We start from the raw sequence: 57671 nt of genomic DNA, 5'->3' as shown, positions 1-57671 counted from the left end.
CATGGCTTGAAACTTTTCTTCCAAGTAAATCATCTAGTGCATCTACAGTAACTTTAAATGGTAATTCTACAGTATTTGTCACAATCTTTTCTGAGGTAACTCGAGCTAGTGTAGCTAGCTGCTTTTTAAGTCCGCGAACCCCAGCTTCTAGAGTATACTCACTAATTATTTTCTGTAGTGCTTCATCTTCAATAACTAACTGGTCATTACTTAATCCATGTTCTTCAAGTATTTCCGGTATTAAGTGATTTTTACCTATATGGAATTTTTCATTCATAGTATAACTAGATATTTGAATTATCTCCATTCTATCTAGTAATGGCCTAGGAATATTGTCTAGGGAGTTAGCTGTTGCTACAAAGAATACCTCAGACAAATCATAAGGTAAATCCAAATAATGATCAGTAAAACTATTGTTTTGCTCTGGATCTAGTACCTCAAGCAATGCACTGGCTGGATCTCCGTTGTAACCAGACATTAGTTTGTCCACCTCATCTAAAACCATAACTGGGTTTATCTCTCCCGCCTTTTTAATACTTTGAAGAATTCTTCCAGGCATTGCGCCTATATAGGTTCTTCTATGGCCGCGAATTTCAGCTTCATCACGTATTCCACCTAAACTAAGGCGTATATACTTTCGATCAAGGGCCTGCGCAATACTTTTTCCTAAACTTGTCTTACCAGTACCAGGAGGTCCAACTAGTAATAAAATGGAACCTTTTTTATCATTTCTAAGCTTCATAACTGCTAAATGTTGTATTATTCTATCTTTAACTTTTTCAAGTCCATAATGCTGCGTATCTAATATACGTCTAGCTTCTCCTAGATTAATAGCTTTAGGCTGCGCCTTTTTCCAAGGAAGCTTTACTAATAGATCTAAATAGTTACGTATGATATTATATTCAGAACTATTTTCACTTTGGCTTTCTAGCTTTTCAAGTTCCTCTAAGGCAGCAGTTTTTATTTCATCTGGCATTTGAGCTTCTTGAATTCTATTAAAATAATCTTTGTCTTTTTTAGAACCTTCACTCTTTCCTTCATTTAATTCACTTTGTATAGCTTTCAATTGTTCGCGAAGCACTGATTCTCTATAATTTTTGTTAGCTTTTTCAGTAAATTTTTCTGCCATCTCAAATTGTAATTTTAGAGATTCTTTCTGTTTTAAGAGGTAATCCATAAACTTAAGGCTTCTCTCTTTTAAAGATTGAGTTTCAATTAACTCATACTTTTCTTCATTTGTAAGAGGCATAAATTGAGTAAGGTGACCTATGAGTTTATTTAAATCCTTTTGATCCTCTACTATTTTCATAAACTGATCTGAGCCCTTAAAATGCTCGCTAACCTCACGAGTGACTTTTTTTACATACTCAAGCATTTCTTCTTGGCTCTTTTCTGTAAGGTCAATAACATCTGGTGCGATCTCAAATTCTACACGAGTAAAACCATTCCCTATATTAAGCTCTTTAATTTCTACCCTATCTAACACTTTAATTTTTAATTGATAGCCTTTCTCTGTTTTTTCAATTCCATTTACATGAAAGGAAACTCCAACTTTATGAAAATCCTCTTGCTTTAACTGACTTTGATTAAAGTTTTGCTTTAAAGGTAATGCAATACTAAATTGTTCCTTCTTCGCTAAATTTTCCAGTTCCTCTTCGCTAATGTTATTCAATTTCAAAGTATAAGCCATTCCTGGTAATAAAACTATGTCTGCTACAGGTATTACCATCCCATCTTTATTTTTTTTATCTATATTCATCATTAAAATCATCCTTTCTTTAATAATATTCATAAGTGAATGTTCGTTTAACTATTTATTGTTTAATAGCGAGATATTTTGTAGCTATTACTTTAACAAAATTTTCTCGCTTTAATAATATAATTTATAGTTACAAAAGTAGAGCATCTTGAATTATTGTAATCATTTCCTCAAGGAGCTGCACCTGTTCAATTTCTCCAACACACTGTTTAGTAGCAATAGATTTAATTGGATAAAAAATTATAGCTATCAAATTATCATTTCTAAAATCTTTAATTATTTTATTATTTTTCATTTCTTCTAACAGTATGTTTAAGTCATTTATGTTCTTTTGTTCTGAACATTGACTAGAAAGGGCTGGGCAACTCGAAAATTGATCTACAAAATGAAATATTTCGCCATGTTCACGGATATAGGTGTAATAACCTCTAGTGAGCATTTCAAGGAGCTCATGGCCATCCATCTCCTTATAAAGCTTGCTAAGTAAATAATCTAAGATATCTTCAGAATACTCAAGATAGATATCTCGTAGCATTACTTCTTTATTTTCATAATAAATATAAACAGTAGCTGGGGAGACCCCTGCCTCTTTAGCAATCTTAGAAATAGAAGTACCATGAAAACCTTGTTCTAGTATTAGCTTAATCACTGCTTCTTTTATGCTCTTCTCTTTTCCGTCATCTTTTCTTCTCATTGGATCACCTCTAATAATTATATAATAAACGACCATTCGTTTATTGTCAATAGGATATTTTATTTTTTAATTGCTATTGGTATTTGTAATGAATAAAGGATAATCTATTGTGATTATCTATTGGACTTGCTATAAGGCTTCATATATAGTATATGTGATTATTTTTATTAAAGGGAGGCAATTAAATGAAAAATTTAATTAAAAAAATTCCAGTACCAATAGCGGGACTGATGCTAGCACTGGCTGCAACTGGCAATTTAGTATTGTCTTATGGTGGTATATACAGGAATATCTTTGGAGTTGTATCCGCATTAATATTATTGCTACTTATATTTAAGATATCTTTTGATACAAAAGCAGTAGTAGAATCTTTTAAAAACCCAGTTGTTGCCAGTGTAATACCTACTTTTACTATGGGCTTAATGATTTTGGCAACTTATATAAAACCCTATGATCCCTCAATATCCTTTGGAATTTGGTGTTTTGGCTTAGTACTGCACTGTTTTTTAATAATTTATTTTACAGCAAAGTTTATTTTTAATTTTGATATAAAAAAAGTTTTTCCAAGCTATTTTGTAGTTTATGTTGGTATTGTGGTAGCAAGTATGACAGCACCTACTTATAATTTAATTAGTCTTGGAAAAGGGGCTTTCTGGTTTGGGCTTACATCATATTTATGTCTGCTACCTATTGTGATTTATAGGACATTCGTTATTAAGGGAATTCCAGAGCCTGCACTACCAACTATTGCAATATTTACAGCTCCAGCTAGTTTATGTTTAGCTGGATATTTAGCCTGCTTTCCAGTAAAAAATAATCTTATACTAGGATTTTTAGGTGGTCTATCCCTTATAATGTTCCTAGGGGTGATTTCGTATTTACCAAAGCTATTGAAAATTAAATTTTACCCAAGTTATTCTGCACTCACTTTTCCAATGGTGATAAGCGCAGTTGCTATGAAGCAACTTAATGGATATCTAGTTAAAATTAAACAACCTATATATACATTAAAGTATTTAGTTGAATTTCAAGAGATGCTAGCCGTTTTAATTGTTATTTATGTTTTAGCAAGATACTTTAAATTTCTGTTTCTTGAGGATAAAATCGCAAAGATATCTCAAATAGATAAGAGTATATAAATATATAAAAAATGACTGTAGTTTGATTATAAATCTAACTACAGTCATTTTTTTTTACTTTAAATAGAAGCAATTCTACAGCGAACTCAAAAGGGGAGATTTATTGGGTTCTAAAATATTTTTCTAGAACGCTTATAATAGAAGGAAAAGTGTTATATAATAGCATTACAAGAACATATGTTCTTGTAATGAAATAGAATTAGTAAAGAGGGTGATATTATATGAGTGCATTAATTTTTCATATTGATGTTAACAGTGCTTATTTATCTTGGGAAGCTACTTATAGACTTCAACAAGGAGAGAAAATAGATTTAAGAGAAATAGCATCTGTAGTAGGCGGAGATGAGGAAAGTAGGCATGGCATTGTTTTAGCTAAATCAATACCCGCTAAAAAATTCAATATTCAAACAGGGGAAACACTATATAATGCTAGGGCAAAATGTCCCAATATAGTAATAGTGCCACCTAGGTATTGGCTATATATGAACTGTAGCGCGGCTATGAACCTTATATTTCAGGAATATACTCCGCAAATCCAAAGATTTAGTATCGATGAAAGCTTTCTAGACTTTTCTAACATGGAGCATTTATATCCAGACTATAGGTCGCTTGCTGAAACTATACAAGAGCGGATAAAACAGGAGCTCGGGTTTACCGTAAACATAGGAATATCAAATAATAAGCTTTTAGCAAAAGTAGCTTCGGATTTTAAGAAGCCAGACAGGATACACACTTTATTTCCTTGGGAAATAAAGAGAAAGATGTGGCCACTACCTGTTGAAGATTTGTTCATGGTAGGTAGAGCTACGGCACCCAAATTACACAATTTAAATATTAATACTATTGGAGACTTAGCAAATTATGATTTGAAAATTTTAAAGAATAAATTTAAAAGTCACGGACAGGTAATTTATAATTATGCTAATGGTATAGATAGGTCTGAGGTTAGAAAAAGTAATTACATTCAAATGAAAGGCATAGGTAATTCTACAACTATAGCTTTTGACGTGGAAGATAGTGATACAGCGCATAAAGTACTGTTATCCTTGTGTGAAACAGTAGCTATGAGGCTTAGAAATTCTCAGAACTGCTGCACTGTGGTTTCTGTGAGCGTAAGAGGGAGTGACTTAATCTCATATTCCCGTCAAAAGAAATTACAAATAGCGACGGACTCTACGCATAAAATATATGAGATATCCTGTTATCTATTTGATAATGTTTGGAAGGGAACCCCAATAAGGCACTTAGGAGTCCATATTACTGACTTTTGTGGTAATGATTTTTATCAGTGCTACATGCTTGATACCTTTGATTATGATAAAGATAGTAAGCTTAATAAAGCAGTGGATGAAATTAGGCTAAAGTATGGTGATAAAGCCATTGGCCGCTCTTGTTTTCTTCATTCTGGTCTAAGTGCTATGTGTGGAGGGATAGGGGAGGAGGATTATCCACTTATGAGTGCAATGTTATAAGGGTAGCAGTAAACTTATAACATTGCACTCATAATCTTTGGTTTCCACTAGAACAATAAAGTACTTTGAAATTACAAATAATGGTTATTGACAATCAACTGTTATTTATATACTATTGGGTTATAAGATTAAACCAATAAACATGTAGTGAAGATTATTAAAATAATTTATCAGTGTGCAAGTTAACACACTAAATATAGAAAGGAAGTGGCATAAAGTGGGAAATAAAAGTGCGTTAGTACTTGGAGCTAGTGGCCTGGTGGGACAGGATTTAACTAAGATGCTTATAGATTCATCAGAATATAATGAAGTTACACTATTAGTACGAAAAAAATTAAATATAGAAAGTGAAAAAATTCATCAAGAAATAGTAGATTTTAATAGCTTGGAAAAATATCGTTTACTCTTTGATGTGGATAGTGTGTTTTGCTGTCTTGGCACAACGATTAAAATAGCAAAAACAAAAGAGAATTTTAAAAAGGTGGATTTAGAATATCCAATTACAAGTGCTCAAATTACAAAAGGATCAGGAAAAGGTAGGTTCTTTGTTATTTCTGCATTTGGCTCTAATGAAAAGTCTAAAATTTTTTATAACAGCGTAAAAGGGACATTAGAAAGAAGGTTAAAAGATATGAACTTGGATTCCCTTCACATATTTAGGCCATCAATTCTTATGGGAGATAGAAAAGACTTTAGGTTAGGTGAAAGAGTTACACTAGCGTTATGCAAAGTGCTACCCTTTGTTTTTATTGGTAAGCTTAAAAAATACAAACCTACAAAAACAACAGCTTTGGCTGAAGCAATGTATAAAGCTTCATTAAATAATAATAAGGGCAATTGTGTACATGAACCAGAAGATATATATAAATTAGCAGCTGAAGGTTAGAAAGGAGGTCCTATTAATAAAATGTCTAATAAAGAAAGAAAATTAAAAATAATGACCATATTTAAAGAATGCATTCCATTGTTTTCAGTCTTATCTGATGAAAAGAGACAAGAAATAGTTATCATTTTGTCTGAAACACCTGAAGGTTTAAATGTAAATGCTATAACAGAAAAAATTGAATTATCAAGACCGGCAGTTTCCCACCATCTTAAAATCTTGAAACAAGCTGGCATAGTGGAAGTAATGAGAAAGGGAATAGAAAATTACTATTTTTTAATTCTAAAGGAATCTGTAGAAAATCTAAAGAAACTAATAATGACTGTTGAAGAAAATTGCGAATTAAAATAATAAAAATTTGGGGGTTACCTTCCTCTACCAATATGGACAGGAAATAACTAAACAAATACTCTAAGAAAAGAAACATAGGCATTAAAACATGGGAAGTCCGTAACTGAAATTATGCTATAAGAGAGGGCAATATAATTACGGGTGGCAGGGCCGAAAGCTGGGAAAAATATTGTGAGAAAAATTATTGGGTAATAATGGAATGCATATGAAGCATTGAAAATAAGTAAGTTGTAGGGTAAGATATAAACAACAATTCTCAATGGAAAACATGCTTTAGAAATTGTGAATTTAATTAAAAAATGAGTGAAATTAAAGAAAATAAATGGAATTAGGGGTGGAGGAAAAAATATAAAAAAATGTAAAATTTACTATAAAAAGTGAAAAAATATTGTAATAACTTGTTTATCGTATTACAATTATATTAATTAATTATAGAAAAAGAGGTAGAATAGTATAAATTTGTTATTATAGAAATATGTCAAATGAATTCTTAATAAAGGGGCATAGCCAATGAAGAATATGGCAAAAAAGAGATTAGGAGATTTATTAGTCGAATCTAGAAAGATAGATCTAGAACAACTTAGGAAAGTGCTCATGAAACAGAAAGGCACTGGGAAAAGAATAGGACAACTTCTTATTGAAGATGGTATTTTAAGCGAAGAAGATATTTTAGAAGTTCTAGAGCAACAATTATCTATAAAAAGAGTACATTTAGATAGGGAAGATATTGAGCAAAAAGTTGTTCAAATAATACCAGAAATCATTTCGAAAAAATATAACTTAGTTGCTTTTGGTATGGAAGACAATAAACTAAAGGTTGCCATGTCTGATCCACTAAATATATTTGCAATAGACGACGTTACAATATCTACAGCTTTTGATGCTATAATATATATTTCATCAACAAAAGATATTAAAAATACAATTGATAAGTATTATGCTAGTCAAAATGCGAAGAAAGCTGCTGAGGATTTATCAAAGGCCCAAGGAACAAATGAAGAGAAGGAAGAAAACAAAGCACAATTAGATGATATAAAAAGCGCTCCAGCGGTGAGACTCGTTGATTCTATTATAAGTGATGCAATAAAGCTGAAGGCTAGTGATATACATATAGAACCTTTTGAAAGTCACATAAAAATAAGATATAGAATAGATGGTACCCTAAAAGAAATAGCTAAATACAATAAAGATATATTTAATGCTTTTATAACCCGTATAAAAATACTTGCAGAATTAAATATTGCAGAAAAGAGAGTTCCACAGGATGGCAGAATTTTAACAGATGTAGATAATAAGAGGGTAGATTTGCGTGTATCCACTTTGCCAACAATTCACGGTGAAAAGATTGTTATCCGTGTACTAGATAGAGAAAATTTCTTAGTAGGTAAAGAAAAACTAGGTATGAACGAAGATGATTTAGAAAAAGTAGAAAAAATACTTAAAAATCCATATGGAATAATTTTGGTTACAGGCCCTACAGGTAGTGGAAAATCCACTACACTATATACCTTATTAAGCGAACTTAATGATAACAGTAAGAATATTATAACAGTAGAAGACCCTGTGGAGTATGTAGTAGATGGAATAAACCAAGTAAGCGTAAATGTGAAAGCAGGACTAACTTTTGCATCGGGCCTCCGGTCGATTTTAAGACAAGACCCTGATGTGGTTATGATAGGCGAGATAAGGGACAATGAAACAGCAGAAATAGCTACCAGAGCATCTATAACAGGGCATATAGTACTAAGTACAATTCACACCAACGATGCACCTTCAGCAATTGTAAGGCTTATAGACATGGATATACAACCCTACCTAGTGGCTAGTGCTATAGCAGGAATTATATCTCAAAGACTAGTAAAAAAAATATGTCCAATGTGCAATGAAACTTATATAGCAACTGATTTTGAAAAAGAAATCCTAGGCATTCACTCAAATGAAGAGCTATTGCTTCATAAGGGTAAAGGTTGTGGCCACTGTAGCAACAGTGGATATGCAGGAAGAATAGGTGTATACGAAATAATGGAAGTAACTCGTAAACACAGGGAATACATCATGCGTAATGCTAGTGTAGATGAAATAAGAGATATATGCATAGAAAATGGAATGAAAACGCTAAAAACATCCTGTACTGATTTAGTATTAAAAGGAATGACAACGGTTCAAGAACTGATTAAGATAGCGTTTTTAAAAGAATAACGGGGGTGAGTAAGTGCCTACATTTAAATATAAAGTTATGAATCATCAAGGTGAAAAATCAGAAGGAATATTTAAGGCTAGTAGTAAAAATGAAGTATTGGCCATGATAGAGGATAATAATTATTATCCTATAGAAATTAAAGAAACATTAGAACGTGGGCAGAAGGATGTATTTGAATCTTTTGTAAAGGTTAAAACAAAGGACCTTTACATTTTCTGTAGGCAGTTTCACACCATGATAAATGCAGGTGCTAACATCTCCAATGTATTAGATGTTTTAAAAAAACAAACTGCAAATAAAAAATTGAAGAAGTGCTTAAATGAAGCACATGATGATGTACAAAAGGGTATTTCTCTGTCGGAAGCACTTGGAAAGCATAATGATGTGTTTCCCAATTTACTGATAAATATGGTTAACACTGGTGAAGTCAGTGGTAATCTAGATATAATAATGAGTAGAATGGCATCTCATTATGAAAAAGAAAATAAAATAAACAACCAACTTAAGAGTGCTATGGTGTATCCTATGGTACTAGCAGGCTTATCAGTGGTAGTGGTGATTTTCCTTTTAACCTTTATAATGCCTACTTTCACAGGAATGTTTGAAGGCTCAGGGGTAGCACTACCAGCACCCACCAGGATAGTTATGGGGTTAAGCAAATTTATACGAACTAAATGGTACATACTAGTTGTAGTTATAGGTGGAGCAGTTTATGGTATGAAAACTTATGCTAAGACTCCAGAAGGTAGACTATCACTAGATGGATTAAAATTAAAATTACCAATAATTAAAGATACTACAGAAAAAGTAATAGTATCTAGATTTACTAGAACACTATCTACAGTACTTGCTAGTGGTGTACCTTTGGTACAAGCCCTAGAAGTAGTACGCAAAGTAGTTGGAAATAAAGTAGCAGAAAACAGCTTAGAACAAATTAAGGAAAAAGTATTAAAAGGCATCTCTTTAGGAGAAGCGATAGGAGATGAATCTCTATTTCCAGTAATGCTAAACTCCATGATAAAAATAGGGGAAGAGTCAGGTTCGCTAGATGATATATTGGATAAAACTGCGAATTTTTATGATGAAGAATTAGAAGCATCTCTGAAAAGAATGACTACAATGATAGAGCCACTTATGATTATAGTAATGGGAGTTTTAATTGGATTTATAGTTATTGCTATGATGATGCCGATGTTTGAGATGATGAATACAGTTCAGTAATAGTTTGGTTAATATGATATAACTATAAAATGTGTGCATGGTAATTATAAAAATTAGCAATATTAATATTTTGTAGTTAACTCATTATTATATATTTAAAATATTAGATTATAAGGGGGAATTATTAATGAAAATGGATTTAGTTAAACTGGATTTAATGAAGAAAAATAAGAGGAAAGGGTTTACTCTAATCGAACTTATTGTGGTTATTGCAATTATTGGTATTTTAGCTGCAATAGCAGTTCCTAGGTTATCAGGTTTCACAGACAAAGCAAAAATTTCTTCAGACAAAGCTACATTTACAACCTTAAACCGCGCTGTTGCAATAGGTGTTGCAAATGGTGATATTACCACAACAGCAACAGCAACAATAGCTACAACTGGAGCAATTGTGACGGTACCAGCTACTCTTATTGAATCTGGATCAGCTTTCAAACTTTCTGCAAATATACCTGCTACAGGTACAAAAGTACTAACTTGGACTATTTCAGGTGGAGCGATTAGTGCTGCACCATCAATTGTTGATACGACAGGTGTTATAACACCATAAGAAGCTAACTCCCACAGGTAATTTGCAAGACCACGGAGGTAACAAACAAAATCTCCGCTTTTTGAACAAAAAATAAAAGCAAGGCGGTCCGTTGGTACGCCAAGGCCCCCTAGGGGTAGCTCGAATTGTGTCGAAATTGATACTAGCAAATAAAAACTTCTAGTTCTTGTTACCACCTCAGGGGAGGTAATTGTGGAAGTTTATACTTAGCAAGTTCAACCCTTCGGCCTCACAAAGCCCTCCGGAAGTGGTGAACAAACTGTGAAGCAACATGCAAATGCATGGTGCTTCCTCTTTGAAATGGAAGAAATTCTATTTTCACTAGTATCAAATAAAAATTTTCAGTTCTTGTTACTACCTTATAGAAAGTAACAAGAACTGAAAATTCATACTGAAAATTCCAATAAAAATCATTGAAAAAATGTAATTACTCATTTTCAACTCAAAATTTGTAGCCTAGACAAAGGCTCGGAACAAACAAAAATAGTTCTAGGAAGCAAACAAAAATATTATAACGACAAAAGGTTTAGTAATTTGTATCCCGAATATGGAATAAGGAAAATCTAAATTAGTAAAGGCATTAAAGTGAAGGGCTGTAGCTTTAAATATTAGTTCAAGTAGTATTAATAAGTTATTTATTGAAGATATATAAGTTAACGATGAAAATTACAGTTTAGAAGATACTGTTGAGGTTATAGATTTAAAATATTCTAGTTTTTGTTTGAAAAGTTTTTATTTTTAAAACTTAAATTTCAGTGTGAAAGTAGTGAACTGCTTAGGATGAAACTTAAATTCAAAATCTTAATAATGAAAAAAACTTTATGTTAGGATTTTTTATAGTAGTATTTTGGGAGAAAGTTTAATTAATTGGTATATGACTATATTTTTTCAAGATATTAAGTATGCATTACTTAGAATTATAGTTGTGAAATAAGAACCTATTAAACTGTATAGAAATAAGTCATTTAAGAAATGAGGAATGGCAATGAAAAAATGGTGTGTTTTAAAAAAAAGGAAAGGTGCAGCACTTGTATGGGTACTATTGGTTTTTACAGTCTTAATGATATTGATGAGTTCTGTTATGTATATTGTGAGGCAAAACATTTTTGAGACAACCAAACAAAAAGAGCGGATTCAAACCTATTATATTGCCTTAGCCGGTGTTGACTTAACATATGCTGCATTAATGAATCCAGATTACAATCCTAAGAAAATTGAGGCAGCTGTCATTAAGCTAAAGAGGGATAATAAACCTATAATAGATACTATTATAATTGATATTAAGGGCGTAGAAAAAGGAACAGCTACCGTAACCATAGATAGAATAAAAGAGAATGAAATTAACTGGATAAAAGTTACATCTGTGGGTCAGTTAAAGGGTAATAGTACAAAAGTTCCATCTACAATGAGAATAAATGAGGATAATAACAACCAAATAGTAAGAGAAAAAATAGCTAAGTAAGATATGTGAGGTGAGATATATGATTAGAAAGGATCTTAGGTATAATAAGGGGTTTACATTAGTAGAACTAATATTGACTATAGCTATAACCAGTCTAGTGATTATGATCAGTGCAAATTTACTTATTTTAGGTACGAAGTCACACAAGTTAACAGTAAAAGAGTATGATCTTCAATCCTCTATAAGGATTGTTACAGAAGAGACAACTAAAATTGTAAGATATTCTAAGGCAGTTTTTGCTGTGCCACAAACTTTTATTTCAAGTACTAATAGCATGGATCCCGGTTGGAACTATTTCATGGTATCTCCTGATAGAAAACGAATAGTTGTAATGGAGTACAATGGGAGCAAGCATAAAGAAAGGGTTTTAGTAGGGGTACAGGATAATATTGAATATGAAGTGTTTTTTGAAAAAGACGCCTCAGCTAAGAGCAACAATGCAATGAAATATAAGATTTATGCTTATGCAATAGATGCTGAAGGAAATAGAACAAGAGAAAAGATAGTTTTTGAATCCACTGTAGAATCTACCAATGCAGTACAAGTAGTTGATAAAGGCACAAAAGCATCTCCATCAGTGGCCTTAGCTTATCGTAATGATGGACAAACATCTGGTAAAGGGAAAAATCAAATAGCTTATATAACCATAGTAACGGATGTATCTGGTAGTATGAATGAAACTCCAGCTGGAGCTGGTAATTCAAGCACAGAAGCAACTAATGCAAGAATAAGATACGTAAGAGAAGCATTAACAGGAACTTTAGCTAATCCTGAGGCGGGAATAATACAACGATTTTCAAAAGAAGAAAATGTATTTATATCGTTGGTGCCATTTTCTACAACTGGAAATTATCCTAATCCTACTGCTAATAAGAACCCTAGCGATAGACAGCCTATATACGATGTCTATCTTGAAAATAAGAAAAATGATTTGGTAGAGGTCATAAAAAAAACAAAAGCAGCAGGTGGTACAAATACTGGGGATGGCCTAAGACAAGCCTATAATCTTCATAATGATTTTAGAACAAGAATGTCAATAAATGTAGAAGATCAGGTGCATCATTATATGATTCTGTTGGTAGATGGAGAAACAACATACGAAACTAAAAAGGGTAATTGGAATAGGTATGAGAATGGGTCGTATTGGAATCCCTACAGGTGGGAGTTCAATGCTTCTACATTAGATCCAAAGTATTATTTAGATAAAGGAAATATTGATTTCCTTTATGAAGATGACCAGAAGGGGAGTAATCCAAATACTAACTATGCCATTACCGGTAATGGAAGTGACGTAATTACAAAAAGTCCATCATATGTTACTTCTGTAGGCAGCTTAATTAAAAATTTCGATGCTGGTAATGGAGTGAAAAGCTATCTTATAGGTTATGCAAGTAACCTAGGGACTCATATTAGGTCTATTGGAACAAGCATTGGAACAGAGCCAGGCAGTATCTATAGATATGATGACCCAGGATTTAATTTAGATGAGGTATTTAAAAATATTGCAAATGATATTATGTCTGATTTTTGGTTAGTTTCAGGTCCTCAAATAATAAAATAGATGAGAGTAAGGTGAGTTTTATGCGAAAAAGAAATGGTTTTACTTTAGTGGAGGTTATTTTAGCTATTGCTATTTTAGGTATTATCAGCGTAAGCTTCCTAACGATTTTGAGCAGTCATTTCATATTTCTTAATAAAACCAAGGTTATTTCCCAAGAAGTATTTTTAACTCAACGGGATATGGAAATGGAAATTGATAATGTGAAAGAAAAGATTAGAAATAAAGAATTAATTTTAAAAGAAAAAGTCATTTTTAACAGTTTAGGTGGAATTAAAGTAAATTATTATGAAGTTGAAAAGACTCATAATAATAAAGCATATTATACTCTTGTTTCCAACGTTAAGCCTGAAGTATTAACGCCTATCGCGCTTAAAAATATTGGGATAAAGGTAAAACAAGGGAGTAACAATGTCTCTTATGGATATGTTACAGGAGGCTTTAGTATAGTTGGGAATTTTGAGAATGATGCTGCATATAAATGGGATCATTTGTTGAATGTAGTTGAGTGGTATGTTTCAACTAAGGAGTATACCACGCCGTTACCTAAAGATCCAAGGTTTAGTTTAAACGATGACATTATAAATGATTCATATTATTATCCTCTTTTCCCAAGGGATTATGAGTTGGTGTCCAATGAGACTATAAATAATTTTGGTTCTTACGAAAGGACTTTTCCATTATCATTAGAGGAGTATAAGGGCAGACATATTATATTTACTGCAACTCCGGGTGCTAAGTCAGGTAAAATTGGCAAACAAAGTGTAAGTTCACCGGTTTTTATATCAGGCTTACCCATAACACAAAATGCGGTATCTCATTTTGATGCAGGATTTATAGATCCATCTGCTCCTACTGAAGTAGATGTAAATAAGGTCAGAAAATGGCTTGATATTTCAAGTATATACGGTCAAAGTATACCAAATGAATCTGCAAGTAAGATCGATAAAACACCAGAGTTAATGAAAATGGGAATGGGAACAGGGTTTAAATGGCAATATGTGAGCTTTAGTGCAAATGATCAATATTTAGAAATACCAAGTCAAAATACAAATAATAATGATATTTATATCTTTGCCGTAGTTCGAAATAAAATAGGAAATGAAGAATCTGTTTTTTTGAAAAATGGGGAACATGAATTTAGTATACCAAAAGAAGAGACCACTGGAGGTCAAAAATGGTTTCTTGTAAAAGAAGCAATTAGTTCGAAAAATGATAAGTTTAGAATAGGTGGTCCTAATGTTGATATTGCAGAGGTTGTAATATATAAGGGTAGACTAACTTCTGAGAAAATCGATACTATTGAAAAATATTTTAATGAAAAATATAAATCACCTATTCTAATAGGGGATATAAGTGAACTTAAATCTATGCAAAGTAATATAAAATTAGGAGCAAGTTTTAATTTACCCTCATTTGTTTTAGCAGAGATGTCTAGAGGTTATGAAAAGCCTGTAGCTGTATCATGGACTGGCACAGTTAATTTGAATACCCTTGGTCAATATAAGTTAGAAGGAACCTCATTAACAAATCCAAATAAAAAAATGACTTATACACTAAACGTTGTTGACAATAAGTAGTATAAACTCCGACTACTGAACAATACAAGTTGTTACTTGGACAATTGAAAGTTATTTAATAATTACAGTTGTTGCACCCAGTAATAAAATGATAGCTGAATCGTAGGGACAAGCTTATATCTACTGGGTGCATGTTTTTTACATATTAGATTTGAATGAAGTGAAGAAAAATTAGAAATTTATAGAAACATTTCAAACCAATACACTGAAGAGAGGTGACCACCCATGTTCAACCAAAAGGTATTATCCCTAGACATAGGTTCAAAAAACACAAAGATAGTTCTAGGAAGTCAAAGTAGAAAAAACGTTATTATAGAAAAAGCTATTACTATCCCTACTCCAGTGGGATGTTATAATGATGGGAATATTTTAGATGTAACTAAATTTAAAAGTGAAATTATGGATGTTTTGCAAGGACAAAGTATAAAATGTAGAAACATTATTATCACTACCAAAAGTACATCAGTTATAACTAGAGATATTGAAATTCCAGTAGCAAAACAAGAAGATATGGTCTCTATAATTAATTTTCAAATGGAAAAATATTTACCAATTAAGTTTGAAAATTATATAATTCAATATAGAATATTAGAAGAATTCCAAGACGAAAATGTAAAGATGGCAAAAATTACAGTAGTAGTTTATCCTAAAACAATGGCAGAGGGATATTATAAGTTAGTAAAAGAATTAAATGGGAATGCAGTAGCATTAGATATCAGTTCAAATAGTATTAATAAATTATTTATTGAAGATATAAGAGTTAATGATGAAAATTATAGCATAGAAGATACTGTCGCAATTATAGATTTAGGATATGATTTCATAAATGTAAATATTATTACAGATAGAAATGTTCAGTTTACCAGAATTATTACTTATGGTGGTTCTAATATAGAAATAGATATTTCTAAGCAATTATCTATTTCAGAAGAAGAAGCTGAAAAGCAAAAGATCAAATTTTGTGATTTACAAGGAGGATCTTTAAGTGAAATGAAGAGTCCAACAATAAATGATATCGCAAAAGCACAGATAATAATGTGGACTCAAGAAATAGAAAAATTATTTAATTATTACAAAAATAAAGAACAAGGAAATAAAATAGATAAGATATATATCTATGGAGGAAGTTCTAATCTTAAGGGTATAGAAACGTTTATAAAAGATGCATTGTATTTACCTGTTACCAAAATACAGAGATTAAGTAATGTAAACTGTTCTAAAACAAAAGAGCTTAATGTAAAGCAAGCGAAAGTAGATTTATCTAAAGTAGATTCAGCTAAAATAGAGCTAGATTTAAGCAAATATCTAAACGCTATAGGAGCAATAATAAGATTGAGGTAGGTGAAATTTATGAAGGATTTTAATTTTTTTGATACATATGCAGGAAGTAGAAAAGATTTTAAAAAAGGATATTTGTATGGTGCTATTTTATCTACATGTTTAGTAATTTTGGTAATTTTTATGTGTGTATTTAACTATTTTAACATAAGTAAGTTAAATTCAGAGATAGTGGATATACAGCAAAATCTAAATTCAAAAGATAATATTGATAAGTTGAAAGAAATTGAAAATGAAGAAAAGAAATTAGCTATTATGAATAAGTACAGTGGTATGGTAGTAAATATTAATACTGGCATAAATAATAATGATTTTGTAGGTAGCAAAGTAATAGATAAAATAAATGCTTGTGTTCCTGAAGGTGTTTATTTTAAATCCATGGCTTTAGATGCCACTGGAATGCAACTTGAAGCTGAAGGAAAAGATAGAGAAACAATAGCGGTATTTGAGCGATCTTTACGAAGCTTAGATATTGTAAAAGAAGTTCATATTGCTACCATAAATTCATCATCTACGGAAACTGAAAACCTTACTTTTAGTTTAAATTGTACTTTAAAGGACGTTGATAATTATGAAGATAACTAAAAGAGAACAAGTATTAATAGGAGCTTTATTAATAGTATTATTAGGCTACAGCTTTTATAATTTTATTTACACAAAACAAATTCAAAGGATAAGTGAATTAAAAGCAAGTAGATATACGTACTCTCAAAAATGGGAGCAGGCTAAAGTGAAAATTGCCTCAAAAAATAAAATGAGTGAACAGTATAAAACTTTGAATGCTAAAATATTTAATGAAACAGATAAGCTATTTACATCTATTGAACAGGAACAGATCATAGTGGTTTTAGACAAAATGATTAAGGACAGTGATCTTCAGGCAGATGTGTTAGAGTTTTCAGAAATAAATGGTGAAAGCACCACAGCAGATACTAGCAAAAATGTTAATAATGAAGATAAAAGCAAAATTGCTAGCAATGAATTAGACAAGCTTGTAAGTGACTTTAATGCTAATTCTAAAAAAGATGCTAATAGTGAAAAAACAAATAATAATAATGCTACTACAAAAACTGATAATGCAAATATTATTGGTGCATATAAAATGCAAGTTACACTTAAATTTAAGGGTATGTATGATGAAATTATAGGTTTTATAGGTCAAGTAGAAGCTTACGATAAAAAGATAGTTATAAATAATATAAAGCTAGATGGAGCTGAGGGTAGTGACGTATCAGGAACTCTTATGTTAGAGTTTTATGGTATTCCTAAACTTAATGATAATGATAACTTTAAGTGGGATTATAAAAAGCCTAATGGTAATGTGAAGCCTTTTGTTGGGTCATCTACTTCATTACAAGTTAATAATCAGATAATAACAAATAATGGAGAAAATAATGCAGTAAAAGATGACAATGAAATAATAATAAAGAAAGAAGAAAATAAGGTAGCAGAGGATGAAACAAAAAATGACTTTGTTATGAGTACAAAGCCTATAGCATCTGATTTGCACACTGTAACAATTGAAAAGGCAAAAGACCAGTCAAAGCAATCATATATTTATTCAGATAATGAAGGAACAGAGTTAGTAGAGTTTTCTTTTGAAAAAGTTGGAAATAAATATTTTTATAAATATAAAACAGGCATAAAAACATATCCTAAAGAGTTTAGCGATCATATTGAATTTGTACCTACTGGAGAGAATATAATTCTAAATATAGTTTCACAAAAAAGAGGCTTAGTGTCAGATTTATCAGGAGCCAATATTAAAATTATAAATGCTACTGATAAAAGTGTTATTGTGAATATTTTAGATGATGATAAAATTAAACCGAGAGTTAAAATAATAAAAGAAAAAGGGGATATTTCAGTTAATAGAAATTACATTTACTACACTGATAAGTAATAGAAGTATTTAGAACTTTGAGCTGTATATTTAATGTAGCAACCTTCAATTAACCTAAGTTTAAAACTTACACACATGGTCTGATATATTATTTACACTTTTCCTAGTCAACACGGGTATGTTCTTAGAAGCAAATGCTATTATGGCACCAGTGGTAAACAATATGCAAGTACTAAGTCTAATCATTAAAATAGTGGTCCCATTGGCATTGCTGCTTTGGGTTTACCAAAGAATGAAAAAAGCCACCTCAAAGCAGTTACACCAGTCCAACATAATAATTATTGCATGGCTAATATTATATGGATTAATAAATATATCACATATCGTATGGAGTATCCTATACATTGTAATGAGTTGAACCTATGTATCGTGATGCTAAAATTTGTACAATATATGAAGGTACAAATTGGTAAGAGGATCCTAAAGGAAATTGAAGCAAATAAAAAACAAGTCTCACCATGTTAGACTTGTTTTTTATTTGCTTATTTTTTCGATGGATTCAGCAAGGCATTCATCAATGACATCTTCACTGATTATAAATATTTGTTCATTACTCAAAATAGTCCACTCTCCCTTCTTCATATACATATAATCTCATGTTTATGTTAAAAGAAGATTAAGCTAACGTTAAAATTATGAGAACTTTTATATTTTGGTGCAATTACTAAAGCATCTGCTAATTTAAGACTTTCAGTTACATAAATATTTGTTTGCTCTTTATTAAAGAACTTACCTACAACTATGGCATGTTTCATATCTGTCCATGCCACCAAGCCTATTGTTAGTTATGTTTTCTGATGTAAGTTTATTTAATGCTTCCATAACTGAATCACTAACAACTCCAACTCCACCTATGACATAAGCTGATTTAAGATTTTGAGCAGATAACCAGTCTGGAACTTCTTTTGAAATTGATTTTTGCTCTACTAAGATTATTGGAGATTTATCTATTGCTGCCTTAGATGCAACTGTTAAAGCATCAGCAGGAGTATATCCATTAAATACATAAACATTAGTAATTTTTTGTTGTTTAGCTAAATATTTAGAACTTCAACAGATGTTTCATATCTATTTATTCCTGCAACTCTAATTACATTAATGCCAGCCTTAGACATTTCAGCTATTGCATCATCTGAAACAATTGGAAAAAAAGCATGAACAGATATTAACTATTATAGAATATTAATTAAAAATAAGGAGGATTAAACCCAAAATTGTAGAATATAGTATTATAAGTGAAAAAGATATTTTAACCTTGAAAAATTAAAATAATATTATAATAGGAGATGTCTTAATGAATTTTAAATTAACTAATGAACAGGAATCACTTAAAAATATTATAAGAGAATTTGCTGAAACTAAAATTGAACCAATTTCCTTTCAACTGGATGAAAAAAGTATTTTTCCGGAAAAAATTATAAAGGAAATGGGCGAATTAGATATTATGGGAATTCCATATCCGAAAAAATATGGAGGAGCTGGAATGGATATATTAACTTATGCCATTGCGGTGGAAGAATTGTCTAGGGTGGATGCAGGAGTGGGTGTTGCACTATCTGCACATGTGTCACTAGGATCATGGCCTATTATGGAATTTGGAACAGAGGAGCAAAAGGAAAAATATCTTACTCCACTTGCTTCTGGGGAGAAGATTGGTGCCTTCGGTCTAACAGAAGAAAATGCTGGCAGTGATGCTAGTAACACAGAAACCACTGCTGTGTTAAAGGGGGATCATTATATACTTAATGGCGCAAAAATATTTATCACTAACGGTGGATATGCACAAATTTATGTAATATTTGCAGTTACTACTCCAGGAATAGGAACTAGGGGAATTAGTGCTTTTATTGTGGAAAATGATTGGGAAGGATTTACTTTTGGTACACATTACAATAAAATGGGTATTCGTTCATCTGCTACGGCTGAGCTGCTCTTCCGTGATGTCAAAGTACCTGCTGAAAACCTGCTGGGAAAAGAAGGACAAGGGTTCAAAATTGCTATGATGACATTAGAGGGTGGACGTATTGGTATTGCTGCGCAAGCACTAGGAATTGCCCAAGGAGCTTATGAAAAGGCTCTAGAATACTCTAAAGAAAGGGTTCAGTTTGGGAAACCCATTTGCGAACAACAAGTCATCGCATTTAAACTTGCGGATATGGCTACTAAAATTCGTGCGGCCCGCTTTATGGTATATAGTGCAGCTGAACTTAAGCAAGAGCATGAGTCCTATGGAACTGAATCTGCCATGGCGAAACTCTACGCTTCTGATGTTTGCCTTGAAGTTGTTAATGATGCAGTTCAAATTTATGGAGGGTATGGCTACATAAAGGGTTTTGCTGTGGAACGCATGTATCGTGATGCTAAAATTTGTACAATATATGAGGGTACGAATGAAATTCATAAGCTAATCATTTCTCATTCAATTTTGCATAATTCTAAAAAAACTCCCACAGCCAGCGTTATTAGTGCCACAAATGTAGCAGAAATTAAACCTGCTGCAAAAGTAGTAACGGAAAACCGTAAGGGTATTATTATAAAAGAAGGCTCCACGGAAGAAAAAATAGCCACTTTGATAAACTATCTAAAAATTGAAAACATCAAAAGTCAAGATAGCTCGAATGTACATCTGGGTGGAAATATTGGCGATGCCGATAAAGTATGCAGTATAGGGCGCGGTTTAGTTGATCAAAAGGACTTGCCTATAATAGAAGCCTTGGCAGAGGCTATGGGGGCTCAAGTTGGTTGTTCTCGTCCTGTTGCTGAGGAAAACGAATGGATGCCTCTTGATCGATATGTAGGAATATCTGGTCAGAAATTTAAAGGGTCATTGTACCTAGCTATTGGAATATCGGGTCAGGTTCAGCATGTGCGTGGAATTCGTGATGCCAAGATTATTGTTGCTATTAACACGGATGAAAGAGCTCCAATATTTTCTCATGCTGATTATGGTATTGTGGGTGATTTGTATGAAGTTGTACCAATGCTCACTGAAGTTTTAAAAAAAGGTTAAATTATTAAAAGTGGAAGTTTTAGTAAGTCAAAGGAATAATAGATAAGAAATAGCTCACATCATAAGTTGTGGGCTATTTTTTTTATGTTTATGGATAAAAAATTTTCTGTTAGAATTTCTGTTGACTAAAGGGTAAGCGTGAATTTAGAATCAATTATACTATATCTGTCATATTATGAACTAAGGATGTAGCAAACATTCAAAACTACATCTTTAAGTGTGTTGCATCTGTGTTAAACTACTATATTTATTTTAATATGGTTCAAAATAAATAAGCGGGAGTGATGACAAAGTGAGTGTTAGACATTATGTACTTGCTGCTACTGATGGTTTTATAGAACTCCCTACCTCGGCAGACCTGCCCCCAGTAGAAAATGAGAGTAGGATAGTGTACGTATTTGGTTTTGTTGGTGGGCTATATAAGGTTAATGGTAAAGTAGTAAATGAAGACCTTGATTGGACTAAAGCTTGTAATTGGCCAAAATTTAAAAATTTAATAGGAACTGCCACCATACCTTCACCCATGATTTGGGGAGAAATGGGCGACAGAGTTTATATAACCTTGATAAATTTAGGCATGCCAACCTCAGGTATTATGGATGCCCACACTATACATTTGCACGGTGCCCAAGTAGCAACTCAATTGGATGGTTTCCCTGAAACGTCCTTTGGGGTTCCTAGGTGTATGGATTTTGAGATGGCCCCCCCTGTGGTAACTTATCTATTTGATACGGAGCATCCTGGAACCTACATGTATCACTGTCATGTTGAAGCAGCTGAGCATGTTCAGATGGGTATGTACGGAGCCCTAGTTGTCTATCCATCTATGAGAAGTCTCGCATTGGCAGGTATAAGAAGATTATGGAATGGTAGCTGGTTCTACGAAGAAAGATTACAAGAGCATATTTCACAAACTGCCACAAATAGAAATTTTGCATACAATGATGTTCGTTCTTATTTTGATAAAGAATATGTGATGTTACTTTCTGATATAGATACCAGATGGCATGATAGTGTTGAAACTGGTGGTGATTTTAATCCCGTGGATTTTAAACCTGATTTTTGGCTTGTAAACGGTCGTGCCTTTCCAGACACCTTACTTCCACATCATTTAACTCCGGAGCCATGCCATGATAGAGATATATCTCAGCTTAACTACGAATCCTATGTGCATGTAAAAACAGGAGAAATGTTTATGCTTAGAATGATTAATATGGGCTATCAGGTAGTACCGTGGCATATCCACGGATGGCATTTTGTTGTAATAGGTAAGGATGCTAATCCAAGTCCATTCTTGAAAATATCTGAAAAACTAGGATTACAAGGATATGAGGGCCTTGAAAGAGGAGTCACATGTACTATAGGCTCAGGAGAAACCTTTGACCTATTAATAGAAGCTGAGGATAAACGCCCACAGTATAGAAATTATATTGTAAATGGGAAAGATTGTATACATTCTTTGTCCAAGCGAATGCATGAAATAAAAAATATAGACCACAGTGTAATAGCTAATATTCCAACTCAGCCCGTTAACCTCAATAATATAAAAACCGTGAATTACGTAGATATATGCAATGAAACTCCATCTATTAATGACAATTTCTTTCCTCAAATTTATCCTATGCACAATCATGATGACTATAAAGTTACTAACAATGGAGCTTATCCAGGTGGCCAAATGACCTATATTCAAACAGATGCTCCTGACAATCCTTAGGAATAATAACTCTAGCAGTCTAGGCTTGCTGGAGTTATTTTATGCTTTAATCTAAGCGGCGAGGAGCATGTCCGAAAATATATATAAATAATTTTAAAAAATAGAGGGAAAAAGAGATTAATATAGAATTGGTATTAAGTAAGTTGTACTAAAAATGTAAAATAAAGAGAAACAAAGGATGGGATGACATGAAGGGCAAACTTTATAAAAAGAAGAATACATCTATTAGTAAACGTTTAATTAAATCTTTTGTAGTGCTTTTGTCATGTATGGTGATAATAAATGCTATTTCTGTTGTAATGAATTTAAGAGTAATTAATCAATATAAAAGTATTATAAGTAATATTGCCTTAGAAGGCCAAGTTAAGGTGAAAACTGCGGAATTAGTAAATATATATAATTCTGTAATTAGAAGTGACGGCAAATTAGATAATAAGGAATACAACAAAAAATGGGATGAAATTCAAATCATATTTTCAAGGTTGGACAAAACCATTATTTATGACAAAAGCAAAAGTGAATATGAGGGATTAAAAAATATATTAGATACTATTAATAAGGATAGTATCTCGGCCTTTTCTAAATTAGGCACTACTCATGGTGCTCTAGAGGCTATTGAGGTGTATGCTACTATGCAAAAGAAACAAGATTTTGCCACTATTAGTATTGGAAATATTTTAGTAGATGAATCGGAGTATATGCAAATTTTAGATGGAAACATACAAAAAATATATAAAATAACGCTTATATTATTAATTGCAACCATTATAGGAATATCTGTGTTTGCTATATTACTCGCTACTCGATTTAGTAAAAAGATAACAAAACAACTAAATCAACTAAATGATTTTGCTAAACAAATATCAAATGGAAATTTAAATATACCTGATTTAAACTTTAACTCTAAAGATGAAGTAGAAGATTTGGGATATTCTTTTATTAATATGAAAAACTCTCTCAAAGGAATTGTTAAAGATGTCCAAGAAAATAGTATACAAATATCTGAATCATCTAATCAATTAGCAATAAGTATGGATGAAAGTAGTAGAGTAAATGAGGAGATAGTTCAATCCATAGTTATGTCTAGTCAAATATCTAGTAAACAATGTGAATTGGTTGATTCAGCTCTAATTAAAATAGAGAATTCCAATAATGAAATGCAAGATATTTTAACAAGTGCAAAACAAATGCAAGAAGAATCTAATGAGACAATAGATAATTGTATGAAGGGCAAAAACAACATGGAGAATATGATGCAACAATTATCAAAAATAAATACAATAATTTCAGATTTCCATGAGCAAGCAGAAACATTAAATAAAAGAAATTCTGAGATAACGAATATATTAAGTTTGATAACAGGAATATCAAAACAAACAAGTCTTCTTTCACTAAATGCATCAATAGAGGCTGCAAGAGCAGGGGAACATGGTAGAGGATTTGCAGTCGTAGCTGGGGAAATTGGAAAGTTATCACAACAATCTGATAGTGCAGTAAAAGAGATTAACAATATACTTGCATATATAAAAAAGGATACAGAAGGAATCAATACTAAAGCAAAATTAGGACTTTTAGAATTGGAACAAAATAAAGAAGTTTCAAGTGATGTTAACAATGCTTTTTCTGTTATTGAATCATCAAATAAGAAAGTTAATTACACTATAAATCAAGTGAATAGCAATATAAATTTAATAGTTTCTAAAATGGATGATTTGTTAAAAAGTATGACTAATTTAAAGAAACATTCTGTTGAACTGTCAGAAACGAGCATCAACAACTCAGCATCTATGGAAGAACAATCAGCAACAATCGAAGAGGTTAATGCTTCTTCCGATATACTAAGAGAGATGGCTATTAAGATGCAAGATCTAACGAAAAAATTCAAAGTTTAAGTAATATTGAAAATAATTTTAAAGAGTGAAAGACAAACATTAAATGAATATGTATAAGAGTTACCATATGGGCAATACTCATAATATCTTATTTAGTGGAGGTGTTTATAATAGAAGTTGGTGTAAGAAATAAATTTTTTGGACGAATTGAAGAAATTAAAACTGATCAATTAATGGCGCAAATTAAAATGACCGTGGATGGATGAAATAATTCACCAGTAGTTACGTCCGTGATGACGAGAGAAAGTTTAGAAGATGCTGGATTTAAGCAAGGAGATAAAGTTGAGGCTTTGATTAAAGCAATAAATGTAATTTTTGTAAAGTAACATATATATTAGATTGTTTAACTATTGTCAAAAATTATATATTGTTTTAAATTAAAAAATAGGTCAATAAAAATATTGATCTATTTTTTATTTATAATACTCAGTTCTAATTACTGTATAAAAGCAGTGTTTGGGAACTTTTATTTTTTAACACCTGGAAGATGAGGGTAATAATAGTTGCGTTGGATCCTTAGGTAAAAACGCCGGGGGACAAGCTGAAATATTGTGAAATGTTATAAGATGGACTATACTACAACTGGAAGCAGTAATAATACATAAGATAAAATGGAGGATTAAAATATGAAGTGTAGAAATTGTGGGGGTGAATTACCCGAGGGAACTTTATTTTGCAGTAAGTGTGGACAAGACCTGAGATTCAATAGTGATGCATATTCAATTGAAAACCAACAATTAACAATGAAGATTGAATTGCCTAAAAAGATAAAAGTGTCGCATAAATTAATGAATAAATTTTTTAAATTTATTCATTCAAGCAAAATTCAATTATCTAAAAAGGCAAAAGAGTTACATAAGTTAATGAAGAGATTTTTAGCATATATTCATTTGAAAAATATTGAATTATATAAAAAGATAAAAGTGTTATATAAGTTAATGAGAAAGTTTCGCAAGGGTATTCATTCAAAAGAATTAGCAATTATTGATGGGTGGACATGGGTAACTGAAGATAAGTATACATACGTGCGGGGTAGTGTTAAAAATATAGGAAAAAAAGCAATAAATTATTTTGAGGTTAATGTAAAATATAAAGATTTAAATAGTGTTTTAGATTCCGATTTTACTAAGTGGGATCGAAAGATACAGCCTGGAGAGTCTAAAGAGTTTGAAATTAAGCACCGCATAAATAAAAACTATCAATCTATTGATATATCAGTTAATAATTATAAATGAATTTTGTGGTCAAAGCAGCTTAATTAATAACATACTATAAAAATTTAAGCCAAAAAAGCTATGAGATAATTATCTCATAGCTTTTCATAATTCTACTTCTAAAAGTTGAATTTCTTTCTCCTCATGCCTACATTTAAAACAAGACCAATACATATGAATGTTGTAATTATTGAACTTCCTCCATAACTCATAAAAGGAAGAGTAAGTCCTGTAATAGGCATAATACCTATATTCATACCTATATTCTGCAAAATAGAAAACAAGAACATAGATATAATACCTGCGGTTAACATTGTACCAAATATATCCTTAGAATCTTTAGCAATTTTAATTAACCTATAAATTAATAATCCATACAAAGTTAAAAGAAAAATTGCACCAACGAGCCCCCACTCTTCTCCAAGCACTGAAAAAATACAATCTGTGCTGGATTCAGGGGTGCTTCCCACTGCCGCCCAGGAGCCTTTTAAAAAACCAGTACCAAAAATTCCACCCTTGCCTATTCCAATTTGAGCCATGGTAAGTTGAAGACCAGTACCTAGTGGATCTAAATCTGGATATAAAAAAGATATCAATCTGTTCTTTTGATAAATTCTTATTAACCCTGAATTCCAAACTAATGCTATAGCAGCAGATACTCCTATTAGGCCACCAACAATAGCTTTGGAATTTAGCCCAGCAATAAAAAACATGCCTAGAAGGATGAAGAATAAAAACATAGTCATTCCCATATCAGGCTGTTTTAGTAAAAAAATCACTGGGATAATTGAATAAACGGAAAGTATAAGAAAGTTTTTAATATTATTTATATTGCCTTCCATTTCATCTAATTGTTTAGCAATCATAATTATCAATGCAATCTTTACAAATTCTGAGGGTTGAAATTGTGGTAAGGGTCCGAGCTTTAACCAGGACTCTGCTCCATTAACCTTGACTGGAAATAGTGCATTAAGTAGAAGTAGGAATATTCCGCACCAATATATTATATTTGCATAACCTTGTATAACTTTGTAATCTATAAGAAGTATTAAATACATTACAAATAGTCCTACCATAAGCCATAACAAATGCATCTTAAGAAAATGAAAATTTATAGTGGTACTAACAATATTATTACCTCTATAAATATATTGAGTTGCACTTAATATATTTAACGAACCAAATAGCATAATAATTATACAAATAATTATTATGCCAAAATCTAAGTGTTTAAGTAACTTTTTATTAATTCTAAATATTTTAAGCATGTTATCCCCCTTGTAACTCTTTTACATAGAAGTATATCATATAATTTGAGAGTTAAGCCACATTTATCCTCATGTCTTTATTAATTTATATATATGCAGAGTTTGACGAAAGTTGCGAATGAATTATAGCTCTAAACACACTGTAATTAAAGGTAATTTATGGGTATTTGTAGAAGTATAACTGTATTAAAGATAAGATAGAGTGATGCAATTATTAATATTATTTATTATTAAGCCGATATTTAAATATTTAAACAAAAGGAGATATGCATTATGAAAAATGTAATGCCAAGTATAAGTTTGCATTATAGTAATGATAATGTTGATAAAAATGAAAATATAGGGGAATATGATTTAGAAAAAAAGTTAAATGAAAGAATTACACAACTTGAAAAGGAATTACAGTATACCAAGGAATGCCTCCAAACATCAAATGAGGAACATTTTGCTTACAATGAAGAACTACTGAGTACAAATGAAGAATTTCAAGCCTTAAATGATGAATTACTAAAAGTCAATGCTCGGTATGAATATAAGAATCAAGAATTGGCTGAGCTATATAATGATATGACAAACTATTTAAACAGTACAGATATTGGGACTATTTTTCTTGATGAAAATCTTTGCATAAGAAAATTTACACCGAGCATTACTAAAGAGATAAACCTTAAGTCCCAAGATATTGGGCGTCCAATACATCACATAGTAAGTAATTTGATCAATGATGACTTAAATATGAGTGCAAGAGAAGTATTAAGCAGTCATATTCCCTCTGAAAAGGAAATTCAAAGTAAAAATGGAAGCTGGTATTTATTGAAATGCGCGCCATACAGTACAGTTGAGGATTTAATTAAAGGAGTCGTCTTATCTCTTGTGGATATAACAAACAAGAAATTATTAAATGAAACAATATTATCAGAAACTTTGAAGACGGAGTTTTTCACTAACCTTTCTCATGAACTGAAAACGCCCCTAAATGTAATTTTATGTTCCTTGCAGCTTCTGGATACATTTACAAGTGGAAATGAGGGTAATGAGAAAGAAAGAAGATTTAAAAAGTATATTAACATAATGAAACAGAATTGTTACAGACAATTACGCCTGGTTAATAATATGATTGATATTACAAAACTTGATGCAGGTTTTTTTGAGTTAACGCTTTCCAATTGTAATATCGTCAATGTTGTTGAGAGTGTTACTTTGTCAGTAGCCGAATATATCAAATCTAAATCTATTGAATTGATTTTTGATACTGATATAGAGGAGTGTATAATATCCTGCGATCCAGAAAAAATTGAAAGAGTGATACTAAATTTACTTTCTAATTCAATAAAGTTTACAAAACCAGGTGGAAGTATGACAGTTAATATGTATGATAAAGGAGAAAATATTATAATATCAATAAAGGACACAGGCATAGGTATTCCAAATGATAAATTAGGTATTATTTTTGATAGATTTAGACAGGTAGATAGGTCACTTACACGAAATCAAGAGGGCAGTGGTATTGGACTTTCCATTGTAAAATCCCTTGTGGAGCTACATATGGGTAAAATTTCTGTATTTAGTGAATACGGCAAAGGAACGGAGTTTATCATTGTGTTGCCAGTAACAGTACTGCTTAAAGAGGACGACATGTGTAGTATATTTGAAGCGGAGTCACAAGAAAGAATTGAGAGAATACATGTTGAGTTTTCGGATATCTATTCCTTAAATTAGATAGAATCGCATATATAGTCATAGTCAAGGCTACATATTAAAGACTTCAGAAGGAGATTTATTTTCCCTATGAAGTCTTTATTTGTTATAGTTGATTAAAGAATAATATGGAGATTTAAAAACTTTATACTCAGTTACAAATAATTTGTTATAATAAGAAGATAAAACGATGTGTACATCAATTTGTTAATGGAGGTCTATAATGAAAGAGAATAAGAACCTTGAAACAAACATAAGTACTAAAAAATCTGAGGGCAGTCCTCCCAAAATAGATACCGCAAAAACAGACTTTTCAATCGTTGGAATAGGAGCCTCCGCAAGAGGACTAGAGGCGCTTTCAGATTTCCTTTGTAATGTGCCTGAAAATAGCGGCTTGGCTTTTGTTATAGTTCAGCACATGGAGAATAATAGTAATGGTATTTTGGTGGAGTTACTTCAGAATGATACTAGTATGAAAGTTGTACAGGCCTATGAGAACATATCTGTTCATCCAGACCGTGTCTATGTAATTCCGCAAAATATGAATATGTCTATTAAGAATAATGTGATACACCTTTTTGAATATATTGAGCCCCACAATCTGCGGTTGCCTATAGATTTCTTTTTTTGCTCCCTGGCGAATTATAAACAGGAGGGGAGTATTGGTGTCATACTCTCAGGAATGGGTACAGACGGTACAGCAGGCGCTAGAGAAATCAAGGAAAAAGGTGGAAGTGTCTTTATCCAGGAACCATCCTCAGCTAAATTTGATAGCATGCCTCGCAGCGCCATTGAGGCAGGACTCGCAGACGTTATATCCACCGTAGAGACGCTACCTTCAAGAATTATTTCCTATCTAGAGCACAAGCAGCATAAGGGTAAGGCTGACCAGGGCCATACAGATAAACTCATGAGTTACTTCGACAATATTATAGTCCTGTTACGAGCTCATACAGGTCATGATTTTTCTTCATACAAAAGAAACACTATACAACGTAGGATTGAGCGATGTATGGGCATCCATCAAATTGACGATATAGCCACCTACATGGATTTTTTGAAGGGGAATCCTCAGGAACTGAAATTGTTATTTAAGGAGTTTTTAATTGGTGTTACCAGTTTTTTTCGCGAACCCGTGGAGTGGGAATTACTAAAGGACAAAGTTATACCAGAACTCTTATCGCAGCGGTCGCCCACTGATACGGTTCGAGTCTGGATATCTGCCTGTTCCACTGGCGAAGAGGCTTACTCCTTAGCGATTGTCTTCAAAGACGTGATGGATAAGTTAAAACCTTTTAAAAACTTTTCTATTCAGATTTTTGCTACAGATTTAGACTGTGAAGCTATTGATAAAGCCCGGGAGGGGATTTTCTCACTTAATATCGCAAAAGATATGTCGGCCCAGCGCTTGAATAAATATTTCGTCAAGGTGGATCGTGGCTATCAGATTATCAAGGACATTCGTGATATGGTCATTTTTGCTCAGCAAAACATGATTAAGGATCCGCCATTTACAAAGATCGATATAATAATCTGTCGGAACCTGCTTATATACTTGACACCAGAAATCCAGAAAAAGCTCATTCCTCTTTTTCATTACAGTCTCAATAGTGGCGGCTATTTATTTTTAGGAAGTGCAGAGTCGGTGGGGAACTTTACTGATCTTTTTAAACCACTTGATCTCAAATCGCGAATCTATCAGAGACTTAGACCCCTAATTCAGAAGGAGCCTATAGAATTCCCTAACTCCTTTGCACCGTATCAGGCTGAAGTGAACCAACCTTCGGATGAGGTTCAAAACATGCAGTCGCAGGCGGATAAACTGATTTTGCAACATTATTCACCGGCCACAGTGCTCGTCAACGGGAAAGGTGATATCCTCTACATTACCGGGCGAACGGGTAAGTACCTGGAACCGGCTGCCGGTAAGGTTAATTGGAATGTTTTTGCCATGGCCCGTGAAGGACTAAACTATAAGCTAAGTGAAGCCTTCTACAAGGCAGTTCGTCAAAAAGAGTCGGTTACTTCCAAGAATGCTGTTGTTCTAAACGAGGGAGGACCTCATATGGTTGATATCACAGTCAATCCGCTCAAAGAGCCGGAGGAACTGCGTGGGATGGTAATGATTGTTTTCACCGATGTGACTATACCTATTGTACGTGAAACAATAAACACAACGGTCCAAATCCCTGCCAGTAATAAGCGGGAAGAAGAATTGGAACGAGAACTACTACAAACTCGCCAAATGTGGCAAGTTGCCGGTGCAGAAATGCAGATATCTCAGGAAGAATTCAAATCCAGTAATGAGGAACTGCAGTCCTGCAACGAAGAACTCCAATCAACAAACGAGGAGCTGACCACAACCAAGGAAGAAGTACAGTCCTCAAATGAAGAGCTAAAGACAATCAATTTTGAGTTACAGGCCAAGTTAGAAAACCTGTCACAAGTCACAAGCGATATGAAGAATCTAATGAACAGTACGGAAATTGCCACCTTATTTTTAGATGCCACGTTACTCATTAAGCACTTCACAAGCAAAATGACTGAAGTCTCTAGGTTGATTTCCAGTGACGTGGGAAGGCCTATAACTGATATAGCGTCAGATCTTATTTATCCTGAACTGACAGAGGATGTCAGGAATGTGCAACGTACGCTGATTACTGCTGAAAAACAGGTAATGGCTCGCAATGGGAGTTGGTTTAACGCGCGCATTCTGCCTTACCGCACGTTAGAGGGCAAAATCGATGGTGTGGTCGTCACTTTTGTAAATATCACTAAATCCAAAGAGCAAGAGGCGGAGCTCAGAAAATCAAAATTGGCTTTGGAAAAGCGTATTGTAGATCAAGAGGGCGAGCTATTACTGGTAAATGACAGGATGCTTGCTGAAGTAGAGAGAGGCCATAGGGAAGTAGCTGCGTCTAAAGATAGGTCGAATAGTAAGTTATAAGTATTTCATCCCTCAAGGTATATGTAAAAGGTATTCTACACATACTAATAACAATATTTACAATTGAGGGGTGAAAATATTGGATATAATTTCATTAATAAAAAAAGTTACGAAGAGAGATGACAATCTAGATATCCAGGAAGCATTTAATATATATAGTCTTCTAAGAGCGAGATATGTTAGTACTCAAACCATTCAGTTATTTAAGAACTTTGTTCATGACATAGATTGGGAAATTATCCTAGATAAATTTCAGAAGCATTTTGAAAAGCAAATAGATAACTTAGAGAAATTAGGCGAAGAATTTCGTATCAAAATGCCAAACAGACCTCCGGTGGATGTCAAGTTTGCAACCCGTGTTAATGATATAACGGATGATTATATCTATAAAAAGATATACCATGACCTCATAGCGGAGCTGATGTCTCTTATTCATGCTGTTCGTTCAACCAGTACTAATGATAATTTAAGAAATATTATCATTCAAGATTTAATAATTCATTTTGAGGATTTTGATACCCTTTATAAGTTTGGTAAATTGAAAGGCTGGGAAGAGACATATCCTGTTTACAAGACTTCTATTGCTCAGTTAGAAGAACAACTTTCCACTTCAGAAGCGTTTCATATTTGGGATCATATTACTATGAGATATGAACAAATTGAACTCATAGGTATACTTTCTAGTTTCGCTCATGATACTGAGTTTAAGGCGATACTTCAACATGGAGTGTATGTATATAACAAGCAGGTTAAAAAGCTTGAGGAGTTAGCAATAAAGCTTAATGTACCGCTGCCTAACAGGCCGTCACAACCAGTAACGTCTCCCATTGATCCTGAAACAATCACGGATAAGTTTATGTACCGGATTATCTTAAGCTGGGAATTAGCTTCATTAGATAGTCATGTCCGGGCAATCATTGAGACCATTAGGAACGACTCATTGCGTAAGTTATGGAGCGGACTCCTTAATGATGAGCTGGCGTATTACGATAAATATCTAAAGTATGGAAAAATGAAGGGTTGGACAAGAGTAGTCCCAATTTATGGGGAGCCAGTGTCATAAGCTAAAGTCATTGAAAATCAATGGCTTTAGCCTTTTTTGTATTGAGTTTATACTGATAGTTTAAAACATATTCAAGAAAGCACTGTCATAATTATTGTCCTAAGATAAAGTGATACGTCGAACTTGTATTAATAAAAAAAACGTTAATAAATATCTGAAAGTTCTGCTCGTATACCATTATCTTCAACTGATATTTCAATAAATTCAAATTTATTCTTAATAGCTGCTAATATTTCATCGCCGATTTCTGAAAATTTTATCGCATTTGATATAAGATTTAAAACTATTCTACAAGAAAAATATCAAGGATATGATATATAAGAAGGGTAAAAATATGAAATAGACTTTGATTGTAAACCTAAAAATAATAAATGGTTTACAATTGGGTGTTATTCAATTATTATTAGTATGTATCATTGGTATTAAGGAGGAGTAATTATGAAAAACACAAGAAATCTAATTTTAGTAGCTATGTTTGCAGCATATATTTCTACGAAACTATTACCAGTATTAAGAAAAAGCGGATATATAGCTTAAGAAAACAAAAAGAGAGGAGTACGACATGAGAGAGTATATTAAGAGTATAGAGGAAAAGGTTTTAGCAGGTCAAGGTATAAGCTTTGAAGAGGCGATGAAATTAGCGGACATTGAAGAAAAAGAGGATATAGTACTATTGTGTAATAGTGCTAATAAAGTGCGAGAGTGTTTTTGTGGCAGGGAAGTAGATCTTTGCACCATAATGAATGCAAAATCAGGAAGCTGTACTGAGGACTGCAAATTCTGCGCGCAATCTGCTCATTATAAAACCGATGTAGAAGTGTATGGATTAGTTTCAAAGGAAGATGCTTTAAAGCTCGCAAGGGAAAATCAAAATGAGGGAGTAAATAGATTTTCCTTAGTGACAAGTGGCAGAGGAACTACTGGTCGTGATTTTGAAAAGATTTTAGATATATACGAAGAGCTAAATAGGGAAACAAAAATTGATTTATGCGCTTCACTCGGGATACTGAGATATGAGGAATTGGTTAAGCTAAGAGAGAATGGCATAACAATGTATCACCATAACCTAGAAACTAGCAGAGAGTACTATGATAAGATATGTACAACTCACAGCTACGATGAAAGAATAGATACTATAAATGCAGCATCGAGAGCTGGAATGCTTGTTTGCTGTGGAGGAATTATTGGTCTTGGGGAAAGTCTTCGGGATAGAATTAATCTAGCTTTTCAGTTAAGGGATTTAGGTGTTAAATCTATTCCTATTAATGTATTGAATCCAATCAAGGGAACACCACTAGAAAATGTAGAAAGCTTAAGCCAGGATGAAATACTAAAGACCATTGCCATCTTCAGATTGGTGAACCCTGAAGCTCTTATAAGACTTGCTGGAGGAAGAAATAAAATCGATGAGTTTGGTAAAAATTGCTTTAATGCAGGAGCCAATGCTACAATCACAGGAAACTACCTAACAACATCAGGTAATAAAATATGTGATGATATGAAAATGGTAAGTGAGCTAAAACTGGAGGTTAGAAAAAATGGCTAAGGGAGTATTTATAGTTGGAACAGATACTGATGTGGGTAAAACTGTTGTAACTGCAGGGATTATGCATGTGATGAGGAGTAATGGCTATAATGCTACCTATTTTAAGGCGGCATTGAGTGGGGCCTTTGAAGTAGGAAATGAGCTTATTCCTGGTGATGCGAAGCTTTCTTGTGAAGTGAGTAATTTGGAAGAAGCTTATGAGAATATAACACCCTATGTTTATAAGGCACAAGTATCCCCTCATCTTGCAGCAAAACTTGAGAATAAGCCTATTGATCTAGATGTAATAAGAGAAAAATATGATTATTTAAAGGGAAAATATGATTATATAATTGCAGAGGGTAGTGGAGGCATAATATGTCCATTGATAGATGATGAAAGAGGATTATATACCCTTGAGAATCTTATTGTGGATTTAAATATGAGTGTTGTTATTGTGGCAAGAGCGGGTCTAGGAACAATTAATCATACAGTATTGACTGTGAAATATATAGAATCCCTAGGGATTAATATCAAAGGAATAATAATAAACAATTATACAGAAAATTTTCTCTGCAATGACAATATTAAAATGATAGAAAAGCTTACTAAAGTGCCTGTTATAGGCAAGCTTAAGTACATTGAAAACTTAAAAGACAACATGGTACAAGCTATAAGAACACATGCAGAAAGGGCATTTAGTATTAAGACTATTGAGAAATGTATGAATCAATTATAAAGTGAAAGTTGAGGTATTTGTATGAATAGTTATGTAGAAAAAGATTTGAAATATATATGGCACCCTTGTTCGCAAATGAAGGACTATGAGGAGCTTAATCCAATAGTCATTGAAAAAGGTGAAGGGGTTTGGCTTTATGATATTGATGGTAATAGATATTTAGACTGTATATCATCTTGGTGGACGAATACTCTTGGACATAGCAATAAGAGAATTAATGAGGCTATAAAAAAGCAGATTGACAGCATTGAACACGTAATATTTGCAAATTTCTCCAATAAACCAGCTATAGAGCTTGCGGAGAAGCTTGTAAATATAACACCAGAAAAGCTTACAAAAGTGTTTTTTTCTGATAATGGATCCTCAGCAGTAGAAATAGCTTTAAAGATGAGTTTTCATTATAACATGCAAAAAGGAAATATTAAAAAGAAAAGGTTCGTAGCACTAAGCGATGCATATCATGGAGAAACTTTAGGTGCCTTGTCTGTTTGTGATATAGATGAGTTCAATATTGTATACAAGCCTCTCCTTCTAGATACTTTCAGAGTAGAAGGACCAGATTGCTATAGGTGTAAATACGGTTTAAATAGGGAAAATTGTAATGCAGAGTGCTTCGAGAATATGAAAAAGTGTTTAATCGAAAATCATGAAGATATAAGTGCAGTAATAGTTGAACCTATGGTTCAAGGTGCAGCAGGTATGAAGATTTATTCACCGATTTATTTAGAGAAGCTTCGGGAAATTTGTGATAAGTATGATGTACACCTTATTGCAGATGAGATTGCAATGGGATTTGGTAGAACTGGAGAGATGTTTGCTTGTAATCATGCTCAAATAAGCCCAGACTTTATGTGCCTTTCAAAAGGGATTTCTGCTGGGTATATGCCTATGTCAGTAGTTATGACTACAGATGAAATTTATGACTGTTTCTATGGTGATTATAGAGATCGTAAAGCATTTATACATAGTCACACTTATTCGGGTAATGCTATGGCCTGTGCCATTGCTTTAGAAAATCTTAAAATATTTGAAGAAGATAATATTATAAAAAACAATACAGGAAAAGGTCAGCTTATAAGAAAACTTACATTAGAAAATGCAGAAGGGTTAAAACATGTAGGGGAAGTAAGAAGTATAGGTATGATAACAGCTATGGAAATAGTAAAAGATAGGGAGACAAAGGAAAGTTATCCTTGGCATATGAGAGTAGGTTATGAGATTTACAAGATTGCTCTAAAAAAAGGTTTAGTACTTAGACCTATAGGAAATGTACTCTATTTTATTCCTCCATATATTATTAATGAAGAGGAGATAGAATTCATGGTAAATACTTGCTTTGAAAGCATAGAAGAGTATTTTCAGAGAACAGGTGATATGGTACAGGAACTGTAGCAAGGGAGTAAATGCTATTAAGTAATATACCATGAATCACAGCAAATTAGATATTATTAGATAGGAGTTTTTATTTAAAATATTTAGATTATATCTTCCAGCCATTTTATTATTTCTTCATACGTCAATATTCCTGAATCGTTGTTTATATCTCTATCGAAGTCGTGGACTTCTCCATAGATTGTTATAAGGTGGGAGTTTGGGATTAAATTACGTAGTGTCTTTGAGATTCTATATGGCACATCCGGGTCTAGGGTTGATGCTGTTAATATTGTTGGTGGAAAACTTTTTAGCTTTTCGTAATCCAAAGAGTATTTTGTTGGGTTTTCTTCTTTGCAGATATCTTTAACCCATGTTCCTTCCTGTCTTGCCTTTATATAGAGCGAAAATCTCAAATTAATTGGGCAGTATGTCACAGGGGTATCCGAGATAAATTTTTCAAGACTTTTACTGCTTAATTTGGGTAGCTTGTTATAAAATTTACTTGGAGTGTTGAATTGGTCTTCATCAAGTCTTGCATATCCATAGAGGCTTATGATTGCCATTGGCATTAAGTCATCATTTTCGATCAACATGTCGCACATCATAAAACAGAGGTAAGCGCCTGATGACCTTCCAAATAGTACGTATTTTTTATTAGTTAATTCAAATACCACCTCGTGATTTTTCAAATAGTATAAAATTTCTTCGTAAGATGACTTTAAAATTATATCTATTTTTGATTCTGGCGCTAGTGGATAATCTAGTGCCAAAAGATCATATCCTGAATTTAAAAATTTATCTATATAAATTTGTGGTAAGTCATCTCTCACTCCATAAAGTAGCCCTCCACCATGGAAATAAATTATCGTTATATTTCTTCTATATTTCTGAGCCCTATATAAATTCAAAGTTAGCTCAATATTTTCTTCTGTAACAAAGCTGAAAATTTCTGGATTATTCACTTATTTCCCTCCTATTCCATTAGTTTAAAAAGTCTTGAGGCTACTTGGATTTGCAGTATTTCCTCTGGGTTTGTAAATTCTATGCCTAGAACATCTTTTATCTTGTCAATTCTGTATCTCACTGTCTTCGGGTGCAGAAATAGCTTTTCTGAGGTGAGGGTGTAGCTTTGGTTTGTGTCTAGAAATATTTCTAGGGTCTGAAATAACTGTGGATAGTCTAGTCTAAATCTATTTATTCTAGGGGATATAAATTTTTCGAGTTTATCTAGATGGTTTGACTCTAAGAATAATTTGTAGATTCCAAGCTCTTCATAATGCAATAGCTTATTCGAATGGTGGAATAACCTTAGCACCTTCTGAGTGTCTAAAACTTCTTTATTCGCCTTTGGAATGTCAAATTTTTCTACTATTGAGCTGATGCTCACGTAGTAATAGAATTGTTCAAATAGATTATTTTCATTAAGTGAGTTCATTGATTTTTCAATAGAACCCAAATTAAATCCATTTTGAAAATCTTCAAAATTAAGTATGAACACTATTCTATCCGATTTTTCCAAAAAAGCTATATCTTTGAGACTTAAAACAAATTTGTTTTTAATCTGTCTTAGAATGGGAAGCATTAGGTTCTTGTCTAAGGGTTTATTGTCGTCACGCTGATATAGCTTTATGAGAATAATTTGATAGTGCTTGTGGCTGTTAATCCTAAGTGATTCTAGCACCTCATCAATATTCTTTTTCTCATAGAGTTTGTCATTTAGCAAATCGCTTATGATGTTATTTTTTTGAAGGGATAGATTTTGCGATGCCACATATTTTTTTAATAGTTCCATTTGTATAAATTTCACTGCATTTTCTATCACCATGAAATCTTCAAAACCAATTTGATTTTGTAGTTCGTGAATGACTAGCGAGTAGTCATCAAATCCTAGAAATGGTATGAGAACTCTAATTTGTGTGCCAACTGTCTTTGGATCTGTGTCAGTATAGACTACCTCCATTCGCTCATATTTGAAATTCATGTATCTTTCATTTGGAATTTCACCCTTATTCATTATTGTTACATGGCAAAGTTCAGGATTCGTAGTAATTTCAGTTCCCTTTACAGAATTAATAAGGCTAACATCACGCTGTATCATTTTTTTAAATTCATTTAATATCTCATCCATTGATGGCATTTTCAGTGCTAGGCTAGTTAGATCGCAATGTACTTCGTAATACTTATTTAATAGGTGCACATTTTTATCTATTATTGGCCCCAATATATCCAGAATTATGGATTCGTATTTTATGCTATTGCCAATTTGGATTAGAGGAATTATATGTTTGTCACAAAGTTCTATTATTTTATTTGGTATAAGGTAAACTAGTCTTTCAATTTTAATTATGATCGCACAAATACCTATGCTATGGAGCTTTTCAAAAAAAACGTCTAATTCAATATTACTCAAATTTTGTAGGGCGAAAAAACTAGTTAGTATTACCTGCCCCGATTGTCCCCAATTTTCTATGTCAATGGCCTCAAGTATGTTGACCCCTTTTATTTCATTTAAAATTCCTTTTTTCCCTGCTATTAACTTCGCACCATCAAGCGATTGTATTTTTAGTACGTTCTTGATATTCAAATTACCACCCCTTTATCCTTTAGGTATAAAAAATGTCGTATAAGCTAGAACTTTATGCCGATGAAAACCAATACAAGCTATGATATATTCATATTAGCACAACAAAGGAGGATTGCAAATGTTATATACAGTGATTAATAAAAATAGTTATCAAGATTCTATTAATCTAATGCTACTGACTAATTTAATCAATACTCTTCATGGTGTAACAAAATGTTCAATCATGATGGGTACTGAAGCAAATAAAGACATATTTAAAACTAGTGGGCTTATTACAGCAGAAGTTGAAGGTGCAGCCCCGAATGATATGGTAATTGTAGTTGAGACGTCAGATGAAATGGTTGTAGAAAATGTTCTTAGTGAAGCTGACAAGTTCCTAAACGATCTAGCAGTTAAGAAAAAGAAAAATAACGTTGAAAGTGTAAATAACCTGGACGCTGCATTAGAAGAGATGCCCGATGCAAATTTAGCGCTATTTTCAATACCAGGTGAATACGCAGCTGATGAGATCGAAAAGGCTCTTGACAGAGGGTTAAATGTATTTTCATTTACTGATAACGTTTCATTAGAAGATGAAGTTAGACTTAAGAAGAAAGCACACGAAAAAGGACTATTATTGATGGGGCCAGACTGTGGTACAGGCGTTATTTCCAGTATACCTATAGCATTTACAAACGTTGTAAGACCTGGAAATATCGGCATAGTTGGAGCTTCTGGAACTGGTATACAAGAAGTTACTACAATTATTGATAGACTGGGATGTGGAGTTGTACATGCTATAGGAACGGGCGGGCGTGATTTGAGTGAAGAGGTTAATGCCATAACAGTTAGAGACGCCATACTAGGACTTGAATATCACGATCCTACAGATGTAATTGTAGTAATTTCAAAACCACCAGCAAAAAAAGTTAGAGATGAAATCGTAGAGTTATTACACAGTGTAACAAAACCTGTTGTTGCTATATTCCTAGGGGAAAAGCCAGATCATCATGAGGGCGATGTATACTTGGCACATACTCTAGAAGAAACTGCAAAGATTGCGGTAGACCTTGCAAATAATAGACCTGTAAAACCAAATTATATAGAAGAAATAGAATACGAAGTAAAGACTCCACTAGCAGCAAATAAAACAGTAAAGGGACTTTACTCAGGGGGAACCCTTGCTGCCGAAGCTGGAATGCTTATCTCTGAGGCATTGGAACTTGGTGGATTAATCAAAAAAGAGGGATATATTCTTAATGCAAATGGGTACGAAGTAATGGATTTGGGAGATGACATATACACACAAGGAAAGCCACATCCAATGATCGATCCAGAAGTTAGAATCAAAAGGATAAAAGAATATGCAGATGACGAAAACACAGGAATAATACTTTTAGACTGCGTATTAGGTTACGGTTCACATCCAGATATGGCAGGTGTATTATCTGGCGCAATCAAAGAGGCAATACAAACAGCAAAAGAAAATGGACGAGAACTGTATTTCATAGCCACTGTCTGTGGTACAGAAAATGACCCGCAAAGTTATGAAGAATCATTAAGAACACTAAAAGAATGCGGAGTATTGGTAGAAAGCAGTAACGCAAAAGCAGTAAGACTTGCACTTAAATTAAAGGGAATAGAATTTAAAGAAGCTGACAAATATGTAGTAAAAACAAATATTGAAAAGAAAGCACTACCAAAAGCTAGTGAGAGTGTGATGGATCTTTTAAATTCTAAACCACGTATAATAAACATCGGACTTTCAAGTTTTACAGAATCTATCGTAGATTACGGCGGAGAAACAGTGCAATACGATTGGAAACCAATAGCAGGCGGTAACAAAAAACTTATAAAACTATTAAATAAACTTTCAAAGATTGAAGAGATAGAAAAATCCAATAGCGAAGTAATTGACAAGATGAAGAATTCACAACCTTTTCTAGTTGACGTAGTACCTGCAAAATCAGTAATAGAAATCTTAAATGACAAAGTATTACTTCACGCAGGACCACCAATCGAATACAAAGATATGACAGGTCCAATGCAGGGTTCATGTATAGGAGCAACATTATTCGAAGGCTGGGCAGAGGATGAAAAGAGCGCACGAGCATTACTAGAAAGCGGAGATGTGAAATTCTCACCATGCCATCATGTAGGGGCAGTTGGCCCAATGGGAGGAATTACATCAGGTAATATGCCGGTTTTAGTAGTGGAAAATAAACTAGACGGTTCAATTGGATATTGCATAATGAATGAAGGCATAGGAAAAGTGCTTAGATTTGGAGCATTCTCTGAAGAAGTTGTAAACAGATTAAAATGGATGAGAGATGTATTAGGCCCAGTATTATCTAAAGCACTAAAGAATAAAGAGGATGGATTGAACATAAACGTAATAATCGCAAAGGCCATTACTATGGGTGACGAATTCCACCAAAGGAATATAGCTGCCACACTTAACTTCCTAAAAGAAATTACACCGCTAATCGTCGAACTTGATATTGACCAAAAGGAAAAATATAGTGTAATAAAATTCTTGGCAGATACAGATCAATTTTTCTTAAACATAATGATGGCAACAGGTAAATCCATCGTAGATTGTGCAAGAAAAGTTACAAGTGGAACAGTAGTTACAACAATGACTAGAAATGGACGTGATTTCGGAGTAAGAATAAGTGGAATGGGCGACGAATGGTTCACGGCACCAGTTAATACTCCAAATGGACTATACTTTACAGGATTTTCAGCAGAAGACGCAAATCCAGACATTGGAGACAGTGCAATCACAGAGACAGTGGGTGTGGGAGCAATGGCAATGATAGCAGCCCCTGGAGTTACAAGATTCATAGGTGCAGGTGGATTTGATGACGCGTTAAAAGTATCAAACGAAATGAATGAAATCTGTATTTCAAACAATTCCAACTGGAGCATTCCAACTTGGGATTTCAAGGGAACATGTCTTGGAATCGATGCTAGAAAAGTAGTAGCTACTGGCATTACGCCACTAATAAATACGGGAATAGCACACAAAAACCCAGGAGTAGGACAAGTAGGAGCTGGAACAGTTCGTGCACCACTAGCTTGCTTTGAAAAAGCAATAATTGCATACGCAAAAAAATTGGGGATAGAAGTTGAGTAGGGATGAGATTAATAAAAACGGAGAGGTAAAGAGCAATTTATTGCCTCTCTATCTAAAAAATCATAGTTTAGGTAAAGTACACAGTAAATTTAATAATGGGCTTAATATACAATTTGATGATTCTTTAATTTATATCAGTTGTATCGGGACACCGCTATCTGCATTTGGACTAAATATACAAGAAGGAAAGTTAAAGAAAATACTCAACTTTACAAGGATTGATGACATAGTTGTAAACAAAGGTGATAAGTTAATTTTTTATAGTATTTATGAAATAATAAGTATTGATTATAAAGACGTAGAAGAAGTAGATTTAAAGCTTCCCAAAATAAAATGTAGTATTAGCCAAGTGCCTAATACCAAACTGTATAATTATTTAGAAAATATTAAACTTCACAGGCTTATTGGAATTGAGTTAGATGAGAAAACTCGCAAGTATGTAAATTTATTATTAAATTCTAATAAATCAGACTTAAATATTAATTTTGAGATAATAAGATTTTTTTCTGGCAGAGGTAAAGGACTGACACCCAGCGGGGATGATATTCTTATAGGATTTACCATTGCACTTATGATATTTAATAAATCCGATAAATGGATAAAAGCTCTCGAACTGGGAATTTCTAAAACCACAACAACTATGATAAGTGTGGCATATCTTAGGGCCTTATTAGAGGGATATGCAAGTGAGTATTTTGTACAACTTGTAAAGTTGATAGACATTGATGCCATAGATGCCATAGAAGAAGCAATAGAGAAAGTTCAATCATTTGGTCATACTTCAGGAAACGACGCTTTGTTTGGATTTTTATTAGGATTAAAATTTTTAACAAGTAAAGAGGAGGTATATCATGGAAGGGGCAAAAAAAACTACACTAATTGATAGATACAAAGCAATGCCTGTATCAGAAAAGTATTGGTGGAAGGTTGTAGCATTATGTTTCCTTGGATGGATTGTAATGTATGCAGATAGAACTATTTTAAATCCAGTAATGGGACAAATCGGTAAGCAATTCAGTTTAAGTAATGCACAATTAGGAATAATAAGCAGCGTATTCTTCTTGGCATATGCTGTAACACAAATACCTTTTGGTATTATAGGGGACAAATTTGGAAGAAAGCTAGTAATAGCACTAGGATTTATTCTATTTGGTATTACAACTTATTTTAGTGGTTTAGCAGTATCATTTGGCGTATTTCTGATATTTAGAATTTTGACAGGTATTGGTGAAGGTGCTTTCTATGGACCGGCATATGCTATGGCAACAGAGTCCATTCCAACTAAGAAGCTGACACTTGGAACAGCAATCATAAACAGTGGTATGGCATTTGGTACCTCTGGTGGATTTTTACTATCTAGTAAGTTAGTTCTTGAAAATGGAGAGCACTGGAGCAAACCATTCTTTATCATGGCTATACCAACAGTTATAGTAGGTATTTTATTCTATGTTCTATTAAAAGAAAAAGTAATAAGGCCTGAAGATCAAGTAGAAAAAAATATTGAACAGGACTTAAATAAAGAAGTTGTTGTAGCAAAAGGAAAAGTTTCACTTAAATCAATTTTCACTAATAGAAATTTGGTAGTCAGTTTCATTTTATGTTTCTGTTCAATTTATGCAAACTTTGTAATTATTACTTGGTTACCTCAATTCCTTCGAGTAGAAAGAGGATTTGCAGGTACTAGCGTTGGATTTATTTCTTCATTAGTTCCATGGGCATCAATTCCAGGTGCCATAATGTTTGCATATTTATCAGATAAATATAAAGTTACAAAAAAATTCATATACGTTCTTGTACCACTAGCATTGATTTCTGTAGTTGGAATAGCATTCGTTACAAATAAAACATTATTAATAGTAGTACTAATAGCTTATGGATTGACAGGAAAATTAGCATTAGACCCAATATTAGTAGCATTCGTTATGAAGAATGCGCCAAAACGCTCATTGGGAACAACACTAAGTGCATATAACTTCATAGGTATGTCAGGTTCGATCCTTGCACCTTACGTTACTGGGTGGATTGCAGATAAAATGGGATCAATGAAGGTTGGGTTCTATCTAGCGGCAGTATTATTATTAATTGGCTTAATAGTATTTAGCTTTGCAAAAGAAAAAGAAGTACAAACGATTTAATAACACTAAAGAAAAGGAGAGGTTGTAATATGAAGAATAAAAGAATTGTAGTAGCACTTGGAGGAAATGCGATTTTAACTGACGATGCATCCGAAAAGTCCCAAAAGGCTGCTATTAGGTCTACTTGCGAGAAACTTGCAAGGCTTACATCCGGTGGAAACGAGCTTATTATATCACACGGTAATGGACCACAAGTTGGAAATTTACTTCTACAACAGCAGGCTGCAGATTCTCCTAAGAATCCTGCTATGTCACTTGATACATGCGTTGCAATGACTCAAGGTAGTATCGGATATTGGTTGCAAAGTGAGATGAGTAAGGTGCTTTATGAAAATGGAATTAATAGGACTGTAGTATCACTTGTTACTCAAGTTTCTGTAGATGCAAATGATGCTGCATTTTCAAATCCAGCTAAGCCAATCGGTCCATTTTTGACTAAAGAAGAAGCAGAAATTGCTAGTGATAAGGATTCTTGCATATATAAAGAAGATTCAGGACGTGGATATAGAAAGGTAGTTGCATCTCCTAAGCCCCTAGGAATTATTGAATGCGACGCTGTTATAAAACTAATTGAAAATGATATCATTACAATTTCATGCGGCGGCGGCGGAGTTCCCGTTATATTAACTGAAAAAGGATATGAGGGTGTTGAGGCAGTAATTGATAAGGATCTAGCATCTCAAAAACTTGCAGAGCTAGTTGAAGCAGATGAACTAATAATTCTAACTGGCGTGGATAATGTATATATAAATTTCAACAAGTCAAATCAAGAAAAGCTTACAAAGGTAACTGTAAGTGAATTAAGAAAATATATTACTGAGGAACAATTTGCAAATGGCAGCATGCTTCCAAAAATCGAGGCTGCCATTGCATTTGTTGAGAGGTCAAAGTCAGGAGTTGCAATTATCACATCCCTTGAAAAATTAGGTGAAATTGACGAAGGTGCGGGAACTGTTATAACTAGAGATTAAGTAAATTCAAAAGCTACAGTCTAAAGGTATTTATAATTATAAAGTACACTCTTATAAGGAGAAAGTAATTATGAAATTTAAAAAAGTAAATATGACTGTTCAAATAATGATTGCTATGGTACTGGGAGTTATAGTTGGAACACTGGCAGAAGGAAAAATTGAGGGTATTAAATTATTGGGCGATATTTTCCTAAGGCTAATTCAAATGTCCATAATACTACTTGTAATGGGGCAAATAATTGAAGCGATTGGAAGTCTCAATCCTAAGGAACTAGGAAAGCAAGGAGTGAAAATTATCCTTATATTTTTAGGCTCCTCTTTTATAGCCGCCTCATTTGGAATATTTATAGCGATAATGTTAAAGCCAGGTGTTGGAATAAATCTAAAGTCTTTAACTTCAGGAGTAAAAATTGACTCAAGTTATATGGGTTCAATATCAGATACAGTGCTTGGATTTTTCTCCACAAATGTTATAAAGTCTATGGCTGATGGAGCCATCGCCCAAGTTATAATATTTGCTATCCTATTTGGGGTGGCATTAAGCTATGTGAGAATGGAAAATGAAAACATCAAGCTACTTGGAGTCATCATAGAGTTTAACAAAATAATTTTAAGGATGATTTCAAACATAATGAAAATTGCACCAATCGGTATATTTTCACTAATAGCCTCCACAATTGGAAAGGTTGGAGTAGGAGTAATACTACCACTTTCGAAGTACCTTGCTACTTACGCACTTGGAACATTTATATACCTTATAATCTCTTTTGTTATTGTGTCAATATACTGCAAGATTGAGATCACAAAGCTAATAAAGGGAATGATGCAAATGTCATTAATGGCGCTAGCCACAACATCATCAGCTGTAACTCTACCTACTGAGATGAAAGACGCTAGAGAAAAGCTTGGCATAAGTGAGAGAGTCACAAAGCTTGTATTGCCTCTCGGTATGACACTTAATAGCAACGGATCGGGTATGCACATGGCATTTACAATCGTAACTATAGCACAAATTTACGGTGTTAGATATTCAGGTGGACAATATTTATATATTGCAGCCTTGGCAACTCTAGTATCATTGGCAAATGCAGTAGTTCCAGGTGGGGGTCTTGTGTCTCTTGCAATAATCGTGCCACAAATGGGTCTGCCGATAGAGGCCATCGCATTATTCGCGGGGGTTGAATGGTTCGTAGGAATGCTTCGAACAATTCTAAACGTAGATTCAGATACATTTACAGCACTAATTATTGCTAAGGGGCAAAATGAAATAGATTACACTGTGTACAAATAATGATTTGTAAACATATATACAAAAATAAGTTTTGTAGGAGGATTTTTATGAATAAGAAGAAAAAAATATGGGCAAGTTCTTTAGCATTTATGGTTATGCTTTTATTTAGTAGCGCACAAGTATTTGCTGCAGAAGCAACAAAAGTGGTTAAAACACCACAAGGAATACAGGCATTACTTACAATAATACCGCTTATTATTATATTAATATTGCTTTTTAAGAAAGTTGATATGCTTGTAGCCGGTTTGGTTGGTGGAGTAATGGCAATGATAATAGGAGGTATTGGTCTTGTACAAGCTAACGATTTCCTATTAAAGTCAATTCCATTTATGTTAAATATAACAGTACCTATAATAAACTCAGCACTAGCTATGGCAGTTTTTAAATCTGGTGGTTATACCTCAGCTCTTACGCTAGTTAGACGTGGAATTAAAGGAAGAGTTGAATTCTTCGTAGCTTTTATAGTAATATTACAAGCAGCAGCCACTTATATGTCAGGAATAGGTGGAGGAAGTGCAATGGTTATAGCACCGTTGGCTTTTGCAGCGGTAGGAGTAATACCTGAGTTAGTAGCAGGGATGGCAATAGCTGCAGCAGTATCATTTACAACATCACCGGCTTCACTAGAATCAGGCATAGTATCTAAGCTTGGGAATATTGCTGTTGGTGACTACGTTTCTCAGATGAGAATTTTTTGGATAGCATTTGTAGTAATAGCAATAATAATTGCTTTCTACGGAACTAAGAGGAGAAACGCTTTATTCAAAGATGAAGAGAGTGAAGAATTTAAGGATATGAACAGCAAACAATTATTCAAAAATACAATACCTGCAATATTCTTATTATCTGCAGTTATTTTTGGACCTTTAGTAAACACTTTAGTTGGGTTCGCATTAGTTTCACCATTAGTTTACACAATAGTAACGGTTACATTGATTTTCTTATGTACTAAATTGAACCTAAATCAATCTGTTAACTCAATGGTTGATGGATCAAGCTATATATTAGTCAGGTTATTTAGTGTTGGTATCTTCTTAGCATTTATAAATATCATTGGAGCAACTGGAGCTTTTGCATCTATAGTTAGTGTAGCTAAACTAGCACCAGCAACACTTGTGGTTCCTACTGCAGTGCTTGCAGGTTTCCTAGTAGGAGTTCCAGCAGGTGCTTATGTAGGATCAGTATTAACACTTGTATTACCAATAGCTGTATCACTTGGATTCTCACCAATTTCTTTGGGCTTTGTTGCAATGGGAGTAGGACTTGGTAGTCAAATGAGCTTTGTTAACATAACTATGCAGGCCCTTTCTTCAGGATTTCAAATACCAGTTATTGATGTAGTTAAAGGTAATTCAAAGTGGGTTTTAGGATGCTTGGTATTATTATTAGTTCTTTCATTCATATTTTAGAAACTTAGATTATTTTAAATAAAGGAGGTATATTAATGGACATTATTTTGAGAAAGGTTAGAATTAAAGACCAGAAAGATTTAAGGGATGTAGCTATAAAGAATGGTAAAATAGTTGCTATTGAAGCCAGTATTGAAGGAAGTGCTGCGAGGGAGATAGATGGAGAAGGTAGGGTTTTAATACCTGGACTTGTAGAGAGTCATATTCATCTAGACAAAGCATTAATTGCAGATAGACTTCCAAATAAATCCGGTACCTTATTGGAAGCTATAGAAGTTACAGGAAAGCTTAAGCCAACTTTTACAAAAGAAGATGTAGAGGAAAGAGCAAAAAAAGCTCTCATGATGCTTATAAAAAATGGTACTACTCATATTAGAACTCATTCGGAATTCGATCCATCGCAAGGATTTACTGGATTTGAGACAGTTATGAAGCTTAAAAATGAATTTAAGCATTTCATCGATATACAGGTAGTAGCATTCCCTCAAGAGGGAATATTCAAAGTACCTGGAACTGAAGCAATGATGTATAAGGCTATGGATATGGGTGCAGATGTTGTAGGTGGAATTCCATACAATGATTTTCCAGTAAAAGAGCATATAGATTTAGTTTTTGAAATTGCTAAAAGGTATAATAAACCTATTGATCTTCATCAGGATTTTAATGATAATGCAGATGGAATAACTATAGAGTATGTTTGTGAAAAGACTATAAAGGAAGGCTTTGAAGGAAGGGTATCAGTAGGACATCTTACAAGCTTAGGAGCTTTACCAAAAGAGAAACTTAACCCGATTATTGAACTTATGAATAGAGCTAAAATAAATGTTATGAGCTTACCGGCTACAGATCTTCATCTTGGAGGAAGAAAGGATGAATATAATGTAAGACGTGCCGTTACTCCAATTAGAGCATTGCGTGACGGTGGAGTTAACGTGTGCTTAGCAACAAATAATATAAGAAACGCCTTCACCCCTTATGGGAATGGAGATTTAATGCAAATAGCCATGCTTGCAATACCCGTATCACATTTAGGTGGTGCGGATGATTTACCAACTGTTTTACCAATGATAACATGCAATCCAGCAAAAGCTTTAGGATTAAAGCACTATGGTATTGAAGTAGGTAAAAATGCAGACTTAGTTCTTTTGGATACAAAAGTTGTTAATGAAGCCATAATTGATATTCCAGACAGACTATATGTAATAAAAAATGGTAAGATAACAGTAGAAACAGTAAGAAAGATAAAGCTTAACTTCTAATAATATAGTATTTAAGTTTTAAGGGTCACTTACGTGACTAGTGAACTAAATAAATAAAAATGGACATAAGAAAAGTGACCCCCAATCGTAGGATAATAAAACTATGATTGGGGGAATCATTATGTCAGCTTCGACAATCTTTTTTTAATTATAAGGGGGCATACAAATGGGTGATAATGATATGAATCGTGCAATGAAAACGCTATTAATAGGAATACTTATATACATATTGTGGTGCACAGTCAATGCTGAAACTGAAAACTCTATCTTTTATCAATTGATTAATGAACACAGTTCGGTTATGATTTATATAATATTCGCTATCTTTGTCATGTTTCAATTTGTAGTTATTTTTTTGCTTGTAAGAAGCTTGAAAGCTAATAAAAAAATGAATAAGACCTTAAACGAAAATGAAATTCTGAAGGAAGAGTTAATATGTACTACTAAGCAACTTACAGAACTAAATAAATTAAAGGACAAGCTGTTCAGAGATGTTACTCATGATATGCGGAGTCCTATGGCAGCAATGGTAAGTATGATGGAAGTACTGGAGGATGATTACAGTAGTGACAATATAGAAATTATATATGAGGTAAGAAAACAGGTCAAAAGTACCTTCTTCATGGTGGAAAACCAGCTGGAGTGGTTAAATTATCAAAAGGACGGATTAGTTTATAGAGATATTATTAAGATTGCTGAGGAAACTATAAATGCACTTAGTGAAAATGATTTGACTAAAGGTATAAGAATTATGAATAATATTGAGGATGTTGTTACCATCTTTTTAGACAAGGAAATATTGGGGATGGTACTTTGGAACCTTGTGAACAATGCGGTAAAGATCGCTAGCAGTGGAGGATTGATTTCCATTAAGACTCATCAAATAGGACAAAAGGTCATTGTTACGATCAGAGATACCGGCATAAGTATTGACCTTGATAAGGCTAAAACACTCTTTAGTGAAGCGCATATAGGGTTCACTGCACCTACAGTGTTAAAGAAAGGAACAAGACAGGGCATTCTAATTTTAAAGGAATTTGTACAGTGCAGGGAAAACCAGAGATGGATGGACATCATCATTGAGGAAGACAGTACCTTCTATTTCTCTTTATCATCAGAGCATGAAGTGAACAGTATATAATAATAGGGTCTAATCAGTGAATAAATTGTACTATGGGGTGATAAAATGAAAGTAATTTTAATAGATGATGAAAAATCAATGTTGCTTATAATGAAGAAAATGATTTCAAAAGTCCCAGAAATTGAGATCGCGGGAGCTTTTCAGAGTTCTGCGCAAGCTTATAAATTCATAAAAGAAAACAGGGTGGATATCGCCTTTATAGATATCAAAATGCCGGAGGAGAGCGGATTAGATCTTGCCAGAAGAATTGTGTCAGAGTTCGAGAGAATTGATATTGTATTTTTAACTTCCCACAAGGAATATGCACTGGAGGCCTTTGATGTACATGCCGTTGACTATATTGTAAAGCCAGTTTCCCAGGAAAGGTTGGAACATACGATAAAAAGGATTAAAGAAAGACTCATTTTTCCGCTACCATATAGTTATGGAGGTGCATCAGTCAAGCTATCAGTTTATTGTTTGGGAGGCCTAGATATTAGAGGTGTGGATGGTGGGAGTGTGAAGTTGACTTCTTCTAAAAGCTTAGAATTATTAGCCTATCTGCTTTTAAATAAAGGGGAATTTGTATCTAAATGGAGAGTCATGGAGGATGTTTTCGGGGAAATGTCTCCGCATAATGCGGAAACCTATCTGAATACTACTATTTATAAATTAAGAAAGGCTTTGCTGCACCATGAAATGAAAGCAGCAGTCATTTCTGTCAATGAAAGTTATAGGATAGATATCAAAGATATCTATATTGATTTCATAGACTTCGACAACCGAGTCAATGCTTTATGCATTATTAATGAATCCAACCTTGAAGATGCAATAAAAACAGAAAAGCTTTTTGGAGGTCAACTTTTTGGAGATAAAGATTACCACTGGTCTTTACCTGAGAAAGAAAGACTCTCCGAAGTACATTGGGACTTTGTAAAAAAACTAGGAAACTACCTCTTGAAAAATAACAGTCTTACTATATCACTACAAATTTTTAAAAAGATGGCAATAAGAAATGAACTCGATGAAGAAGTAAACTGTCTCCTAATGCGGGTTTATGCTGCTAAAAGGGACAGAATATCACTGATTAAACAGTATAATAGATATACAAAAGTACTCCAAAGAGAGTTGGAAGTAACCCCAGCAAGTAATACAGCCAAGCTGTATGCCGAACTTAGAAAATCTCTCGAATAGAGTACGACAGTTAGTACTAAGACCAAGTTAAAAGTTTCTATACAAAACAAGATATAAGTCGATTCTTGTTGAATGAATTTTCAAATAAGTCAAAAAAACCATTAAGCCTCTAAAACCTAGTTCTAACCAGGGTTTATTGGATATTGGCTCTTTTTTTTTGTCATAATTCTGTCAGAAATGGTTGATAAACTATTATTATAGCGAATTTATAAATATAAGGGTATGTGTATATTAGGGGGGGAATGCTAATGAATAAAAAAATGGAGTTATTAAGGGAGACTATTAATAATTTGATAGTTTTAGAACCTCACGATGATATGGATCTATTAAATAAAAGCCAGGAAATGGATTTGTTAATATTGCAGTCCATAAAAAGAAGTAATTTTGTTTCAATTATCATGGGGGATGAACATATCAACGAATTTGATATTATTATAGATAAACTTCAACTATTTGAAAAAATATATCAGTCTATGAGAATTGTTGATCCAGTGAGAAAAAAAGCTCTTGAGCTGAATGAAAGTCAATTATGTGAAACTGATGTCATTTGTCATGAGTTCTGGAAAAAGGAAATTATTTGTGAAAACTGTGTCTCTATAAGGGCATACAATGAGGATGATACTATTTTTAAAATGGAGCATAATGGTAATGAGATTTACATGGTAATAGCAATTCCTATATCAATTCAAGAGAAAAAAATTGTTATAGAATTGTTTAAAGATGTTACTGATAGCTTGTATCTGAGAGATGGAAAACTTGGACATGAGGTGAAGATGTTATCTACAATTGAACATATGAATCAGGCAGAAGTGAAGGATGAATTGACAGATTTATATAATAGGCGATATATAAATGAAAAGCTACCTGTGGATTTATTAAACTCTTCATTAAGGAATGAGTCGCTATCAGTTATATTTGTGGATTTGGATTTCTTTAAAACGCTTAATGATAAATATGGATATATTATAGGGGGCCAAGTATTACTAGAATTTGCTAAAGAGTTAAAGAGACACATCAGTATCAGTAAAGACTGGCTAGCAAGATATGGGGGTGAAGAATTCATGATATGCCTTTCTAATACCGATAGTGATTCTGCAACAGCTCTTGCAGAAAGGATTAGAAAGAGTGTTATGAAAAAGAAATTTAATATTGGGAATGAACGAATTCAGTTGACATGTAGCTTCGGAGTTCATACAGTTTGTAATGAGAATGAATGTCTAAATGTTGACGAAATAATTGAGCTTGCTGACAAAAAAATATATCAAGCCAAAGCAGGTGGCAGTTATAGAGTAGTTTAGAATATAATGAATTTCAATATATTATTTTGTTTTTTTGAAAAAAGACAAAATTTAAGTTCATGAGCATATCGGAGGTAAAAATGGATAGAAGAAGTATTTCAATAAGGACCATAATTATTAGTTCATTTATTATGCTTATGGCAACTACGATTTTTATAATATGTTTTACACTGTTTTCAAATTGGAGAGCATCTACAAATAATATTATTAGTGAAATGGTGAATGATACAAGTAAAGAGATTTCAAATAAAATAGAAACATTCATTAATGTTCCTTTGCTGATAAATAAATCAAATCATAATTTAATGGAAAATAAAATCGTGGATATTTACAATAAGGTTGAGAGTGAAAAATTTTTTGTAGGAGTTCTTAAATCAAATAACCAGGAAGTATATAGTTTCAGTTACGGCACCGAAAATGGTGAATATTATGGTGCCCGTAGGAACGAAAAAAATGAACTTGAGATGATGAAAAATGATGCTGAAACTAAAGGGAATTCCTGGTACTATGCTATAAATAATGATTTGACCGCAGGAAAATTTTCGGTGGATGCAGGGAAATTCGACCCCCGTACAAGAGATTGGTATAAAATCGCGAAAGAAAAACAAAAACCGGTATTTTCTCCAGCATATAAACATTTTTTTATGAATGATTTGACAATTTCAGCTGCTTATCCAATTTATAATAAAGACGGTGTACTTCAAGGAGTACTCGGGACACATATTATTCTTTCAAAAATAAATGTTTATTTGAAAGAAATTATAAAAGACAAGAGTGCCATTTCTTATATTGTGGAAAAAAATACAGGGGAACTTGTTGCAAATTCACTTGATATGCCTAATTTCAAAATTCTTGCAGATGGCAAAGTAGAGAGAATAAAAGTTGAAGAGATTGACAATAGATCTATAATAGAGGCATATCAAAATTACAAAAACAATTCAAATAGTAGTTTTACAGTAAAAACTAAAAATGATAGGCTACATATAAATCTAACGGATTATAAAAAGGAAGGCTTAGATTGGCTGATTATAACAGGTATTCCTGAAAGTCAGTTTACAGTAGATATGATAAAAAGTATTCGTATTTCAATAGTATTCTCAATTATTGCACTTATTATATCCATACTAATATATATGAAGATCACAGAGATAATTCTAAAACCCACCTATAATTTGATAAATACTACAGAAAAATTTTCAAAGGGAGACCTCTTACAGAGAGCGAAGGTTTTCAGAAATGACGAGACTGGAAAATTATCAAAGGCATTCAACAAAATGGCAGAGCAATTATATATACTCATCAATAATCTTGAGGAGAAAGTAAAAGAGAGAACGGTAGAACTTGAGAAAGCAAACGGTGCACTAAAGGAGAGCGAGGGAAATATACGACTTCTTCTAGACTCTACTGCCGAAGGAATATATGGTTTGGATTTGAAAGGAAATGCTACCTTCTGCAACACCAGCTGTCTCCGCATGCTTGGATACAAACATCAAGAGGAGATAATGGGAAAAAGCATGCATTGGCAGATTCATTATAAGCGTTCAGATGGAACAAACTTCCCAATGGAGGGATGTAAAGTTTTAAACGCAATCGTTAAAGGTGAACGCACCCATGTGGAGGACGATGTATTCTGGCGGGCTGATGGTACCTGTTTCCCCGTACAATATTTCTCCTATCCTCAGTATTATGACGGGAAAGTTATTGGTGCAGTAGTAACCTTTACTGACATCACCCAGCGAAAACTAGAACAAAATGAAATAATAAAAGCAAAACAAGAAGCAGAAGCTGCAAATATAGCAAAGAGCCTATTTCTTGCCAATATGAGTCATGAAATCAGAACTCCAATGAATGGAATTGTAGGATTTTTACAGCTGCTTGAGAATACAGAGCTAAATAGTGAACAGCTGGAATTTATAGATATTATGAAAACATCCACAGATAGTTTGCTTACGGTTGTCAATGATATTCTTGACATCTCAAAAATTGAAGCAGGCAAACTAGAACTTGAGCATATTTCATTTGATATATATTCAACTATAGAAAAGGCTGTAATTTTTTTCAATACCAGAGCAGAGGAAAAAGGTCTTAAACTTAATATACTTATCAGGCCAGACATTCCTCAGTTTGTAGTAGGGGATCCCACAAAGATAAGACAGGTCATTAGTAATCTGGTAAGTAATGCAGTAAAATTTACGGATAATGGTGAAGTGTTTATTGAAGCCTTCTTAAACAAGGAAACTGATGAGATTATAGAAGTATTATTCACTGTAAAGGACACGGGTATCGGAATGACTGAGCAAGAAATTAATAAGCTTTTTACACCATTTATACAAGCGGATTCATCTTCTACAAGAAAATATGGTGGGACTGGACTAGGCCTTGCAATATGTAAGAGTATTGTGGAAATGATGGATGGAAAAATAAATCTTGTAAGTGAAAAGAAAATAGGAACTACTGTTACTTTCACTATAACTCTCAATAAAAGTGAAGACAAGCAAGTTAAGATACCAGCGAAGTATTCAATTATGGAAGGCAAAAAGGAAATTATTTATAATAGCAAGTTAAAAATATTACTGGTTGAAGATAATAAGGTTAACAGGATTTTATTTATCAAGTTACTAAAAATGAAAGGGTTCTGTTGTGATATCGCCATAAATGGCGAAGAAGCTGTCAAGGCATGCTTTAATAGCAACTATGATATCATTTTTATGGACTGCCAAATGCCAGTGATGGATGGTTATGAAGCAACAAGACAGATTCGTGAGGCAGAGGGGGATAGAAAACATACTATCATTGTAGCTATGACTGCCTACGCTATGAAAGGTGATGCAGAAAAGTGCATCGAAAAAGGAATGGATGCATATTTGGGCAAGCCTATTGATTTTGAACAGGTGACGAAAATGCTTAAAAAGTATGGTGGTGTTGAGGATAAGAGTAAGTGCTAATAGTGAACTAGAAAATGAGGTATATTATTTTATCTATTCAATTTTATTAAGGTTGTTTCCTTTGCAAAATTTATGGTATTATATAACACCATGACATCTGTAATGCCATTTTGAGCCATATAGAAGGTCCATATTTAAATCCTAAATATAAAGGTATGCAGAATGAAAAATTTCTACGTAGCCCTAATTTTAATGAGGTTGATAGAATATTTCAAGAAGCGGGAACATTAATAAAAATGGTCACTATTGCTCCGGAACTTCCCGGTGCTATTGAACTAATTTCGTATTTAAAAGAGCGGAATGTTATTGTTTCTATTGCCAACTCGGATGCTACTTATGAACAGGCCAAAGATGCATTTGCGTGTGGAGCAAGCCATATTACACACTGCTTTAATGCAATGTCCCCAATTCATCATCGTAATCCAGGTATTGTTGTGGCTGCTATGGAAGAGGAAAAGGTAAGCATTCAAGCAATTGTAGACAATGTTCACTTGCATCCAGCAATTGTTAGATTATTGCATAAAATTAAAGGACCAGATAAGCTGGTTTTAGTCACTGATGCTCTTCAAGCTATGGGAGCTGGAGATGGGGACTATATTTTCGGAGGTCATAATGTCACTGTTGAAAAAGGAATTGCCAGACTAAAAGATGGTACACTAGCATCTAGTACAATTACTATGAATAGAGCACTTGAATTCACAGTTAAAGATGGTATTTCTTTAAAGGATGCTATTACAATGGCTTCTGAAACACCAGCTAACGTGATTGGCTTAACGAGTAAAGGTAAATTAAAAGAAGGATATGATGCAGACTGTGTATTGATTGATAACCAGTATAATGTTATTTGGACTATGAGTGAAGGGAAATTAATCTGGGGATCGGTTTGAATGTGAAATTTAATAAGATGCAGATATGTTCAATTAATTGGGAAGAAATCACATTGATTGACTATTTTATGTAGAATTATAATAGAAATTGCTAATGGAAAATAGCGCAGATAAGCAGTTAAAATGTTACAATATAAGTCATTATAGTATTTCATGAATATCTTATAACTAGAGATACTTACTGGTTAAGTTGAGATTTGGAAAGTTAAAAACTATTCATTTTCTGCAAAGTAAATACTCACGGTAATTGTTTGTATACTTAATTAAATTATAATAAATAAAAGGAAGGCAGGTATATTATGTTTGAAATGAAAGAAGAGTATAAATTAGGGGTTGCACTTATAGACGAACAGCATACAAGGTTATTTGAATTAGGAGAAAATGCTTATAATCTATTAAAAGATAGTTACATAGTCGACAAATATAACAAAATTATAGAAGTAATACAGGAACTTTCTCAATATGCAGCTACTCACTTCAAAGATGAAGAGGATTATATGGAAAGCATAAATTACAAAAGACTGTTTACTCAAAAGATAGAGCATGCTGAATTTATTAAAAAAATAAGTGAATTGGATCTTTCTAAAATAGATGAAGACCATGATGAAGCTATAATGGGTATTTTATCATTCCTAGCTAAATGGTTATCAGAGCACATTATTGAGAAAGATTTATTAATAGTAGAAAAGTAAATATTTTAAGAATTTTGAATATTCTAAAGCAAGTAGAGGCAACTAGAACAAAGAGAGAGCATCGGATAAATTTCCTTCTACTCTCTTTTTCTATGTTAAGAGGGAATGTAGCTAGATTTGTGTAAACAAATCTAGCTACATTATTTTTTTTGTATTAACTAATGGTATTTGTGGAAATAATATCTAATAATTAAGTGAGGAGGAATAGTTA

The 57671-nt window shown here is 33.1% G+C and carries 45 protein-coding genes and 1 pseudogene (1 of these 46 running past the window's edge); 38 read left to right on the top strand and 8 right to left on the bottom strand.

Annotated elements, in window-relative coordinates; all coding sequences use genetic code 11:
• Together lon and KPL50_RS15385 are read right to left on the bottom strand one after the other, a co-directional pair.
• Positions 1-1762, bottom strand: the 5' portion of a protein-coding gene (gene lon / locus KPL50_RS15390) for an endopeptidase La (protein ID WP_216299418.1). Its footprint begins 626 nt before the window's first position; 1762 of the gene's 2388 nt are visible here — the first part of the coding sequence; its start codon is at positions 1760-1762; the stop codon falls past the left edge of the window.
• Positions 1763-1889: 127 nt separating this feature from the next.
• Positions 1890-2453 carry a TetR/AcrR family transcriptional regulator gene (locus KPL50_RS15385; protein WP_216299417.1) on the bottom strand — a complete coding sequence of 188 codons (564 nt, stop codon included), beginning with the start codon at positions 2451-2453 and terminating at the stop codon, positions 1890-1892.
• A gap of 185 nt (positions 2454-2638) precedes the next feature.
• Here KPL50_RS15385 and KPL50_RS15380 point away from each other — a divergent pair, with 185 nt between their 5' ends.
• From KPL50_RS15380 to KPL50_RS27950, 14 genes are all read left to right on the top strand, one after another.
• Positions 2639-3592, top strand: a complete 954-nt coding sequence (locus KPL50_RS15380; RefSeq protein ID WP_216299416.1) for a TDT family transporter — start codon at positions 2639-2641, stop codon at positions 3590-3592.
• A 221-nt stretch (positions 3593-3813) separates the two neighbouring features.
• A complete protein-coding gene (locus tag KPL50_RS15375) occupies positions 3814-5064 on the top strand; it encodes a DNA polymerase IV (protein WP_216299415.1) in 1251 nt (416 codons plus the stop codon).
• Positions 5065-5281: 217 nt separating this feature from the next.
• Positions 5282-5950 (top strand): NAD(P)H-binding protein, encoded by a 669-nt coding sequence (locus tag KPL50_RS15370; RefSeq protein WP_216299414.1) that lies wholly within the window; start codon positions 5282-5284, stop codon positions 5948-5950.
• A 21-nt stretch (positions 5951-5971) separates the two neighbouring features.
• Positions 5972-6298 (top strand): helix-turn-helix transcriptional regulator, encoded by a 327-nt coding sequence (locus KPL50_RS15365; RefSeq protein WP_253200648.1) that lies wholly within the window; start codon positions 5972-5974, stop codon positions 6296-6298.
• A 510-nt stretch (positions 6299-6808) separates the two neighbouring features.
• The gene (locus KPL50_RS15360; protein WP_375372928.1) at positions 6809-8497 is read left to right on the top strand and encodes a GspE/PulE family protein; all 1689 of its coding nucleotides are present in this window, start codon (positions 6809-6811) and stop codon (positions 8495-8497) included.
• A gap of 13 nt (positions 8498-8510) precedes the next feature.
• Entirely contained in the window at positions 8511-9719 is a 1209-nt protein-coding gene (locus KPL50_RS15355; RefSeq protein ID WP_216299413.1) for a type II secretion system F family protein, read from the top strand.
• Positions 9720-9846: 127 nt separating this feature from the next.
• Positions 9847-10269 (top strand): type II secretion system protein, encoded by a 423-nt coding sequence (locus KPL50_RS15350; protein WP_253200647.1) that lies wholly within the window; start codon positions 9847-9849, stop codon positions 10267-10269.
• 985 nt (positions 10270-11254) lie between these two features.
• Entirely contained in the window at positions 11255-11731 is a 477-nt protein-coding gene (locus KPL50_RS15345) for a hypothetical protein (RefSeq protein WP_216299412.1), read from the top strand.
• 19 nt (positions 11732-11750) lie between these two features.
• Positions 11751-13292, top strand: coding sequence for a prepilin-type N-terminal cleavage/methylation domain-containing protein (locus KPL50_RS15340; RefSeq protein ID WP_216299411.1), 1542 nt, complete (start codon positions 11751-11753; stop codon positions 13290-13292).
• 20 nt (positions 13293-13312) lie between these two features.
• Complete coding sequence (locus KPL50_RS15335) at positions 13313-14869, top strand: Ig-like domain-containing protein (RefSeq protein WP_216299456.1); 1557 nt, start codon at positions 13313-13315, stop codon at positions 14867-14869.
• A gap of 225 nt (positions 14870-15094) precedes the next feature.
• Positions 15095-16210 (top strand): pilus assembly protein PilM, encoded by a 1116-nt coding sequence (gene pilM, locus KPL50_RS15330; protein WP_216299410.1) that lies wholly within the window; start codon positions 15095-15097, stop codon positions 16208-16210.
• 9 nt (positions 16211-16219) lie between these two features.
• Positions 16220-16792 carry a PilN domain-containing protein gene (locus tag KPL50_RS15325; protein ID WP_216299409.1) on the top strand — a complete coding sequence of 191 codons (573 nt, stop codon included), beginning with the start codon at positions 16220-16222 and terminating at the stop codon, positions 16790-16792.
• Entirely contained in the window at positions 16779-18110 is a 1332-nt protein-coding gene (locus KPL50_RS15320; RefSeq protein WP_216299408.1) for a hypothetical protein, read from the top strand. Before KPL50_RS15325 ends, KPL50_RS15320 begins: the two co-directional genes overlap by 14 nt.
• A gap of 85 nt (positions 18111-18195) precedes the next feature.
• Positions 18196-18468 (top strand): DUF5658 family protein, encoded by a 273-nt coding sequence (locus tag KPL50_RS27950; protein WP_375372930.1) that lies wholly within the window; start codon positions 18196-18198, stop codon positions 18466-18468.
• 247 nt (positions 18469-18715) lie between these two features.
• Here KPL50_RS27950 and KPL50_RS15315 read toward each other — a convergent pair whose 3' ends face one another.
• Together KPL50_RS15315 and KPL50_RS27945 are read right to left on the bottom strand one after the other, a co-directional pair.
• Positions 18716-18865: a hypothetical protein gene (locus tag KPL50_RS15315; protein WP_216299407.1), complete on the bottom strand. Its 150-nt coding sequence runs from the start codon at positions 18863-18865 to the stop codon at positions 18716-18718.
• A 79-nt stretch (positions 18866-18944) separates the two neighbouring features.
• Positions 18945-19130: pseudogene (locus KPL50_RS27945) on the bottom strand (cell wall-binding repeat-containing protein); the annotation flags it as partial.
• Between the two features lie 274 nt (positions 19131-19404).
• On the opposite strand from KPL50_RS27945, the gene KPL50_RS15305 reads away from it, so the two are divergent.
• The 5 genes from KPL50_RS15305 to KPL50_RS15290 all read left to right on the top strand — a co-directional run bounded on the left by KPL50_RS15305 (position 19405) and on the right by KPL50_RS15290 (position 25964).
• Positions 19405-21120 carry an acyl-CoA dehydrogenase family protein gene (locus KPL50_RS15305; RefSeq protein WP_216299406.1) on the top strand — a complete coding sequence of 572 codons (1716 nt, stop codon included), beginning with the start codon at positions 19405-19407 and terminating at the stop codon, positions 21118-21120.
• Between the two features lie 292 nt (positions 21121-21412).
• Entirely contained in the window at positions 21413-22837 is a 1425-nt protein-coding gene (locus KPL50_RS15300; RefSeq protein ID WP_216299405.1) for a multicopper oxidase domain-containing protein, read from the top strand.
• Between the two features lie 188 nt (positions 22838-23025).
• Positions 23026-24729: a methyl-accepting chemotaxis protein gene (locus tag KPL50_RS15295; protein WP_216299404.1), complete on the top strand. Its 1704-nt coding sequence runs from the start codon at positions 23026-23028 to the stop codon at positions 24727-24729.
• Positions 24730-24962: 233 nt separating this feature from the next.
• Positions 24963-25055, top strand: coding sequence for a hypothetical protein (locus KPL50_RS27940; protein WP_253200646.1), 93 nt, complete (start codon positions 24963-24965; stop codon positions 25053-25055).
• Positions 25056-25355: 300 nt separating this feature from the next.
• Positions 25356-25964 (top strand): zinc ribbon domain-containing protein, encoded by a 609-nt coding sequence (locus KPL50_RS15290; protein ID WP_216299403.1) that lies wholly within the window; start codon positions 25356-25358, stop codon positions 25962-25964.
• Positions 25965-26062: 98 nt separating this feature from the next.
• Here KPL50_RS15290 and rodA read toward each other — a convergent pair whose 3' ends face one another.
• Positions 26063-27211 carry a rod shape-determining protein RodA gene (gene rodA / locus KPL50_RS15285; protein WP_216299402.1) on the bottom strand — a complete coding sequence of 383 codons (1149 nt, stop codon included), beginning with the start codon at positions 27209-27211 and terminating at the stop codon, positions 26063-26065.
• Between the two features lie 273 nt (positions 27212-27484).
• Here rodA and KPL50_RS15280 point away from each other — a divergent pair, with 273 nt between their 5' ends.
• The 3 genes from KPL50_RS15280 (at position 27485) to KPL50_RS15270 (ending at position 32919) form a co-directional block, all read left to right on the top strand.
• The gene (locus KPL50_RS15280; protein WP_216299401.1) at positions 27485-28930 is read left to right on the top strand and encodes an ATP-binding protein; all 1446 of its coding nucleotides are present in this window, start codon (positions 27485-27487) and stop codon (positions 28928-28930) included.
• A gap of 202 nt (positions 28931-29132) precedes the next feature.
• Positions 29133-31856, top strand: a complete 2724-nt coding sequence (locus tag KPL50_RS15275) for a CheR family methyltransferase (RefSeq protein WP_216299400.1) — start codon at positions 29133-29135, stop codon at positions 31854-31856.
• Positions 31857-31935: 79 nt separating this feature from the next.
• Positions 31936-32919 carry a DUF3231 family protein gene (locus KPL50_RS15270; protein ID WP_216299399.1) on the top strand — a complete coding sequence of 328 codons (984 nt, stop codon included), beginning with the start codon at positions 31936-31938 and terminating at the stop codon, positions 32917-32919.
• A gap of 143 nt (positions 32920-33062) precedes the next feature.
• Here KPL50_RS15270 and KPL50_RS27935 read toward each other — a convergent pair whose 3' ends face one another.
• Positions 33063-33206 carry an ATP-binding protein gene (locus KPL50_RS27935; RefSeq protein WP_375372929.1) on the bottom strand — a complete coding sequence of 48 codons (144 nt, stop codon included), beginning with the start codon at positions 33204-33206 and terminating at the stop codon, positions 33063-33065.
• A gap of 275 nt (positions 33207-33481) precedes the next feature.
• Between KPL50_RS27935 and bioB the strand changes: the two genes are divergently transcribed.
• From bioB to bioA, 3 genes are read left to right on the top strand one after another with little or no spacing between them, the layout of a single operon-like run.
• A complete protein-coding gene (gene bioB, locus KPL50_RS15265) occupies positions 33482-34465 on the top strand; it encodes a biotin synthase BioB (RefSeq protein WP_216299398.1) in 984 nt (327 codons plus the stop codon).
• A complete protein-coding gene (gene bioD, locus KPL50_RS15260) occupies positions 34458-35183 on the top strand; it encodes a dethiobiotin synthase (protein WP_216299397.1) in 726 nt (241 codons plus the stop codon). The genes bioB and bioD overlap by 8 nt, the downstream gene beginning before the upstream one ends.
• Positions 35184-35204: 21 nt before the next feature.
• A complete protein-coding gene (gene bioA, locus KPL50_RS15255) occupies positions 35205-36575 on the top strand; it encodes an adenosylmethionine--8-amino-7-oxononanoate transaminase (protein ID WP_216299396.1) in 1371 nt (456 codons plus the stop codon).
• 83 nt (positions 36576-36658) lie between these two features.
• On the opposite strand, the gene KPL50_RS15250 is transcribed toward bioA, so the two are convergent.
• Complete coding sequence (locus KPL50_RS15250) at positions 36659-37519, bottom strand: alpha/beta hydrolase (protein WP_216299395.1); 861 nt, start codon at positions 37517-37519, stop codon at positions 36659-36661.
• A gap of 11 nt (positions 37520-37530) precedes the next feature.
• Positions 37531-39141, bottom strand: a complete 1611-nt coding sequence (locus KPL50_RS15245; protein WP_216299394.1) for a PucR family transcriptional regulator — start codon at positions 39139-39141, stop codon at positions 37531-37533.
• A gap of 118 nt (positions 39142-39259) precedes the next feature.
• Here KPL50_RS15245 and fdrA point away from each other — a divergent pair, with 118 nt between their 5' ends.
• The 13 genes from fdrA to KPL50_RS15180 all read left to right on the top strand — a co-directional run bounded on the left by fdrA (position 39260) and on the right by KPL50_RS15180 (position 57460).
• A complete protein-coding gene (gene fdrA, locus KPL50_RS15240; protein ID WP_216299393.1) occupies positions 39260-42259 on the top strand; it encodes a DUF1116 domain-containing protein in 3000 nt (999 codons plus the stop codon).
• The gene (locus KPL50_RS15235; protein ID WP_216299392.1) at positions 42252-43142 is read left to right on the top strand and encodes a DUF2877 domain-containing protein; all 891 of its coding nucleotides are present in this window, start codon (positions 42252-42254) and stop codon (positions 43140-43142) included. The genes fdrA and KPL50_RS15235 overlap by 8 nt, the downstream gene beginning before the upstream one ends.
• Positions 43111-44394, top strand: coding sequence for an MFS transporter (locus KPL50_RS15230; RefSeq protein WP_216299391.1), 1284 nt, complete (start codon positions 43111-43113; stop codon positions 44392-44394). Before KPL50_RS15235 ends, KPL50_RS15230 begins: the two co-directional genes overlap by 32 nt.
• A 29-nt stretch (positions 44395-44423) precedes the next feature.
• Positions 44424-45365 carry a carbamate kinase gene (gene arcC / locus KPL50_RS15225; RefSeq protein WP_216299390.1) on the top strand — a complete coding sequence of 314 codons (942 nt, stop codon included), beginning with the start codon at positions 44424-44426 and terminating at the stop codon, positions 45363-45365.
• 70 nt (positions 45366-45435) lie between these two features.
• Entirely contained in the window at positions 45436-46656 is a 1221-nt protein-coding gene (locus KPL50_RS15220) for a dicarboxylate/amino acid:cation symporter (RefSeq protein WP_216299389.1), read from the top strand.
• Positions 46657-46703: 47 nt separating this feature from the next.
• The gene (locus KPL50_RS15215; RefSeq protein WP_216299388.1) at positions 46704-48065 is read left to right on the top strand and encodes a hypothetical protein; all 1362 of its coding nucleotides are present in this window, start codon (positions 46704-46706) and stop codon (positions 48063-48065) included.
• Positions 48066-48100: 35 nt separating this feature from the next.
• Positions 48101-49324, top strand: coding sequence for an amidohydrolase family protein (locus KPL50_RS15210; RefSeq protein ID WP_216299387.1), 1224 nt, complete (start codon positions 48101-48103; stop codon positions 49322-49324).
• 166 nt (positions 49325-49490) lie between these two features.
• On the top strand, positions 49491-50465 hold the full coding sequence (locus tag KPL50_RS15205) for a HAMP domain-containing sensor histidine kinase (protein WP_216299386.1): 975 nt from the start codon (positions 49491-49493) through the stop codon (positions 50463-50465).
• 45 nt (positions 50466-50510) lie between these two features.
• Entirely contained in the window at positions 50511-51638 is a 1128-nt protein-coding gene (locus KPL50_RS15200) for a response regulator (RefSeq protein ID WP_216299385.1), read from the top strand.
• A 248-nt stretch (positions 51639-51886) separates the two neighbouring features.
• Positions 51887-52936 carry a GGDEF domain-containing protein gene (locus tag KPL50_RS15195; protein WP_216299384.1) on the top strand — a complete coding sequence of 350 codons (1050 nt, stop codon included), beginning with the start codon at positions 51887-51889 and terminating at the stop codon, positions 52934-52936.
• Between the two features lie 80 nt (positions 52937-53016).
• Positions 53017-55881 carry an ATP-binding protein gene (locus tag KPL50_RS15190; protein WP_216299383.1) on the top strand — a complete coding sequence of 955 codons (2865 nt, stop codon included), beginning with the start codon at positions 53017-53019 and terminating at the stop codon, positions 55879-55881.
• A 110-nt stretch (positions 55882-55991) separates the two neighbouring features.
• Complete coding sequence (gene nagA / locus KPL50_RS15185; protein WP_216299382.1) at positions 55992-56768, top strand: N-acetylglucosamine-6-phosphate deacetylase; 777 nt, start codon at positions 55992-55994, stop codon at positions 56766-56768.
• Between the two features lie 299 nt (positions 56769-57067).
• On the top strand, positions 57068-57460 hold the full coding sequence (locus KPL50_RS15180) for a bacteriohemerythrin (RefSeq protein WP_216299381.1): 393 nt from the start codon (positions 57068-57070) through the stop codon (positions 57458-57460).
• The last annotated feature ends 211 nt before the right edge of the window (positions 57461-57671 follow it).

It is taken from the genome of Clostridium sp. CF012, assembly GCF_018861755.1.
Classification (GTDB): Bacteria; Bacillota; Clostridia; order Clostridiales; family Clostridiaceae; genus Clostridium_AD.
This window is presented reverse-complemented; position numbering and strand designations above follow the sequence as displayed.

What these genes read in the sequence shown, in the direction of transcription:
- KPL50_RS15385 (WP_216299417.1), bottom strand. Translation starts at nt 2,453, where the DNA reads ATGAGAAGAAAAGATGACGGAAAAGAGAAGAGCATAAAAGAAGCAGTG.
- KPL50_RS15380 (WP_216299416.1), top strand. Translation starts at nt 2,639, where the DNA reads ATGAAAAATTTAATTAAAAAAATTCCAGTACCAATAGCGGGACTGATG.
- KPL50_RS15375 (WP_216299415.1), top strand. Translation starts at nt 3,814, where the DNA reads ATGAGTGCATTAATTTTTCATATTGATGTTAACAGTGCTTATTTATCT.
- KPL50_RS15365 (WP_253200648.1), top strand. Translation starts at nt 5,972, where the DNA reads ATGTCTAATAAAGAAAGAAAATTAAAAATAATGACCATATTTAAAGAA.
- KPL50_RS15360 (WP_375372928.1), top strand. Translation starts at nt 6,809, where the DNA reads ATGAAGAATATGGCAAAAAAGAGATTAGGAGATTTATTAGTCGAATCT.
- KPL50_RS15350 (WP_253200647.1), top strand. Translation starts at nt 9,847, where the DNA reads ATGAAAATGGATTTAGTTAAACTGGATTTAATGAAGAAAAATAAGAGG.
- KPL50_RS15345 (WP_216299412.1), top strand. Translation starts at nt 11,255, where the DNA reads ATGAAAAAATGGTGTGTTTTAAAAAAAAGGAAAGGTGCAGCACTTGTA.
- KPL50_RS15340 (WP_216299411.1), top strand. Translation starts at nt 11,751, where the DNA reads ATGATTAGAAAGGATCTTAGGTATAATAAGGGGTTTACATTAGTAGAA.
- KPL50_RS15335 (WP_216299456.1), top strand. Translation starts at nt 13,313, where the DNA reads ATGCGAAAAAGAAATGGTTTTACTTTAGTGGAGGTTATTTTAGCTATT.
- pilM (WP_216299410.1), top strand. Translation starts at nt 15,095, where the DNA reads ATGTTCAACCAAAAGGTATTATCCCTAGACATAGGTTCAAAAAACACA.
- KPL50_RS15325 (WP_216299409.1), top strand. Translation starts at nt 16,220, where the DNA reads ATGAAGGATTTTAATTTTTTTGATACATATGCAGGAAGTAGAAAAGAT.
- KPL50_RS15320 (WP_216299408.1), top strand. Translation starts at nt 16,779, where the DNA reads ATGAAGATAACTAAAAGAGAACAAGTATTAATAGGAGCTTTATTAATA.
- KPL50_RS15315 (WP_216299407.1), bottom strand. Translation starts at nt 18,865, where the DNA reads ATGAAACATGCCATAGTTGTAGGTAAGTTCTTTAATAAAGAGCAAACA.
- KPL50_RS15305 (WP_216299406.1), top strand. Translation starts at nt 19,405, where the DNA reads ATGAATTTTAAATTAACTAATGAACAGGAATCACTTAAAAATATTATA.
- KPL50_RS15295 (WP_216299404.1), top strand. Translation starts at nt 23,026, where the DNA reads ATGAAGGGCAAACTTTATAAAAAGAAGAATACATCTATTAGTAAACGT.
- KPL50_RS27940 (WP_253200646.1), top strand. Translation starts at nt 24,963, where the DNA reads ATGACGAGAGAAAGTTTAGAAGATGCTGGATTTAAGCAAGGAGATAAA.
- KPL50_RS15290 (WP_216299403.1), top strand. Translation starts at nt 25,356, where the DNA reads ATGAAGTGTAGAAATTGTGGGGGTGAATTACCCGAGGGAACTTTATTT.
- rodA (WP_216299402.1), bottom strand. Translation starts at nt 27,211, where the DNA reads ATGCTTAAAATATTTAGAATTAATAAAAAGTTACTTAAACACTTAGAT.
- KPL50_RS15280 (WP_216299401.1), top strand. Translation starts at nt 27,485, where the DNA reads ATGAAAAATGTAATGCCAAGTATAAGTTTGCATTATAGTAATGATAAT.
- KPL50_RS15275 (WP_216299400.1), top strand. Translation starts at nt 29,133, where the DNA reads ATGAAAGAGAATAAGAACCTTGAAACAAACATAAGTACTAAAAAATCT.
- bioB (WP_216299398.1), top strand. Translation starts at nt 33,482, where the DNA reads ATGAGAGAGTATATTAAGAGTATAGAGGAAAAGGTTTTAGCAGGTCAA.
- bioD (WP_216299397.1), top strand. Translation starts at nt 34,458, where the DNA reads ATGGCTAAGGGAGTATTTATAGTTGGAACAGATACTGATGTGGGTAAA.
- bioA (WP_216299396.1), top strand. Translation starts at nt 35,205, where the DNA reads ATGAATAGTTATGTAGAAAAAGATTTGAAATATATATGGCACCCTTGT.
- fdrA (WP_216299393.1), top strand. Translation starts at nt 39,260, where the DNA reads ATGTTATATACAGTGATTAATAAAAATAGTTATCAAGATTCTATTAAT.
- KPL50_RS15230 (WP_216299391.1), top strand. Translation starts at nt 43,111, where the DNA reads ATGGAAGGGGCAAAAAAAACTACACTAATTGATAGATACAAAGCAATG.
- arcC (WP_216299390.1), top strand. Translation starts at nt 44,424, where the DNA reads ATGAAGAATAAAAGAATTGTAGTAGCACTTGGAGGAAATGCGATTTTA.
- KPL50_RS15220 (WP_216299389.1), top strand. Translation starts at nt 45,436, where the DNA reads ATGAAATTTAAAAAAGTAAATATGACTGTTCAAATAATGATTGCTATG.
- KPL50_RS15215 (WP_216299388.1), top strand. Translation starts at nt 46,704, where the DNA reads ATGAATAAGAAGAAAAAAATATGGGCAAGTTCTTTAGCATTTATGGTT.
- KPL50_RS15210 (WP_216299387.1), top strand. Translation starts at nt 48,101, where the DNA reads ATGGACATTATTTTGAGAAAGGTTAGAATTAAAGACCAGAAAGATTTA.
- KPL50_RS15205 (WP_216299386.1), top strand. Translation starts at nt 49,491, where the DNA reads ATGGGTGATAATGATATGAATCGTGCAATGAAAACGCTATTAATAGGA.
- KPL50_RS15200 (WP_216299385.1), top strand. Translation starts at nt 50,511, where the DNA reads ATGAAAGTAATTTTAATAGATGATGAAAAATCAATGTTGCTTATAATG.
- KPL50_RS15195 (WP_216299384.1), top strand. Translation starts at nt 51,887, where the DNA reads ATGAATAAAAAAATGGAGTTATTAAGGGAGACTATTAATAATTTGATA.
- KPL50_RS15190 (WP_216299383.1), top strand. Translation starts at nt 53,017, where the DNA reads ATGGATAGAAGAAGTATTTCAATAAGGACCATAATTATTAGTTCATTT.
- KPL50_RS15180 (WP_216299381.1), top strand. Translation starts at nt 57,068, where the DNA reads ATGTTTGAAATGAAAGAAGAGTATAAATTAGGGGTTGCACTTATAGAC.